This is a genomic window from Pantoea sp. GbtcB22, from assembly GCF_019091025.1.
GTDB lineage: Bacteria > Pseudomonadota > Gammaproteobacteria > Enterobacterales > Enterobacteriaceae > Pantoea > Pantoea leporis.
This window is the reverse complement of the sequence record NZ_JAGXKB010000001.1, coordinates 867,232-923,406: the sequence shown is the minus strand read 5'-3', so window position 1 is coordinate 923,406 and position 56,175 is coordinate 867,232. Positions and strand designations below refer to the sequence as shown.

Below are 56,175 nucleotides of genomic sequence, written 5' to 3'. Positions count from 1 at the left end.
GCGGACGATCGCTGCACCTGCTGCCAGTTCCCGGCCATGCTGCGCCCGCACATCGTGTGGTTCGGCGAAATGCCGCTGGGGATGGAAGAGATTTATCAGGCGATTGAGCAGGCGAATCTGTTTATCGCCATTGGCACGTCGGGCCATGTCTATCCCGCCGCCGGTTTTGTCCACGAAGCGAAACTGCAGGGCGCGCATACTGTGGAGCTGAATCTGGAACCGAGCCAGGTCGGCAATGAGTTTGCCGAGCGTCATTACGGCTTAGCAAGCGAAGTGGTGCCGGAGTTTGTGCATACGTTTTTGCGTGGGTTGTATAAGTAGATTTGTGCGCGCTTTACCTCATCCCAACCTTCTCCCAGAGGGAGAAGGGGCTAGACGGAACCCTCTCCCGCTTGCGAGAGAGGGCAGAGCGAGGGGAAGCCGCAGAGAGTTAACGTCCCGCCTTCAGCTTCTGGAACAACGTCTCATACTGCACGCTGGCGTCACCGACATCGTTTTGCCACTCGCCGTTTTTGATCACATCCTCAGCAGGATAAAGCGAAGGATCGCTGGCCACTTCTTGTGGCAGTAACTTCTTCGCTGCCAGGTTTGGCGTGGGATAGCCGATGGTTTCCGCCACCTGTGCCGCCACATCCGGACGCAGCAGGAAGTTAATCAGCTTCAGCGCGCCTTCACGGTTTTTCGCATTGGCCGGAATCGCCAGGTTATCCATCCAGAAAATCCCGCCTTCCTGCGGCCAGATAATCTGCAGCGGCGTGCCTGCCTGGCGCGCCACGTAGGCGGAACCGTTCCAGATCATCCCAACGTTCACTTCGCCTTCCATAAACGGATTTCCTGGATTATCGGAGTTAAACGCCAGCACGTTCGGCATCAGCTTTTTTAACTCTTCATAAGCGGCTTCGATCTGCTTGGGATCGCGGGTGTTGCCCGAATAGCCCAGCTTACGCAGCGCCATCTGGAACACTTCACGCGCATCGTCGGTCAGCAGCAGGCTTTGCTTATACTCAGGCTTCCACAAATCGGCCCAGCGGGTAATGCTTTTGGCATCCACTTCGTCAGTGTTGATGCCAATGGCGGTCGCGCCCCAGATATAGGGGATCGAGTAATCATTGTTAGGATCAAACGGCTTGTTGAGCAGGTTAGGATCGAGGTTTTTGAAGTTGCTGAGCTGGGTTTTATCGATCTTTTGCAGCATGCCTTCATTACGCATTTTGGCGACGAAGTAGGTTGAAGGCACCACCAAATCGTAGGCGCCCTCTTTCCAGGTCTTCAGCTTGGCATACATGCTTTCATTGGATTCGTAGGTGGAGTAAATCACCTTGATGCCGGTCTCTTTGGTGAACTGCTCCAGCAGTCCCGGCGGCACGTATTCGGTCCAGTTATAGAAGTAGAGCGTTTTGCCGGCGTCCGCCTGCGCGCTCTGCATGCCCAATGCCAGCGCCCCAGCCGCCAGCCAGTGAGACCACTTTTTCATCGATTATCCTCTATTTGGTTTTATCACGGAGCAACAGCTGACTGAGCGCCACCAACAGCAGCGACAGCAGCAGCAAAATTGTCGCCAGCGCGTTCACTTCCGGTGACACGCCAACTTTCACCATCGAATAGATTTTTAACGGCAAAATTTCGAAGCTCGGGCCGGTGACGAACGACGATACCACGACATCGTCCATCGACAGCGTAAAGCTCAGCAGCCAACCCGCTGCGACCGCCGGCAGCGCCAGCGGCAGCAGAATTTTGCGCAAAATGGTGACTTCGCTGGCACCAAGATCTTTGGCGGCTTCCAGCATGCGCACATCAAACCCTTTCAGGCGCGAATAGACGGTGATCACCACAAACGGCAGGCAGAAGGTGATATGCGAGAACAGCAGCGACCAGAAGCCCAGCGAAATGCCCAGCAGCATAAACAGCACCAGCAGCGAAATCGCCATCACGATATCCGGCGACATCATCACCACAAACAGCATGCCGCTGACGAACGGTTTACCACGGAAGCGATAGCGATAGAGCGCGACGGCGGTCAGCGAGCCGATAATCGTGGCGCAGCTGGCAGAGAGCATGCCCATCAGCAATGAATGCTGGGCTGCCTGAATCAGGCTGTCGTTATTCATCAGCAGGCGATACCACTGCGTGCTGAAGCCCTGCCAGTTAATGCCGAAACGCGAACGGTTGAAGGAGTTGACGATCAGAATGATGATCGGGATATAAAACCAGGCATAAATCACGGCCATGAAGCCGCCACGTAACCAGCGCGCCATCATTGCAGTTCCACCTTGCTGTTCAGCATACGCGCTGCGCGCCAGTAAGCCAGCAGCATCAGCCCCATCAGCAGCGTCATCACAATGCTGGTGGCAGCTCCGAACGGCCAGTCACGGATATTCAGGAACTGGCTCTTGATCACGTTGCCAATTAACAGGTTTTTCGCGCCGCCCAGCAAATCCGCTACAAAGAACAAGCCCATCGCCGGGATAAACACCAGCAGGCAACCGGCGACAATGCCCGGCATGGTAAGTGGCAGAATGATGCGTAAAAAGGTTTTTACTTTGTTCGCGCCAAGATCGCGCGCCGCTTCGAGGCAGGATTTATCCAGCTTTTCCAGGCTGGAGTAGAGCGGCAGCACCATAAACGGCAGCAGAATGTAGATCAGCCCCAGAATCACCGCTTCCGAGGTGTACATGATGCGAAACGGTTTATCGATCACCCCAAGCCACAGCAAAAATTCATTCAGCCAGCCGCGCGTGCTGAGGAAGATTTTCAGACCGTAGATACGGATCAGCGAGTTGGTCCAGAACGGCACAATCAGCAGGAACAGCATCAGCGGACGCAGGCGCGCCGGCAGTTTCGTCAGACACCAGGCAAACGGATAACCGAGCAGCAGGCAGCACAGCGTGGCGATCAACGCCATATTCAGCGAGTGCAGCAGCACATCAGCGTAGAGCGGATCGAGCAGCCGCGTGTAGTTATTTAGGGTGAAGGCCATACTGACAAAATGCGCATCATCGCGCGTCAGGAAGCTGGTGGCGAAAATCATCAGGTTAGGCAGCAGCACAAACAGCGTGAGCCAGCTGACGATCAGGGCAACAATGACTTTCTGCAGGCGGTTACGCATCAACTTCATACGGCAACACCACCTCCCAGTTGGCGACCCAGCTGACGGCCATTTTCTGGTTCAGCGAGTGATCAAAATCGGGATCGTCTTCGTTAAAGAACTCGCTCACCGTCAGCAGCTTGCCGTTCTCCAGCTCAACAGTAGACTCCAGCGTCATGCCTTTATAGTTGCGCTCGCGCACGAAGCCGATCAGATTATCGCTGCGGCTGTCGTGGTCGATCTCTTCAACGCGCAAATCTTCCGGGCGCAGCAGCACGTGCAGTTTATCGCCGACGCTGACCGGGAAATCACATTGCAGCATGCATTCAAGGCCTTCCACACGCGCGCGGATTGTAGGCGCATGATCGCTGTTCAGCACCTCGGCATCGAACACGTTAATCTCGCCAATAAAGCGCGCCACAAACAGGTTGGCGGGCTCTTCGTAAATCTCGCGTGGCGTGCCGTCCTGTTCGATGCGGCCATCGCGCATTACCACGATACGATCGGACATGGTCAGCGCCTCTTCCTGATCGTGCGTCACAAACACAAAGGTGATGCCAAGCTTACGCTGTAGCGCTTTGAGCTCGTTTTGCATCTGGCGCCGCAGCTTGTAATCCAGCGCCGACAGCGACTCGTCCAGCAGCAGCACTTTCGGGCGATTGACTACCGCGCGCGCAATCGCCACGCGCTGCTGCTGACCGCCCGAAAGCTGATGCGGACGGCGATCGGCAAAACTCTCCAGCTGCACCATCGCCAGCGCATCGTTAACGCGCGTGGTGATCTCCGCCGCCGGGGTTTTCTGCATGCGCAGGCCAAAGGCGACGTTCTCAAACACCGACATGTGCGGGAACAGCGCGTAGCTCTGAAACACGGTGTTAATGTGGCGATGCTCGGCGGGCAGATCGGTGATGTCGTTATCATCAAGAGTGATATGACCGCGATCGGCCGCTTCCAGCCCGGCAATCAGGCGTAAAATGGTGGTTTTTCCGCAGCCGGAAGGGCCAAGCAGCGTGATGAACTCGCCGTGACGGATGGTCAGGTCAAAGTCAGAGATGATGGTTTTGCCATCAAAAGCTTTACTGATGCCAGAAAGCGTAACCAGCGCAGGCGCGCGTGTTTGCGTCATTTTAGTCACTCAGTCTGATGGTGAATCAGGTTACAGCATAGCCGCTGGTGGCCGCTTGCTGTGATGAAGGGCGCGATGATACCGCAAAAATGTGTCAATGCCATGTTTTGCCACGGATTTACCTTGAAAACTCTGAAAAATGCCGGAGTATGCGTAACGGATAAGTCGGACAGGCGCGAGTGAGCGAATTTTCAACGCAAGTCACGTTGAGAGAGCTAACCTGAAGGATAATGATTTGACGCAACATGGTGCCATTTGGCCACCATGATAATGACGCAGGTTCTTTAGAGGGATGACAGATGGATCAATTACTTGAGCGTTTTCTCAGTTATGTTGCAGTAGAAACTCAGTCAAAACCTCAGGCACGACAGGTGCCAAGCAGCGAAGGGCAGTGGACGCTGGCGCGTCAATTACAGGAAGAACTTATCGCGCTGGGCTTTGTTGATGTCTCTCTGAGCGATCACTGCTGTGTGATGGGCACCTTACCGGCTAACGTTGATTGGGCCACGCCGGTAATCGGCTTTATTTCGCATATGGACACCTCGCCGGATTTTACCGCCAAAAACGTCAATCCGCAGATTATTGAAAACTATCGCGGTGGCGATATCGCGCTCGGCAACGGTGATGAAATTCTGTCACCGGTGATGTTCCCGGTACTGCATAAGCTGATCGGTCATACGCTGATCACCACCGATGGCAAAACGCTGCTCGGCGCGGATGATAAAGCCGGTATCGCCGAGATCATGACCGCGATGGCGCGTCTGGCAAAAGGGGATACGCCACACGGTGCGATTCGCGTGGCCTTTACACCGGATGAAGAGATTGGTCGCGGCGCGTCGCACTTCGACGTCGAAGGCTTTGCCGCCGATTGGGCGTATACCGTTGATGGCAGCGATCTCGGCGAGTTCGAGTTCGAGAACTTCAATGCCGCTACCGCGATGGTTAAAATCACCGGCAACAACGTGCATCCAGGCAGCGCTAAAAATGTGATGGTCAATGCGTTGGATCTGGCGATGCGCTTCCACGCGGAACTGCCAGCCAAAGAGAAGCCGCAGTATACCGACGGCTATGAAGGCTTCTTCCATCTGCACACCATCAAAGGCACGGTTGAACATGCCGAGCTGATGTATTTGATCCGCGATTTTGATGCCGACAGCTATGAACAGCGTAAACAGCTGCTGGAAGAGATTGGTCAGCGCGTCAGCAAAGGGCTGCAAAGCGAATGTTCGGTGAAAGTGGAGATCAGCGACAGCTATCGCAACATGCGCGAGAAAGTCGAACCGCATCCGCACATTATTGAGTTGGCGCTGCAGGCGATGCGCGATTGCGGCATCGAACCGAACGTCAAACCGATTCGCGGCGGCACCGACGGCTCTGCGCTGTCGTGGAAAGGATTGCCATGCCCGAACCTGTTCACCGGCGGCTACAACTATCACGGCAAGCACGAGTTCGCCTCACTCAATGTGATGGCGCAGTCGGTGGATGTGATTGTGCGTTTGGCTGAGCTGGCGGGGCAGAAGAAGGGGTGATGGTGATTGCATAGTGCGGGTTGTCCCCCATCCCGGCCTTCCCCCATAAATGGGGGAAGGAGACGCTGCCACATGCAACTCCCTACTCACATATTGCAGCACCGTCCTCCCCCATTTATGGGGGAGGACCGAGGAGGGGGACAGCGAGCACTGTCCGAGGTTTAGAAACCCCGAGACAGATTGAAACTTACTCGCCGAAGAACCAATACCCGCTATTCACCAACGCCGCCAGCTGCGCCAGCAGTGAAGGGTCATCCAGCGCATCGCCGAAATCTTCCAGCGTCAGCACGTGATTGTGCGCCAATGCCGCCAGCACATGCGGATGGCTGCTGGTGACCGATTCACCGTTCACAAACACCACATCGCCAATGGTCAATACGCGCAGGCCGCCGAGCCGTGTCAGCGCATCGCCTTGCTGCAATGCATCGTAGATTTCGTCCGGTTGATACGGCGGCTCCGGCGGCGCGACGTCCAGCTCATGACGCGATTGAGAAATAAACTCGCCAAACCACTGATTAAACTGCTCCGGCTGGTTAATCACATCCATCATGACTTTGCGGATGCCTTCCAGTTCTGACGGCAGAATTTGCGATGGGCAATCGCGCGATGGCACATCGGGATCGCTGTAGCGATAGCTGCCCAATTCGTTGGCCAGCATGTGATCGGCAAAACCGCTGATCAGCTCGCGACCGTTCGGTGCGCGGAAGCCGACCGAATAGTTGATGGCATTTTCCAGCGAATAGCCTTCGTGCGGGAATCCTGGCGGAATATAGAGAATATCGCCGGGCTCCATCTCTTCATCGATGATGGCGTCGAAAGGCTCAACCTGCAGCAGATCCGGATGCGGGCAGTGCTGTTTCAACGGCACTTTTTCACCCACGCGCCAGCGACGGCGGCCAGTGCCCTGAATGATAAACACATCGTACTGATCGAAATGCGGACCGACGCCGCCTCCCGGCACGGCAAACGAGATCATCAGGTCGTCAACACGCCAGTCGGGCAGAAAACGGAACGGACGCATCAGTGCGGCAGAAGGTTCATGCCAATGGTTGACCGCCTGCACCAGCAGCGACCAGTTGCTCTCACCGAGATGATCGTAGCTTTCAAACGGGCCGTGGCTGACTTGCCATTTGCCCTCGTTATGGCTGACAAGACGGCTATCGACCTCATTTTCCATCGCCAGACCGGCCAGCTCGTCAGGAGAAATAGGATCGACGAAGTTTTTAAATCCACGTTTAAGCACCACCGGGCGTTTCTGCCAGTAGCGTTGAATAAAGTCGGGCCAGTTGATATCGAGCTGATAGTCCATATGAGGAGTCCGTTTGCTGCAAAGAATGATGGCAAGTATAACAGCCCGCGTCCCTTTCTACTCGCGGTGATGCTCGACTTCCTGGCGCTGGAAAATTACTTCCATGCGCGCGCCGCCGAGCGGGCTGGTGGTGGCGATCACCTGGCCGGCGTACTGTTCGAGGATGTCGCGCACCACGGCTAAACCTAATCCCTGGCCGGGACGCAAGGTGTCGGCACGTTGACCGCGCACGAAGATCAGATCGCGTTTGCTCTCCGGAATGCCGGGGCCGTCATCATCAATAAACAGATGCAAGGTGTTGTCGGTTTGTCGTGCGGTGACTTCAATAAATTCGAGGCAATATTTGCAGGCGTTATCCAGCACGTTGCCAAGCACTTCCATAAAGTCATTCTTATCGCCGATAAAGGTCAGCTCCGGCGAGATATCCAACGTGATCGCTACGCCCTTGCGTTGATAGACTTTATTCAGTGCCGAGCACAGGCTATCGAGCAGCGCCGAAACCGAATGCAAATCGCGCTGCAGAGGATTGTGATCGGCCTGCATGCTGGCGCGATGCAGGTAATAACCAATCTGCTGCGAGATGCGGCTGATCTGCTCCAGCATCACCGGTTCGGCCTGTTCAATGGTTAACTCTTTACCATTGCGTAACGATCGCAGCGTACTTTGCAGCACTGCCAGCGGGGTTTTCAGGCTGTGGGTGACATCCGACAAGGTGGTGCGATAGCGCGTGTAGCGTTGACGTTCGTTGGTCAGCAGCAGGTTAAGATTGCGCACCAGACTGCGTAACTCTTGCGGCGGATTGTCATCAAGATTCTCGCGCTGACCGGTTTCCAGCTCGCGCACCTGCGAAGTGAGATCGCCAATCGGCCGCAAACTCCAGTGCGCCGCCAGCCACAGCAGCGGGATCACCAGCAGCAGATTGGCCGCCAGCACATAGCTAAACCAAGACCACACCACATCGGAATGCTGCAACTCTTGCGGAATTGAGTCGACCACCACAATGGTCAGCGCCGGTAAGTTGGTGGTGGCATCGTAGCGATTGACCGCGACCGAGTGGGTGAAGGTGTCACTGCTGTCGCTATCCAGCGCGTGCAGCCGCTCTTTCGCCTGCGGGTTGTTGCCCATCGCCGCCATGCTGGTGCGGTTGCTGGTATCGATTTCGTAGAAATCGGGCTTGAGCAGCCATTCACGATGAATCTTTTTGCGGATTTCGGGCACATCGCGCTGCTGCCACAGCAGTTTGCCGCGTTCATCGTAGATAAAGACCAGCGTGGGGAAATTGAGCGTCATGCGCTCCGGCTGGCCAATAGTGAGCTGATTGTCGTGCCACTGCGCCAGCGTGAAGAACAGATTGCTCTCACCGCGCATCACGCGATAGGTATTTTTATCGAAACTGACGACATAGCCAACCACCGCGACCATGCCGTAGGAGAGTGACAAAAACAACACGATCGCCGCGGTCGCCAGCAGAAAACGAGCGCGGAGAGAGAAGGGGCGTAAACGCCGGAACCACGTCATAAATCAGAGATCAAAGCGATAGCCCTGGCCGCGTACGGTGTTGATCACTTCGGTTGGATAGAGTGAGAGAATTTTTTTACGCAGACGGCCCATCAACACGTCGATGGTGTGACTTTCGCGCAGTTCGGCATCCGGATAGAGCTGCAGCATCAGCGAATCTTTGCTCACCACTTTACCCGCGTTGCGAATCAGGGTTTCGACGATGGTGTATTCGAAAGCGGTCAATTTTACCGGTTCATCTTGCACCGTCAGTTCGCGGCGAGAGAGATCGACCTGGAACGGCGGCATAGAGATAATTTGCGACGCGTGTCCGCTGTTGCGACGCATCAACGCCTGCAAGCGTGCAGCCACTTCTTCAATGTGGAACGGCTTGGTGACATAGTCGTCGGCACCCGCTTCCAGCGCTTCCACCTTGGCCTGCCAGCCTTCGCGCGCGGTTAAGACCAGAATCGGTTGACGTACCGCATCGGTGCGCCAGCGGCGAATCAGCGACATGCCATCTTCATCGGGCAAACCGAGATCGACCAGCGCGATGTCGGGAACATGTTCTTGCAGGAAATAATCCGCTTCTTTGGCATCTTCTGCGGCGTCGACCTGATGGCCCATTTCACGCAATTGCACGGCGAGGTGATGGCGTAGCAGCGCATTATCTTCCACAACCAGAACACGCATAGTATTTCCTTAGCTTCGAACGTAGTGATGATGAGAAGAGTATACGCAAAGCCAGCTAAACCAGAGAACAACCAGGCGCGCGAAACGCGCCTGGCCACCGCATTACTTCAAATCATCAACCATCTGAATCGCACGGCCGAGGTAGTTGGCTGGCGTCATTTGCTTCAGACGCACTTTTTCCTCTTCCGGCAGTTCAAGGCTATCGATAAAGGTCTGCATGCCGGCGGCATCAACGCGTTTACCGCGCGTCAGCTCTTTCAGCTTCTCGTACGGTTTTTCGATACCGTAACGACGCATCACGGTTTGGATCGGCTCAGCCAGTACTTCCCAGTTGTGATCCAGCTCGTCCAGCAGACGATCGCGGTTAACTTCCAGTTTAGAGATGCCTTTCAGTGTGGCTTGATAAGCGATCAGCGCATAACCGATGCCCACGCCAAGGTTACGCAGCACGGTGGAGTCGGTCAGGTCGCGCTGCCAGCGTGACACCGGCAGTTTGCTGGCCAGATGCTGCATCATGGCGTTAGCCAGGCCGAGGTTGCCTTCGGAGTTTTCGAAGTCAATCGGGTTCACTTTGTGCGGCATGGTGGACGAACCGATTTCACCGGCGATGGTTTTCTGCTTGAAGTGATTGAGCGCCACGTAGCCCCAGATATCACGATCAAAGTCGATCAGAATGGTGTTGAAGCGCGCGATGCAATCAAACAGTTCAGCGATGTAATCGTGCGGCTCGATCTGCGTGGTGTACGGGTTCCAGGTGAGACCTAAGGAGGTAACAAACTGCTCGCTCAGCTGGTGCCAATCCACTTCCGGGTAGGCGGAGATGTGGGCGTTATAGTTACCGACCGCACCGTTGATTTTACCCAGCACGTCAATTTTGCTTAACTGACGCAACTGGCGCTCGAGACGGTACGCCACGTTCGCCATCTCTTTACCCATGGTTGACGGCGTTGCCGGCTGGCCGTGGGTGCGCGACAGCAGCGGAATGTCACGGTATTCGTGTGCCAGACCTTTAACAGCATCGATCAGTTGGTTCCAGAACGGCACGATCACATCACGACGAGCGGTTTCCAGCATCAGCGCATGCGACAGGTTGTTGATATCTTCGGAGGTACAAGCGAAGTGGATGAATTCAGACACCGCATGCAGCGCGGGTACATCGGCCACTTTCTCTTTCAGGAAATACTCCACGGCTTTGACGTCGTGGTTGGTGGTGCGCTCGATGGTTTTGATGCGTGCCGCGTCTTCTTCGCTGAAATTGGCGACAATGGCATCAAGGAAAGCGTTTGCGTCGGCATCAAATGCAGGAACTTCCTTGATCTCGACAGTCGTGGCCAATTTTTGTAACCAGCGAACCTCAACCTCAACGCGGAATTTCAGCAAACCGAACTCGCTGAAAATGGCGCGCAGTGGGCTGACTTTATCGCCGTAACGACCATCGACAGGTGAAACGGCGGTCAGAGAGGATAATTCCATCAGTGCAACTCCTGAATCGTTTAACAATTATGCCGGGGCGGCGCTTAATACGCCGGGCCCAGGCGGGATAAAATGGTTTTGGCTTCGCTCAGCAAGCGCTGGCGCGAGAACATCAGCTGCAGACGGCCACCGCCAACCTGCTGCCATAACACCGCAGAGCGAATACCGGCCAGCAGGGCGGCGCGCACTTTACTCTGCACTTGTGAATTCTGTAGCACCTGCGGTGAACCGGTCACCTGAATGCGCGGGCCCAGCGGGCTAATCACATCCACATAAATGCCGGCCATTGCGCTGATGATGGTGTCCGATTCCAGCTCGTAATGCGCCAGCTGGCGGTCAAGCTGGCCGATGCGTTGTGCCAGCGTGTTCATCGCGGTTTTGTTGCCATGCAGCTTACGCTCCAGCACCATCATGCTTAAGGTATAACGGGTCAGTTCAGCGCTGGTACCCTGACGATTGCTGCTGTTGAGCACCGCCATCAAGGTCTCTAATCCAACCTTTAAATTGGCTTCGTCGTTGCCAAACACTGCCAGCGTCGAACCGGGATTGAGATCGATCAGGCTGCGCAGCGACACATTCAGTGCCGCGTTATTGCAATTTCCCTGCTGCGCGAGCTGTTGCACCACATGGGCGGCCTGGCATACGCCCGCCAGCGCCAGCGTAATCTCATAATAGTTCTTAGCCACGCTTAACTCCTGTCATCGCGTCGGGCAGCGCCGACCTTAGGCTTCTGCCAGAGGCAGGCGTTGTTCGATAATGCCGCCGCCGAGGCACACTTCACCGAGATAGAACACGGCGGATTGGCCTGGCGTGACGGCCGCAACCGGCTCGTCAAAACGGACTTCAATACGGTCATCGCCGTGCGGAATAATTTCACACGGAATGTCGGTCTGGCGATAGCGGGTTTTCACCGTGCAGCGCAGCGGCGCGGTCATTGGCTGGCGATCAACCCAGTGCAGCTGTTGGGCAATCAACCCCACGGACATCAGGCGCGGATGCTCGCCGCCTTGCGCCACGATCAGGCGATTGCGCGCCACATCTTTGTCGACCACATACCAGGGATCGTCGTTGCTCTCTTTACGGCCGCCGATGCCCAGACCTTTACGCTGGCCGAGCGTGTGGTACATCAAGCCCTGATGTTCACCGACGATTTCGCCGTCAACGGTTTCGATTTCGCCCGGCTGCGCAGGCAGATAACGACCAAGGAAGTCGCGGAACTTGCGCTCACCGATAAAGCAAATGCCGGTGGAATCTTTCTTCTTCGCGGTGATCAGATCCAGCTGCTCAGCGATGCGGCGCACTTCCGGCTTATCCAGTTCGCCAACCGGGAACAGGCTTTGCGCGATCTGCTGGTGGCTGAGCGTGTAGAGGAAATAGCTCTGATCTTTGTTGCCATCGAGGCCGCGCAGCAAGCGGCTTTGACCATCTACATCCTGACGGCGCACGTAGTGGCCGGTGGCGATGAAGTCTGCGCCGAGATCATCCGCCGCGAATTCGAGGAAGGCTTTGAACTTGATCTCTTTGTTGCACAGGATGTCAGGATTCGGCGTGCGGCCGGCTTTGTACTCTTCCAGGAAGTGCTCGAACACGTTATCCCAGTACTCAGCGGCGAAGTTGATTTTGTGCAGTTTGATGCCGAGTTTGTCACACACGGCTTGTGCGTCAGCCAGATCATCGGCGGCGGTGCAATACTCCTCGCCATCGTCTTCCTCCCAGTTCTTCATGAACAGGCCTTCAACCTGGTAGCCCTGCTGCTGCAGTAACCAGGCGGAAACGGAAGAATCGACGCCGCCGGACATTCCGACGATCACTTTTTTCTGGCTGTTGTCAGACATGACGCACTCTTAAATTACGATAAAAACAGGCGGCGCATTCTATCATGCAGAAGCGGGGCGCGCACCCTCATGAAACGGCCACTGGAACGGCGCGACCAGATGCAGCGGATAACGCTCGCCTTGTTGCCACAGTCGCACGCTCTCTGCCACTAACGGCGAACGCAGGCGATTGGCCGTCAGAATCTGCTCTGGCGGCAGCCACCAGCAGCAGTCGATGTCGCGATCGTGCGGCGAGGTATCGACTTTTTCGGCCAGATCGAGGCCAAACAGGAAACGCACAAAAGGTGTATCGTCCGGCGCAATCCACTGCTGCACGCCGAGGAAATATTCAGGTTTGGCTTCAATGCCGGTCTCTTCAAACAGTTCACGCTGGGCGGCTTCGAGAAGAGTTTCATTGGCCTCAAGATGCCCGGCGGGCTGGTTCCAGGTAATACGACCGTGCACGCGCTCTTCAACCACCAGCAAATGTCCCTGTGCCTGCACAATACAGGCGACCGTTACATGAGGTTTAAACATCCTTCCTCCGAAATTGTTAACTAAAAGTTATTAAATGGCTGCACTGATATCGCGCCATTCACCCGGGGGCAAATCGCCTAACTGATGTTCGCCCATCGCAAAGCGAATCAGGCGCAACGTCGGAAAGCCGATGTGTGCCGTCATGCGGCGCACCTGGCGATTTCGTCCCTCAAACAAGGTGATTTTCAGCCAGCTGGTGGGAATCGCTTTGCGTTCACGAATCGGCGGCTGGCGCGGCCATAGCCACTCTGGCTCGCTCACTAACTCAATCCCTGCCGGCAAAGTGGGGCCATCGTTCAGCGTCACGCCGCTGCGTAACAGGGATAAATCTGATTCCTGCGGCGCACCTTCCACCTGCACAAAATAGACCTTTCCAGTGCGCTTGCCGGGCTGCGTCAGCGCGGCCTGCAGCGCGCCATCGTTGGTCAAAATCATCAATCCTTCGCTGTCGCGATCGAGTCTGCCAGCGGCGTAGACGTCGCTCACCGGCACAAAATCCTTCAGCGTGCGGCGTCCGGCTTCGTCACTGAATTGCGGCAAAACATCGAATGGTTTGTTAAAGAGTATGACGCGTCTTGGGCCTTTCGGACGGGTATCGCGGCGCACGGGCTTACGTGCCGGGGCGCTTGCGCGCTTATCCTGGTGAATTCGTTGAGAAGTTTTTCGCATGGGCTTTGCAGTCGGAAACATTCGGCGCATTATAGCGCGAAACTACGGTGATTGGCGTAGCGGAAATAATCAAGTAGTATTGACCCGCATCTTACAAATCATTAACAAAAAATCGCTCGAAGGAGAGGTTGATGGAAAGCAAAGTAGTTGTTCCGGCGGAAGGTCAAAAAATCACCCTGGATCAGGGAAAACTGAATGTTCCGAATAACCCGATTATTCCTTACATTGAAGGTGACGGTATCGGCGTTGATGTTTCCCCGGTAATGTTGAAAGTGGTTGATGCCGCTGTGAAGAAAGCCTACAACGGCGAGCGAAAAATTTCCTGGATGGAAATTTATACCGGCGAAAAATCAGTAGAACTCTACGGCCAGGACGTCTGGCTGCCGCAGGAAACCCTCGATTTAATCAAAGAATACCGCGTTGCCATCAAAGGCCCGCTGACTACTCCAGTTGGTGGCGGTATTCGTTCTCTGAACGTTGCGCTGCGTCAGGAGCTGGATCTGTACGTTTGTCTGCGTCCGGTTCGCTACTACAAAGGCACGCCAAGCCCGGTTAAGCGTCCAGAAGAGACCGACATGGTGATCTTCCGTGAAAACTCAGAAGATATCTATGCCGGTATCGAGTGGAAAGCGGGCACGCCAGAAGCGGATAAAGTGATCAAGTTCCTGCGCGAAGAGATGGGCGTGAAGAAAATTCGCTTCCCTGAGCAGTGTGGTATCGGCGTTAAGCCATGCTCGGAAGAGGGCACTAAACGTCTGGTGCGCGCAGCGGTTGAATACACCATCACCAACGACCGTGATTCTCTGACCCTGGTTCACAAAGGCAACATCATGAAGTTCACCGAAGGTTCTTTCAAAGACTGGGGTTACCAGTTAGTGAAAGAAGAGTTCGGCGGCGAGCTGATCGATGGCGGCCCGTGGATGAAGTTCAAGAATCCGAACACCGGTAAAGAGATCATCGTTAAAGACGTGATCGCCGACGCCTTCCTGCAGCAGATCCTGCTGCGTCCGGCGGAATACGACGTGATCGCCTGTATGAACCTGAACGGTGATTACATCTCTGATGCCCTGGCGGCACAGGTTGGCGGTATCGGTATCGCACCAGGCGCCAACATCGGTGACGAATGTGCCCTGTTCGAAGCGACGCACGGTACAGCACCGAAGTATGCAGGTCAGGATAAAGTGAACCCAGGTTCAGTGATTCTGTCGGCAGAAATGATGCTGCGTCACCTGGAGTGGTTCGAAGCGGCTGACTTAATCGTTAAAGGTGTTGAAGGCGCTATCGCTAACAAAACCGTGACCTACGATTTCGAACGTCTGATGGAAGGCGCTAAACTGCTGAAATGTTCAGAGTTTGGTGACGCGATCATCAGCAACATGTAATTTGCCACTCGGGCAGAAAGCATAACGGGAGCCAATGGCTCCCTTTTTTTGTCTAAAGTTCGCGGATAATCTCGGTTTATTGCCTTGCCAGCACCGACTGAGCATCGATAATCATGCATTTTCCTGTGCAGCTCTCATTGCCGGTGATCACTGGCGATTTGGTTAGAGTGTAATTCATACCCGCTTCTTTTTTTACGGTGAATGCCATACCGGCAAACGTCCACGACATGCCTAAAGATAAAGAACCAAACTCATCATATTTCGATGATTTTGCAATTTTTGGCAAATTCTCACTATTTAAGCGGTAGTAAAGGGCGCCATCGAAATCTTTTGCGACCATTTTAGTTATTTCGGCTTTTAAAAGTGCATACTCTTTTTGCTGAGGTGAAGAAAAACCCTCTTTAATATTACTGGCTGCAAGCCATCCGGCAGCGACAGGCAGCAATATATATATGAATCGTGAGTATTTTGTCTTATCGATAACCAAGAATAGCCCGATAAGGAAGCAAGAAGTGGTAATCAGCGAGAGCGCACTGATAGTACGGTAAGCCGCCCAACTCTCCGTCACCAGCAAGTTTGGTGTCACTGCTGCAACAGCGAACAGGAAAGATAAAAACACTTTCTCTTTGCCATTCTCATTAATGTTTTTCAATCCAATAAAGATGAATAACAGTGAGATGATAACCGATAGTGCTTTTCTACCAGTGTCAAAATTACAGATGGCATTTTTTAATGGCTCTACAAAGAACCATTTTATCTTTCCCATGAGATCGATGGTGATATTACTTCTTGAAAGTGTCTCGCCGAATAACAGGAGCGGGATGGCTTTGGCTAATATTAATGCCATCAACATGCCAAAGAAAATCATTAAGAATGTACGAATGAGTTCCTTTTTATCGACTTTACGTGAAGTCAGGCAAGTGTCCATAAACGCAAAAAAAAGAAAACACATGGCCGTGGGCTGGTAAATAGCGAAAGAGAGCGTAATCAGCAAGGCTGACACCGTTACTCCCTTAATACCACGCAATCGGGTTAATGCTGAGTAACTCCATCCAGCAAGAAGAATAGACGTTACAAAAGGAAAACATACTGACCAGGCGTTGAATACCTGAAAAGAGGGCAGTAAACAGATCACTAAAGAGAATATAACTCTCTGCAGTGGTTTTTTAAGGATACCTCTCTCAGAGATAAATTTGTAAAAGTAACAGCTTAGTAAAATAAGAGAGACAACGGATAGCACTCTTATCAGTATCAAAGAGTCCACGCTGGATATCAGGAAAGAGAAACCATAGCGCAAAGCGCCATAGGCCGGCCTTCCAGAAAGGACGTCCCACTTGAAAATGCTGGCAGGATCAGTTTGGGCGCTGAACAGATAGTACCAATCATCCGAAAAGGCATAGCTTGAAAGAAAGACAGGGCTATAGCAAACCAATAATGCCGCAGCTAAAAAAAGATAAACTTTAAAGTTATTACAAGCTATTTTTGTCATCTGCTTCCTTTTTAATATATCGAGGTCTATGCTTGGTTTCAATATATATCCTGCCAATATATTCACCTAGCACACCTATTCCAATTAATTGAATTCCACCCAAAAACAGTATTGATACCAGTAGTGATGGATAACCTGCTACCGGGTTACCCCATATTATTTTATCAATGATCATCCATGCGCCATAAACGAACGACAGGAATGCGACAAAAAAACCAATATAGGTCCACACTCTGAGCGGAAAGGTTGAGAAACTGGTCAGCCCTTCAAGCGCTAAATTCCAAAGTCGCCATCCGTTAAACTTTGCCTCTCCCGCAACGCGCGCTGAACGGCTATATTCCACGATGGCAGCATCACCCTCCACCCAACTCAGGATGCCTTTCATAAACAGATTGCGTTCCTGCAATTGCTTTATGTTTTCGACAGTCGCGCGCGAAAGTAAACGAAAGTCTCCAACATTTTCTTCAAGCTTTGGTGAGCTGATCTTATTATGCAGTTTATAAAACCATGCAGCAGTTTTACGCTTAAAATGACTATCGCTACTGCGGTCATTGCGTTTTGCCAGCACAATCGGCCATCCCTCTTGCCATTTGCTTATGAGCAAGGGAATCACTTCGATGGGATCCTGAAGATCAACGTCAACCGGAATGACTGCATCACCGGTAGCATGTTCAAGTCCGGCAAGCAGCGCGGTTTCTTTACCAAAGTTACGAATAAAATTAATGAGTAATACAGATTCGTCATCATCCCGCAGCGACTTAATAATCTGCTCGGTTTTATCGGTACTGCCATCATTAATGAAGACAATTTCGAGAGGGTAAGAAGAGAGTTTTTCTTTGACGGTACGATAGAATATCGGGATTGCATCTTCTTCATTGAAGACGGGAACGACCAGAGAAATTTTCACTTTTTCACCTTAAAAACAATGAAGTTTGAATAGATGAAGCCGAATACCAGGCTTATTATAGAAAATGAAATAAGCGTGATAATCGGATTAAGATGCGTATGATCGGCGAAACTGCCGATGCCGGCGGCCATTATGCCCATAAAGGCCACGAAGATGACATAGCGAAAAGTTGTCGCTTCGGCTTTAAACGTCCAGCGTGCATTGGCAAAAAATGAAAATGTTACCGCGACAATGAAAGCCAACAGATTAGCCAGCCATTGGCGGGTATTAAGAGAATACAGGGCTGCAAACACCATCCAATGAATCAGGGTGTTAATGATGCCAACTGATAAAAAACGTGAGAATAATTTCAACATAGTGAAATATTAGCCATGACGACATCATTATTTGCAAAATAGATGCGAATTTTACATGGAGGGGTACGATAAATAAAGTTGAAAAATCAGCGTCCTCACCGGTATGTCATAAGCGCAGGCTATTCACTCATCATCAGAAAAAAACGGAAGCTAATCGCTTCCGTTTTTTTATGCATTAATCGACTTGCTGCTCATTGTGTTTGGCGATTTGAGCACGCTCCTGCGACAGTCGCCAGAAATCGCTGCCGCCCGGTTGCTGATACATCCGCAGCGAGAAGTGACCGACAATTGCATAGATATACTCAAAAATGGCCGACTGAGAATCCTCGTAATCTACCCACAATACTGACGAGGTGAAGCAATAAACCTCCACCGGCAAGCCCTCGGGCGAAGGCTTCATGGCGCGTACCACGATATACATATCCTTTTTGATATCGTCGCGCTGCGACAGCCACGCCGTCAGGTATTTACGAAACACCGTCAGATTGGTAATGCCGTTTTCTGCAAACCAGCGTTCGCCCACCGCATTGCTATCGCGGCCATCCATCAGTGCTGAAAGTTGCTCACTGACGCCGCGGATTTGGCTCATCTGCTGCACCATCTCGTGATCGAGAAAGCGTATCGACATCTGATCAAGATGGAAACTGCGCATAATGCGGCGCGCGCCGGAGGAGAACATCGCCTGCCAGTTGGTGTAGGTTTCGGTGAGGAAGTTTTTGGTGGGGATACGCGACAGCGTATTGTCCCAGTTGCGAATGGTGATGGTATGCAGCGCGATATCGATCACTTCGCCGCTGATGCCGTTATCCGGCATCTCAATCCAGTCGCCGAGTTGCAGCACATCGTTCGATGACACCTGAATATTGGCCACCAGCGACATCAGCGTATGCTGGAACACCAACATCAATACCGCCGCTACAGCACCCAAACTGGAGATAATAATCACCGGCGATTTATTCGACATAATTGCCAGAATCATGATCGCCGAAATAATGTGCACCAGAATCTTGCCGACCTGGATATAACCCTTGATCGAGTGATTTTTGCGCTTGGCTTTTTTCGAATAGGAGTTATTAACGATCTCCAGCACTTCGGTAAAGAACAGCGATAAATAGACGAAGAACAGAATGCCGCAGATGGTCTTAATTGCGATCAACAGATGCTCGGGTAAATCTGGCATAAACTGCAGCAGATAATAGACCGTGATCACCGGGATAAAGTTAGAGAGCTTCTCCGAAAGCCTGACGTCCTTATCCAGCGGCACCTGATTTTTGTGCGTGCTGAAGAACACCTTTCTGACCACTTTAACGATAAAGAATTTACAGATCAGATGGGCGATCATGCCGGCAAACATCAATAACACCAGGCTGAAAGCGGCCGACAGCACCGTGTTACCCTCAATAAAACTTTGTATCTTGCTTAAATAATTCATTTCAACCACATGCCGGACAGTGTTGGCGGGAATTCAAACATAATCGCGCCGATAGCGATATGCGACGCGTGCGCATTAGTCTACACCATCATGGGTTTACATTCCCTTTCGCAGAACTTTGAAACAGTTAACATTTACATGCTGATGGCAGTGTGCATTAAAGACTAAACCGTTATCTTCAGCGCTTACGATTCAGGAGGTGGTATGCAAGGTGTAATCAAGTTCGTTAAAGGCTGGCTGCTGTTTTCGCTGTTGTGGGGCATCTTTATGTGGTTTGTTTCGTGGCAGGCGCAGGGCAAAGAGATCGGCATGGTGATCGTGATGAGCTTGTATGCGGGATTAATTTACCAGGCGCTGATGACCATGGTTGCGCGATACAAAGCACGGCGCGCGCAGGTGTAGTTGTACACAACTGACTACAGAGCTTTGCGGCAAATTGACGCTCATTTTCATTTACTCGGGCAATCTGAGCCAACATATCTCAGCTTGCTGGAAAAAGAACGATGGGAAAGAAAGTTGTCGCTGCGTGGTTTTTTCTGCTGCTGTCTGTGGTCGCTTGCGCACAGCCTTCAAGCTCAATAACTTTAACCCTGCAGCACGATCGTCATTTGAAGATGGAAAACAGCACCGTAGATGTGGCTGAAACGCCGGATGAACATATCAAAGAAGGAATATATGAAGTGGGTCAGCACCATTAAAATCGGGGCCTTGAGGCCCCGTTTTAACGGATTACTTACGTCCGAGCAGAAAACCGACAATCACACCAATGCTGGCTGCAACTGCCAGGCCGGTCGCGGGGTTATCGCGTACCGATTTCACCACACAATCCGCTGCATCCTGAACCGCATAGCTGGCCTGAGCCGGATAACGACGCGCCGCGCCTTTGGCTTCATGACGGCGTGAACCGGTGAATTGACCAAATTTTTCCTGGACGGCACCCGCCGCTTCATTCAATTTTGCTTCCGCTTTGTCGCTCATAATGACTCCCTGATCGTGGTGAATGTCCTGTAAAGCGTAGTCAGAGAAACTGCAGGCAGCAAATGACGCAGCGGTAAAGGTTGTAACAGCAGTTTGCAGTACGCAAAAATTCTGCGCATGCCAGCGGAGTGGGAAAGCGAAAACCTGAAGTTAGCGCTGACCGCGATAAGCCGGATACCAGCTCACCAGAAAGTGACGCAGGTGGTCAAAACACCATTCGGCATCGTCGGCCTGCTGGCAGTAATAGCGCAAGGTCACTTTTTCGTAGCGCATGTGGCGCTGCTGCAGGGGAGACCAGCTCCAATCAAGCACCGCACGCGCGTAGTTGATTAGCGTGCCACTCTGCATGTTGTGCTGCTTCTCCTGACGGCTGAGGTAGATTTCAAACGCCTGATCGAGGCTTTGCGTCTCTTCCGTATTGAAGCCTGCCACCGTCGGACGAAATGCCACATCGATAAATCCGCAAACGCCATCGTCCCGTTGCTGCCAGTCGCAGGCCAGCGTCATAAATAAGCCATCCTGCAGATTCACTTCTTCCAGCAGGCGCCGCATATTTTCGGAGTGTTTACCGGCGGTGATCTCATCAATACGATCGGTTTCCAGCGTGAGGTCAAATCCACAGGGGTTCACCGAGCCATCCGCATTGGTGCTGGCTGGAAAGGGGAAATCGATATAGCCGTTGTTATCCAGACTCTTTTCCATCATGCAGGTCCGCCGCGTGCGATGGGCAGACAATAAACCATCTCACGCTGCGACGCACGGCTTATGGGCACGTCCAGGTAATCATGGTGTTCTGATAAGGATTGATCAGGCGGAACTGTTTATCAGACAGGCGTTGCGCGTAGAAGCCCTCCGCGGTGATGGCCGATGGCACGTACTGAAAGCGATCGGTGGAGTGCAGCGTACCGCTTTGCACCTTCACGCCATCGCGCGATACGGCGAAGGCGCTCACCAAATCAAAGATGCGCGCCTGCGTGTTGCCCATCGATTGTCCATAAATCGTCGACACTTCGCCCGGACAGTCGACACCTTTCGGTGCGGAACTGCAGCCAGCCAACATTAAAAGGGTGAGTACAACCGTGATTCGCCACATGAGCACCTGCTTCATTCCCTGGTTTGCCATGGCACGCCTATGCGTACTGATAACTGGATCATAGCAGGTCTGACGCTGCTTCCTATTTGTCATTTGTATAATCGTTAAGCGGAAGGAATGTAAAGGGGTGACTTTCCTGGCGGAGAAACGGTATTCTTGCCAGCGTTGCGCACCAGGTAAGCAAAACAAGGGTAAATTAATGAAAGAAGAAGAAGCGAGTTTAATGATTCTTCAGCACGCGATCGACAAATTAGAAGCCGACAAAAAGAAGCAGGTAATGAACTGCGTAGCGGCCATTCAGGAAGTGATGCAGCGTTTTGAAGCCGAAGAAGCCGGACTGGCATTGATGTTGGTCGCGGCGCAAGTGGCTGCTGAGTAGTGCCTGCTCCCGCAGAATCTCATTGCGCTTGATGTACCAGGCTTTGCTGTTGTTGGATGAAGTTTATGGAATGCAGCAGCAAGGCCAATCCCTCCACGAAATCATCATTTAACCTCAGCGGAGAACCCAATGAAGGCACTAGTCATGGCCGTTGGCGTGCTGGCTTGTCAGATAGCGCCCGCCTGGAGCGAAACCGAATACCAAATCACCTGTCCCGGCCGTCCAACTATGACGGTATCGCGTGCCGAGTATGGTTTGAGTACGTTAATGTGGCCAACGCGCCACTTCCAGATTGCTGCCGGGCAGCAGCGCACCAGCCTGAAAGGGGGCGATAAAGTCGCCATCACCCGTTTTCGTAATGGCGATCAGTTAATCGTGAATAAAAAGAACGATGAAACTTTCTTCGTCTACGCCAATAGCAACAAGTTGTTGCCCTGCAGCCGCACCGATAAGCGCGATGCGCAGATTCTATCGCTAGAACGCTACGACGACAGCGCGCGTCCAAACTCGTGAGTTAATAACCCGGTTTGATGAGTTGCCGCTGGCGCAAATCCAGCGGCGACTGTTCCGCCTCATCAATGGCTGCCAGCCAGCTCTGCAAATTCACCTTAGCCCACGAAAGATGTCCGCGCGTGGTGCTCATCAGCACGACATCCGGGCGTAACGAGCGATACAACTCCAGCGACTGCTGCAGTTCGGTGGGATTGCTTTCAGGCATCAGCACGCTGATCCAGCGGTTGTAATCGCGAGTCAGCGTATCGCCGACAAACAGATAAGTGTGGCCGAGCGGCGAGTGGTAGAGATAGCTGCTGCTGCCGGGCGTGTGTCCGGGCGTCGGCAGCAGGTGAAAATCGCCAAAGTGCGTCTCTTGCTGCGTAAAGGTTTCGTCGGGCTCAATCACCAAACTGACCGGCCCGAGCGAACGACTGTGGCAATAGAGCGCGCTATTAAAGCGCTGCTGAATGGCGATCGCTCCCGGCGCGGCTTCGTGCCAGTGAGTTAAATAGTGGCGAATGACGCCGCCGGCATCGTTGAGGAACTCATGGTCGAGCGGATGCTCCACGCGACCAATCAATAAATTGCCGCGTGGGTGGCACAGCATAAAGCCATGCATCATTAAGTCACTCGCCGTCTCTTCGGCGGGGAATTCTGGCGTGGAGATCCACAAATCGTCGTACAGTGGCTTCATTGTCGGTCTCCTGCGGCAACACGTTAGCGCAATGTCGGGTGGCCGGTGAAGGCGAACTGTGCTTCTCCATTCTCAATCTGCAACGTGGCGCTAGCGCCCAGCGGCAGCGTCACGGTATCGGCATCGTGTCCAAAAGCCAGATCGCTAATCACTGGAATCTGAAACTCGTCACGAATGCGCTGCCACACGGTGGCAAAATCAAAACCGTTGTCATACGCCGACAGCGATGTGCTGGTAAAGCTGCCGGTAATAATCGCTTGCTGGCGCGACAAAATGCCACTCTGCTGCAGCTGAATCAGCATGCGCTCGATACGGAACGGATGTTCGTTCACATCTTCGATCACCAGAATGCCGCCTTCAATTTGCGGCATCCACGGCGTACCAATCAGCGAGCAAATCATCGCTAAATTGCCGCCCCATAAAGTGCCTTGCCAGCGGCCGTGATCCGGGCTGGTGCTGTGCCAGCGTAGATTGACTGTAGGTGATGTCAGCGTTTGCCAAAAGTGCGATTCGGTAAAATCAGATAATGCCTCGGCGCCGAAGTTACCGGCCAACATCGGCCCGCTAAAGGTGATCAGCCCGATTTGTGCCAGTAACGCCAGTTGCAGCGCGGTGAAATCGCTGTGGCCGCACAGCGCCACCGGTTGGTTGAGCAATCGACGTTGCAGGCCAACGTAATCGATCTTATCCAGCAAACGTGAAGCGCCGTAGCCGCCACGCACCGCCAGCACGATATCGGGCAGCGCCTCTAGCGTGGCCAGCGCATTGATATCATTCAGCCGCTGCGCATCATCGCCGGCAAAGCGTTGAAAGCGGCGGGTGATCACCGATAGATTGTCAAGATGATGGCCAGCAGCCTGTAAACGACTCACCGCGCGCTGGGCGGCGTCCTGATTGTGGCAATAACCGGAAGGGGCGATGAGACGTAGCGTGCGGGGAGTAACCATAACTTCCATCCTGCTGTAGAGTGGCCTGCTGATGATGACGAAATGCGTTATCGAAGTCACGGTAGCATAAGGTTATTTACCGATTTAGGATAAACGGTAATTTTGCATCGCGCTGCGGCAGGTATGATAGCTTGCGCCAACCCTATTGCGGAACCAAAAATCAGTGAAAATTCGCCTACTTATGCTTTCTGCACTGCTGCTTGCTGGCTGTTCCAGCGAGCCGGAAAAACCGGCACTGCCCGAGAAGAATACGCCGTTAACTCAGGCACCGCCGTCGAAAGTAAATGATGCATGGTCAATGTTTACCGAAGATGCCGCCAGTCATTATGGCGTTGATGAGAAGTTAATCAGCGCCATTATTAGTGTCGAATCCGGAGGCAATCCCACCGTGGTGAGCCGTTCCAATGCGGTTGGTCTGATGCAAATTAAGGCCTCGACCGCGGGCCGCGAAGTCTATCGCATCCAGGGCCGTCATGGTCAGCCATCCTCGTCCGAGCTGCGCGATCCGGCGAGGAACATCGATATTGGCGCGGCTTACCTGAAAATTCTGCAGGATTCCGCCTTAGCCGGAATTCGCGATCCGCTGACCCTGCGTTACGCCACCATTGTCTCTTACGCCAACGGTGCCGGTGCCTTGCTGCGTACCTTCTCGCGTGACCGCGACCGTGCTATTGCGATGATCAATTCCATGACGCCGGACGAGTTTTACCAGCACGTACAGAATAAGCATCCGGCGGCGCAGGCCCCGCGTTATTTATGGAAAGTCACCACCGCCTACCGCACCATCGGTTGACGCTGTACACCTATCTGTTGCGGCGCGATTTATGACGCAATGAATTGCGCCGCTACACCAACAATCGCGCCGTCGGATAATCCACAATCAACACCTGCACATAACCGCCGCGCAACGCCCCGCGAATCGCCTGCGCTTTCTCTTTGCCGCCCGCTAACGCCACCACCTGCGGACAGCGTTTTACCTGCGCCAACTCCATACCAATTACCGGATCTTCCTCTGCGCTCAGCACCGGTTGACCGTCGGCATCGAAATAGTGCAGGCAGATATCGCCCACCGCGCCGCGTTCAGCCAGCGTTTGCAGCATCTCACCGTCGTAATAGTTGCCGGAATTGCGCAGCAGGGCGGACGGCTCGAGAGCGCCGATGCCGACAATCGCCAGATCCACTTGATCAAACTTTTCCAGTACCACCGCGACATCGGGATTAACCGATAAACGCTGACGATCCTTTACCGAGTGTTCGATTGATTGCGACGGCAGCAGCCACGCCGGACAACCCAGCAGCGCCGCGAGATTCTGCGTTAGAATCGTGGCCTGCACATTGCCGTTGGCGCCCACGCCGCCCAGTAGCTGAATGACGCCTTGGCACGGCGCGCTGAGCGGATGCAGCGCATCGACCATGGCGCGAATGGTGCCGCTCCAGGAGGAAATGCCAATCAGCTCATCGGCACGCACCCGCGTTTCCAGATAGTGCGCGGCGGCGGAACCGATCGCCTGTTTGATCTGCAATGCGGAAGCCTGATCCGGCACATCCACCACAATCACCTGCGGCAGTTGATACAGCTGCTCAATGGCTTTTTCCAGCTCAGGGAACACATTGGCCGGCGGCACCACGCTGATCTTCACCACACCTTCTTTCACGCTGCGATTAAGGATGCGCGACACAAAAGATTGCGACAGCTTCAACAGTTGCGCAATGTCGGACTGCTTCCTGCCTTCCACATAATAAAGCGTGGCGATTTTCACCATCAGCCGCTGTTCATCCTGTTTTGCCATGGTTTTTCTCTCTTTTAACCCGCCTGGTATTGTTAATCAGCCTGTCAAAAATAACAACGCAGAACATTTTGTGATCGTTTTCGCTTTTTGAGGATCGGGCAATGGACGTGCTCAAGAAGCCAGCGCATAGTCATTATGCATATAAAATCGCAATTGAATATATATTCAATCGGAGATAACAAATGAAAGCCTCTGTCCTCAAAGTCTCTCTACTTGCTTCAATCATGATGATCTCGGCGGCGTCGCTGGCGGCGGATAAGGGGTTGCTGGCCATTATTACGCCATCACATGACAACCCGTTCTTTAAGGCCGAAGCCGACGGCGCGCAGGAGAAAGCTAAAGCCCTCGGTTATACCACGCTGGTGGCCTCACATGATGATGACGTGAATAAGCAAAATCAGCTGATTGAAACCGCCATCGCGCGCAAAGCCAAAGCCATCATCCTTGATAACGCCGGTGCGGATGCCACCGTTGGCCCGGTGCAAAAAGCCAAAGATGCCGGCATTCCTACCTTCCTGATTGACCGCGAAATCAATAAAACCGGCATCGCCGTGGCGCAAATCGTCTCCAACAACTATCAGGGCGCACAGCTCGGTGCCGAGAAGTTCGCCAAACTGCTGAACGGAAAAGGGGATTATGTCGAGCTGCTGGGCAAAGAGTCAGATACCAACGCGGGCGTGCGTTCACAGGGTTATCACGACGTGCTGGATGATTATCCCGATCTGAAAATGGTGGCGCAGCAGAGTGCCAACTGGAGCCAAACCGAAGCCTTTAGCCGCATGGAAACCATCCTGCAGAAGAACCCCAACATTGTCGGCGTGATCTCCGGTAACGACACCATGGCGCTTGGCGCGGAAGCGGCGCTGAAAGCGGCGGGCAAAACCAATGTGATTGTGGTCGGCTTCGACGGTAGCGATTACACCCGCGACTCCATCCTCAATAAAGGCAACATCAAAGCCACCGTGCTGCAGCCGGGCTGGGATCAGGCGCAAATGGCCGTCGAGCAGGTGGATTACTACCTGAAAAACGGCAAAGCGCAGAAAGAGGAGAAACAGCTGATGGATTGCGTGCTGATTGACGACAGCAATGCCGCGAAGCTGAAAACCTTCAAGCTGGCGCAATAAGATGGAGGTCGGCATGAAGGGGAAAGGGCTGAGCAGCATGCTGGTGGCGCTGCTGACGCTGATGTTAGCCGCCTGCACCGTGGTGGATCTCGATGCCAACGGCAAACCCATCATGCCGAAAGATCCCAACGCCAAACCGGGTTACAGCGATCAAACGCCGCAGCAGATTGCGGAGTCAAGCTGGGCCAGCCGCGTGCAGCAGCCGGCTGAGAAGCAGGCGCTGAGCTGGGCGGATATGGAAACCAAAAGCCACACCGTCAAAGCGGGCGGCAGCGAAAGCGTGTTTGTGCGCGCGGCAGGCACGGTAACGGCGTTTGATAACAGCAACGAGCGGGAACGCAGTCTCACCATGACCATCAACGGCAAGCCGGTGAAAGTGTTGATTGGTCCGGTGCTGCGCGGCAACGCGATTCGCGATGCAGCCGGTTTCCGCTTTGAAGAGTTTACTAATCAGGTGCAATACGCGCAGCTCACCAAAGCACTCAATCGCCACGCGGTGAAACAGCTGCCCGCAGTGGATGCCAGCTGGGTGGGCAAACCGGCGCAGGCGCTGCTGGCCGTCAGCATGGGCGCGGGCACAGTGGAAGATGTGGTGGCGGTGCGGCTGCAGCAGGGGAATCCATAATGAGCGACGAGATCATTCTGCAAGCCAATCAGATGTCGATGCTGTTTCCTGGCACCTTAGCGCTGGATCGCGTGGATTACCGCGTGTGGCGCGGCAAAGTCAACGTCATCATCGGCGAAAACGGCGCGGGAAAATCGACGCTGATGAAGATTCTCGCCGGCGTGCAGCAACCGACCAGCGGTGAGATGTTCCTGAACGGTAACAAAGTGGCGTTTCACAGCACGCGAGACGCCGCGCGTCACGGCATCGGCATGGTGCATCAGGAACTCAATCTGTTTGAGAACCTCAGCGTAGCGGAGAACATTTTCCTTGGCCGGGAAATCCAAAGCGGCATTCGGCCCATCAATGAAGCCGAGCAGAAACGCCGCACCGCCGCGCTGATGCAGCGCCTCGATCAGCCAATTTCACCGGATGAGAAGGTCGGCAGCCTGAAGGTTGGCCAGCAGCAATTGGTGGAGATCGCCAAAGCGCTGGCGGAGGACGCTGACATTTTGATCCTCGACGAACCGACCTCGGCGCTGAGCAAAACTGAAGTGGAGATCCTGTTTCGGGTGATCCGCGAACTGACGCGTCAGGGCGTCTCAATCATCTATATCTCGCATCGGCTCGAGGAGCTGATGGCGATTGGTGATGTGATCACCATTCTTCGCGACGGGCGTTTTCAGGCCGAAGCGCAGGTCAGCGATATCGACGTGCCGTGGATCGTGCGCGAAATGCTGGGCAGTGAACCTGTCGGCACTTTCCTGCCGCCGGATCGCCAGTTCGGTGCGCCGGTGCTGGAAGCCGAACACATCACCTGCGTCAGCCCGAACGGCAACACGCTGGTGGATGATGTCAGTTTTCAGGTGCGTTCCGGAGAGATCGTCGGCATTTACGGGTTGATGGGCGCGGGGCGCACCGAACTGTTTGAGTGTTTGCTTGGCACGCAGCGTAACTATCTCGGCAAGCTGTGGCTCGACAGCAAACCGCTGCCGACGCGTCTGCCGACCGCTGAACGCATTCGTATGGGCATGAGTCTGGTGCCGGAGGATCGCAAACGCTCGGGCATTTTTCCCATCTCATCGGTGGCGAGTAATCTCACCATCGCCAGCCTGTGGCGGCGTCTGTCGCATCGCACCGTGATTTCAGAGCAGGCGGAACGCGAAGTGGTGACCAGCACCGTCGGCAATCTGGCAATCAAAATCTCCTCGCCGGATGTCGCCATTAGCGCACTGAGCGGCGGCAATCAGCAAAAGGTGGTGATTGGCCGATCGCTGCTGACCAATCCGCGCTTGCTGCTGCTGGATGAACCGAGCCGTGGTATCGACGTCGGTGCCAAAGGCGAAGTGTTCCGCATGATGGTGAAGCTGTCGGAGCAGGGCATTGCGGTGGTGTTCTCCACCTCGGATTTGAAAGAGATCATGGCCGTAGCCGATCGCATCATTGTGATGTCCGGCGGCAAATTGACTGCTGACCTGCCGCGCGCTGAAGCGGAAGAGGCGGCGCTGGTTAAAGCAAGCGCACAAGGGTTCTGATATGAAAAACAATGGCGCGCTCGCGCTCGCATCGCCTGTCAAAGCATTCAACTCACGCGAAAGCCTGATTTTGCTGCTGCTCAAACTGCGCACCTTTATTGCGCTGTTTCTGATTGTCGGCTTCTTCGCTATCACGGTGCCCGATTTCCTCGCGGTGGGCAGCATGGTGATCATGGTGAAACACATCGCCATTAACGCCTTCCTCGCGCTCGGCATCACGTTTGTCATTATCACGGCGGGCATCGATCTCTCCATCGGCGCCACGCTCGGCCTGTGCGGCATGATCGCCGGCTGGCTGATTACCAAAGGCATTGTGTTGCCGATGTTTGGCATCGCTATCTTTCCCAGCGTGTGGCTAATCGTGCCGATTGTATTGCTGATTGGCGGCCTGATTGGTGCGGTCAATGGCTGGATCATTACCCGCTATAACGTGGCTCCGTTCATCTGCACGCTCGGCACCATGTACATCCTGCGCGGCACGGCGATGCTCACCTCGGGCGGCGAAACCTTCCCCGGTTTGCAGGGCAATGAAATGCTGGGGAATACCGGATTCGACAAGATTGGCGCTGGCTATTTCCTTGGTTTGCCGTGGGCCATCTGGATGATGGTGCTGCTGGCGCTGGTGATTGCCTACGTGGCGCGCCGCCTGCCGTTTGGCCGTCAGGTTTACGCGATTGGCGATAACGAACGCGCCGCTGAACTCTCGGGCGTGAAAGTGAAGTCGGTGAAAATCTGGGTCTATGCCATCTCCGGTTTTTGCGCGGCAATTGCTGGCATCGTGGTCTCGTCGCAGCTGGTGGCCAGCCATCCGGCGAACGGAACCTCCTTTGAAATGAACGCGATTGCCGCAGTGGTGCTGGGCGGTACCTCGCTGGCGGGTGGACGCGGCACCATTCTTGGCACGCTGATTGGTGCCTTTGTGATCGGCTTCCTCGCCGACGGTTTGATCATGATGGGTGTGAGCGAGTTCTGGCAAATGGTGATCAAAGGCATCGTGATTATCGTGGCGGTGATCATCGACCAAATGCAGAGCCGCATGCAGCAGAAAGCGGCGGTGGTGGCGCAGAAAGCGCTGATTGAGGAGGGCGGTAGCCCGGCAAAAAGTTAATCGGTTGGGTGCAGGCGCTGATTGTCTGCACCTTTTTTTCTTTATCACGAATAAATATTCATCCATGCTTTAAAATTCAGAGGTGTCTATGAATCCTTTCAAATACACGGTAGCGGATCTGGCAGCGAAAGCGCGCGCCGTGCGCCGCCGCATCATCCAGCTTAATGCGGGCAGCCCGGCGGGCGGTCACACCGGTGCCGATCTCTCACAGGTTGAGATCCTTACCGCGCTCTATTTCCGCATCCTGAACTGCGCGCCAGATCGCACCAACGATCCGCAGCGCGACATCTATATCCAGTCGAAAGGCCATGCGGTGGGCGGTTATTACTGCGTGCTGGCAGAAGCCGGTTATTTCCCCACCGAATGGCTGCCGACTTATCAGCATTCCGATTCGCATCTGCCGGGCCATCCGGTGCGTCAAAAAACGCCGGGCGTTGAGCTGAACACCGGCGCGCTTGGTCACGGTTTACCGGTGGCGGTCGGCATTGCGCTGGCGGCGAAGAAAGATAACAGCGACCGACGCATTTTTGTCGTCACCGGTGACGGTGAGCTGGCTGAAGGCAGCAACTGGGAAGCGGCGCTGGTGGCGGCGCATTACGGCCTCGATAACCTGGTGATCATCAATGACAAGAACAAGCTGCAGCTGGCGGGGCATACGCGCGACATCATGAATACCGATCCGCTGCCGGAAAAATGGCGCGCCTTTGGTCTGGATGTGAGCGAGTGCAACGGCAATGACATGGCGGCGGTGGTGGACGCCATCGAAAACCTGCCGCGCAACAGCGGCAAGCCACAGGTGATTGTGGCGCATACCGAAAAAGGCTTCGGCATCTCCTTTATTCAGGGCAAACCGGAGTGGCATCACCGTGTGCCGAAAGGGGAAGAGATTGCGTTGGCACTGGAGGAATTAAAAGATGAGTAATGCAAAACATTTGGCGACGGTAATGGTTGAGGCATTTATTGATGCGGTTAATCGCGGTGTCAATTTAGTGCCGGTGGTGGCCGATTCCACCTCAACCGCGAAAATTGCGCCCTTTATCAAAGCATTCCCCGATCGCCTGATCAACGTGGGTATCGCGGAGCAAACGCTGGTGGGCACCGCCGCCGGTCTGGCAATTGGCGGCAAAGTGGCCGTGACCTGCAACGCCGCGCCGTTCCTGGTTTCCCGCGCCAATGAGCAGGTTAAAGTCGACGTCTGCTACAACAACACCAACGTTAAACTGTTTGGCCTGAATGCCGGTGCCAGCTACGGCCCGCTGGCCAGCACCCATCACAGCATCGACGACATTGCGGTGATGCGCGGCTTCGGCAACATCGAAATCTATGCGCCATCCTGCCCGCTGGAGTGCCGCCAGATTATTGAGTATGCGCTGGCGCATGTCGGGCCGGTGTATATCCGTCTGGACGGTAAGGATCTGCCGCAGCTGCACGATGAAAACTATCAATTCCGTCCTGGCCAAATCGACGTGTTACGTGAAGGTCATGACATTGTGCTGGTGGCGATGGGCTCGACGGTTCACGAGGTGGTTCACGCCGCCGAGCAACTGCATGAGCAAGGCATTACAGCAGGTGTGATCAGCATTCCATCGATTCGACCTTGTGATACCCAACAGCTGCGCGAGCTGTTAAATCACTATCCAGCGGTCATTACCGTGGAAGAACACAACGTCAACGGCGGCGTCGGCAGCCTGGTGGCGGAAGTGCTGGCGGAAGGCGGCTGTGGCATCCCGCTGCTGCGTTTGGGCATCCCCGACGGCGAATACGCGATTGCTGGCGATCGCGCCTCCACCCGTGCCCGACATGGCATTGATGCCGCCAGCGTGGTGAAGAGTGCAGCGCGCATCTGTGCAGGAGCGTAAAGATGGCAGGTTCGTTGATACTGGCAATTGATGAAGGCACCACCAACGCGAAAGCGATTGCGGTCGATCGTGCCGGCAATGTGGTGGCACGCGGCAGTCAGCCGCTGACGCTGGAACATCCGCAGCCGGGTCTGGCGGAGCAGGATCCGCTGGCGATTTGGCAGGCGGTGAAGCAGGCGGTGAGCGCTTGTCTGGCGCAGTGTGCGGGGGCGCAGGTTGCGGCGGTGGCGATCAGTAACCAGCGCGAATCGGTGCTAATCTGGCAGCGACATAACGGTCAGCCGCTGACGCCGCTCGTTAGCTGGCAGGATCGCCGCTCGGAGGCGTTTTGCCGCGATTTACGCGTGGCGGGTAAAGCCCCGCGCATCACCGGACTCACCGGGTTGGCGGTGGATCCGATGTTTCCGGCCGGCAAACTTACCGGCATGCTTGCTGCGTTGCCGAATGGATTTGCGCGCGCGCAGGCCGGTGAACTCTGTATCGGCACCGTGGATAGCTGGCTGAGCTGGCAGCTGAGCGGCGGCGAAAGCTTCGTCACCGATCATGCCAATGCGGCACGCACCCAACTCTACAACCTGCACAGCGGCGACTGGGATGATGAATTGCTGGCGCTGTTCCATATTCCCCGCGCGGCTCTGCCGCAGATTGTGCCCTCGGCCAGCGCGCAAGGCGTGGTGACACGCAACGATATTCCCGGTTTAGCGCCCGGCACGCCGATTTTGTCACGCATCGGCGATTCGCACGCTGCGCTGCAAGCGCAGCGCAACGGCAGCGAAGAGGTGGTGAAAGCCACTTACGGCACCGGTTCATCACTGATGATGTCGATGGCGACGCCGTTGCTGACGGAAAATGGCCTCAGCACCACTGTGGCGTGGCACGACGGCACGCTGCGCTATGCCTTTGAAGGCAACATTACCCACACCGGTTCCGGCGCGGCGTGGCTGGGTCGCATGCTGGGCATTCATGATCCGCGAGAACTCACTGCGCTGGCGCAGCAAAGCGAACACAATCAGGGCATCTATTTTGTGCCGGCGCTTTCCGGTCTTGGCGCGCCCTGGTGGGATTTGAAAGCGCGCGGCATGGTATGTGGCTTGACCGATGCGGCTACGCCGGAGGTGCTGGCGCGCGTGGCGCTGGAGTCGATCACCTTCCAGATCGCCGATGTGTTTTTTGCCATGGAGCAGGCCAGTGGCGTGCAACTTCCTGCGCTGTGCGTGGATGGCAGCGCCACGGAAAATAGCTGGTTGATGCAGATGCAGGCCGATGTCTTGCAGCGGCCACTGAAACGCGTACCCACGGCAGAAGTGTCTGCGCTGGGCGCCGCGCTATTAGCGGGCCGCACCTTAGGCTGGTGGCAGCAGGGCAGTGAGATGCAGGCGTTACAGGGCGGTAGCGTGATCACGCCGCGTGAGGATCAGGCGAAAAACATGCAGGAGAATTATCACGGCTGGCTCGATGCGGTGGCGCGTTGCCGTTATCAGCCGCATTGATTATCGTTATATAAATCGCGCACGCTTCGTAGCGGCGCGATTTATCGCGCTTTTTAGACGTGTATCTCATGCCAAATAGCGCAATAAATTGTGCCGCTACGATGTTGTACGAGGATAAACGTGCAGCGCTACTGGAAACGGTTGGCTTTATCACGCGCCAGACGTTCCAGCGCAAAAATCACCTGCTGTAGCTGGCGTTCCTGAATCGGTTCGATGGCGGTAAAGCGGAAGCTGAGGCGCGGTGTGGCGCGGGTTTCATTCTTGCTGGTCACTACGGTGCGTTCACCAATGTGCAGCAGCTGTGCTGTCACCTCAAAGTGACCATACTCAGCTAAATCCACGCGCAGGTTTTTAAAAGTATCGCCGCGATTGAGGCCTTCCGGTAGCGCTTCGTCTAGCAGCACGCCGACGCCGCCCAGTGACAGATCCTGCAGGCGGAAACGCGCGGTACGCCCATCAGGCCACTGGCTGTGGCAATAAAAAACCGGTTCCAGCGGCGCATTGACGCGAAAGAATTCACGACGTTGAATCTGCCACACCAGTTCCGGCAGCGACGCAGCAAAAGCGGGTAAGCCTTCGAATTCAACCCGCTGTAAACCGGTTAAGCCAAATTCGACTTTGGCACCGTGCGTTTCGGCGGCAATATTCACTTCGCCACCTTGCAGCGCTAAATCGTTATCCAGCGCGTTGCTGCCGAGGTCAAAGATCACCTGATCTTCATCGGCTGACAGCAAGCGACTGATAAACTGACCGCGCGAAAAATTCACCATCAACGGGGTTTGAAAACGCAACAGGTCCTTCATCACGCCCAAAACCGCTAACGTGCCTCGCTTGAGGTATTGTTCTTTATCGGCTTCTCCCACGTCCTGCTCCACTTATCCGATTGTTATTTTCACGACTGACAATGCTGTTCGTCAGTTATCGGCGTCGCTGCGCTAACCTTTAGTCAGCTAACGGCTATTTACGGCGGCAAGTTGGGATGCAGATCATAAAATCCCGTCTATACTAGAGGCGGTGAACACATTGATTAATAACGTAAGGAGCAGTACATGGGTATTCTTTCATGGATTATTTTTGGTCTGATTGCCGGGATTATCGCTAAGTGGATTATGCCGGGTAAAGATGGCGGCGGCTTTATCATCACCGTGGTTCTGGGTGTGGTGGGTGCGGTTGTCGGTGGCTGGATCAGTACCCTGTTTGGTTTCGGTAAAGTTGACGGTTTCAACTTTGGCAGCTTCGTGGTGGCAGTGATTGGTGCCATTGTGGTGCTGTGGATCTACCGTAAAGTGCGAAGTTAATCGCGCCAGTATTTGATGAAATCCGCCATCCCGCAAAGGGTGGCGGATTTTTTTATGCCTGATTAAAAGTCGTAGCCCACCGTGGCCATGACCGTGCGCTCGGCACCGCGATAGCAGTAACCGGTGCCGTAACAGGCGGCCAGATACGTCTTATCGGTCAGGTTGTTGGCATTCACCTGCAGCCAGGCGCCTTTCAGCTGTGAGTTCCATGCGCCAAGATCGGCGCGAACCGACGCATCAAACAGCGTTACCGATGGCAGACGCGTGGTGTTCTCGTTATCCGCCCACTGTTTACCGATATAGCGCACACCCGCACCGGCGCTCAAGCCGTAGTCAAACTGATAATGTCCCCACAACGATGCCATGCTGTTCGGCGTCACATACGGCGTATGGCCATCGTTACCGTCCACCGAATCTTTAAAGCGCAGATGATTTAGCGTGTAGCCGGCGATAGTGCTAAAACGCGACGTCAGCTGATTACGCGCCTCAAGTTCAATGCCCTGCGAATGCACTTTGCCCGACGGCGTGTAAGTGCCGTCCAGCACGTTACGGTTGGCGACATCGTCCTGGGTCAAATCGTAGACTGCGATTGAGTACATATCGCGCGTGCCCAGCGGCTGATATTTCACGCCCGCTTCATACTGCTCAGACGTAGTCGGTTTTAGCTGATTGCCGAAAGGATCGGTCAAGGAAGCCGGCGTTATTGCCTGGCTCCAGCTGACATAAGGCGAGATGCCGTTCTCGAAGGCATATAGCAGCGCAGCGCGGCCGCTGATGTGATCGTCCTGACGACGGCTGGTGCCGTTTTCCGACACGATGCGATCGTAGCGTCCCGACAAATCCAGATGCCAGCGATCGAGCTGCAACTCATCCTGCAGATATAAACCGGTTTGATAGTAGCGGCGCGTCTGCGATGTCCAGTCGAAGTCTGGCATGATGCCCACTTCTTCGCCGTTCCACGCATTCAGCGCGCTGGCAGCACCGCTGGCTTTGGTGATGTCGTTTTTATAGCGATGGTATTCCGCGCCCAGCGTCACGCGATGCTGAACCGCGCCGGTAGCAAAATCAGCCTGCAAGCGGTTGTCGTTGGCCCACGCGCTCAGCGATGAACGCTCACCGGAGTAGTAGCGGTTCAGCAGGTCTGGATTCGTTGCGTTCCAGCCAATCTGATAAACCTGATCGAGCTCGGTATTGGAGTGGCTGTAGCTGCCGGTGGAGTACACCGACCACACATCGTTGAAGCGATGCGAGAAGTCATAGCTGTAAATCTGTTCGCGACGTTTGAACTGATCGAGCGCAGTGTCACCTTCATAGAAACTGTCACTCAATTTGCGGCCATTATGGCTGTAGAGCGTGCCTTCCGCCGGTACCGAGCCGTGATAGCCGCCGGACGGATCTTTCTGCAGGTAGGCGCGCAGCACTAAGTTGGTATCTTCACTTGGCTGCCACATCAGCTGTGGCGAAATCGCATATTTCTCTTCGCGGGTGTGATCGTATTGGGTATCGCTGTTGCGCGTAATGCCGGTTACGCGAAATGCCCACTGATCGTTGATGGCGTTGGTGTAATCAAAGGCGGCGTTATTAGTGGCGTTGGTGCCGGTCGCCAGGCGGAAGTGGCCCTCTTCAGCAAACTGCGGGCGCTTGCTCACCATATTCACCAATCCGCCCGGCACCGTTTGGCCGTAGAGCGCGGAGGAGGGACCTTTAATCACATCGATGCGGTCGAGGAACCAGTTATCCACCTGCAGGATGTTGAAGCTGCCGCCGTCACTCATCACGCGCAGGCCATCAAGGAAGGTGTTATCGACATCGCCGCCGTGGAAACCACGCAGCGCGATGGTGTCATAACGCGTGGCCGCGCCGCCAAAGTTGGTGAAGACGCCCGGCGTGTAACCCAGCGCCTGATTGAGATCCTGCGCGCCCTGATCTTCCATCTGCTGACGCGTCACTACCGAGATCGACTGCGGGGTAGTGATCAGCGGCTGATCGCTTTTGCTGGCACCGCTGCTGCGCGTGGCGAGATAGCCCTGCGTCGGCAAGGTGGCGCTCTCTTGCGGTTGCGCTGTCACGACAATCGACTCTTCAGCGAAGCTTGCCGCGGGTAAAGCCAGCGCAAGCGCGCACAGTACGCGGCCACGTTTAAGGGTAAACAACGAGGTCATGAGAGGTTCCTGTTATTTTAATGGGAATAGCTATCGATATCAGATTGAGAATTATTATCTTTTGTCGCGGATGTTTCAAGATGTGAGTTTGTTGCTAGAGGAATGTGAGGAAAATGCACAGATGACAGGCACGAGCCGTAGCGGCGCGATTTATCGCGCATTTCATTGGGTGCACCTTTTCCAGCTTTGGATCGCGCAATAAATTGCGCCGTTACAGTAAGGTGCGGTTGCCGGGCTGCTTCGCCCGGCAGGATAGAGGTGATTACTTCGCGCTAGTCAAAACCGGCATATTCGGGATATCGCCAGCGTTATTACAGGTTTTGTCTTTCGGGCAGTACTTATCCAGCAGCTTCAGCGTCACGCCATTGGTCCAGCCGAAGCCGTCCTGCAGCGGATATTCACCGCCGCCACCGCCGCCCAGCTGCGCGCCTTCAACCACGTATTTCTCGACCAGCTTATGTTCCTTATCGTAGGTCGCCTGCACGTTCTGCAGGAAGCGCTGACCAATCTGTTGCGCCAACTTCGGCTGCTTGTAATGCTCCAGACCTTCCACCGCCACCCATTGCAGCGGCGCCCAACCGTTTGGTGCATCCCATTGCTGGCCGTTATTCACCGTGGTGGTCACCAGTCCGCCGGGTTTCAGCAGCTGTTTTTCAACTGCGGAAGCGGTGCGTTCAGCTTGCTTATCGCTCGCGAGCTGCATATAGAGCGGGAATAGCGTCGCAGCGGTCAGCTGTGAATGCACCTGCTTCTTCTGGAAATCGTAATCGGCGTACCAGCCTTTTTTGTCATCCCAAAGGTAGCGATTGATCGCCGCCTGACGTTTCTCAGCATCCGCCGCGAACTGTTTGGCTTTGTCATCCTGCTTATCCAGTTTGGCGGCTTTGGACAGTGTCTGTTCGAGGTGGAAAATCAGGCTGTTAAGATCAACCGGTGCCAGCTGCGTGGTACGGATGGACGCCAGATTGTGCGCATCGGTGAACCAGCGCGAACTGAAATCCCAGCCCGAAGCCGCGCCCGCACGTAAGTCGCGATAAACCTGCTGTTTATTGCGTTCCGGCGCTTTATTCGCGGTGTTGACGTCATCCAGCCAGGATTCGGTACGCGGCGCATCGCGATCGTCCCAGTAACGGTTAAGCAGCGTGCCGTCGCTGAGTTTGATCACGCGTTTGCTGGCCTGGCCAGCCGCCACTTTGTCGCTGTCCGCCATCCAGTAATCGTACTCTTTCTGCAGCTGCGGCAGGTATTGGCGATAGACGTCGTCGCCTTTGTGCGTTGCCAGCAGGTCAACCATCAAGCTGAAGAACGGCGGCTGCGAGCGGCTGAGATAGTAGCTGCGGTTACCGTTGGGAATATGGCCATATTTGTCCAGCTCGGTGGCGAAGTTATCCACCATATCCTGCACGCGATCCCAGTGACCGCTCTCCGCCAGGCCAAGCATGGTGAAGTAGCTGTCCCAGTAATACACTTCGCGGAAGCGTCCGCCAGGCACCACATAAGGTTTGGGCAGCGGCAGCAGCGAATCGTACTGACTGGCACTTTGCGCGGTACGCGTCAGCACCGGCCATAAACCGTTGATGTGCTCACGCAGGCTTTGCCCGGCGGGCGGCACATATTTGTCACCCTCTTTAGGCAGCGTGAAGTTGCTGTCGACAAAATGCTTGAGATCGAAGTTGCGCTGGTTTTTTTGCATCTGCCAGTCGGCCAGAATCGACGAGGGATTGGATTTCGGCACCGCATCGGCGAAGGTTTTCTGATCCGGATAAAATTTAGCCTGTTGTACCGCATTGAACAACGGTCCCAGGCGCACATCCGGTGGCTGCGGTTGGTTGCTGAGCATGCGGCTTTGATCGTCGGCGTGTGCGGCGCTGGCACCGGCCAGCAACGCGGCGCTAAGTAAAAAGGTCAGACGCGCGGGCGTGAATACGGCATTTTTTATCATCGGTTTTTCTCCTTGTCCGAAAAGGTGGTGTGCTAACGCATTGACCACCCGAACAACTTTAGTCGTAATCGCGCCGCTTAGCCTCGCACAGCGGTGGAAATGTGAAGCGCCCGGAATTAATCACGTGAGAAATTGCCTCAAGGCTAAGGTTTTTGCTTGCCCTGTACGGCTATTTGCCTGAGGCTGAAGCAAAAAAAGGAGAGTCGTATGGAGATAATCTGGTATCACCCGTCGCTGGCGCCGCAAGGTTGGCTGGAGGGTTTGCGTCAGCGTTTGCCGGAGGCGCGCGTGCGTGACTGGCAGCCGGGCGACAACGCGCCGGCCGATTATGCGGTAGTGCGTTCTCCGCCGGTCGAGATGCTGGCGGGGCGTCAGCTGAAAGGCGTGTTTGCCATGGGCGCGGGCGTCGACGAGATCCTCAAACAGCTGCGTGACAATCCACAGATGCTGGCCGACACTGTGCCGTTATTCCGCCTGGAAGATACCGGCATGGCGCGCCAGATGCAGGAGTACGCCAACTGGTGTGTGCTGGGCTGGTTCCGCCGTTTTGCCGACTATCGTCAACTGCAGCAGCAGGCTTGCTGGCAGGAGCTTGACGGTTTCGATCGCGAAAACTTTACCATTGGCGTGCTCGGCGCGGGCGTATTAGGCCGTAGCGTGCTGGAGAGTTTGCGTCAGTGGGGCTTTCCGTTACGCAGCTGGAGCCGTTCGCCGAAGCAGATCGACGGTGTGCAAAGCTTCCATGGCCGCGAACAGCTCAATGCTTTCCTGGCGGGCACGCAGGTGCTAATCGATCTGCTGCCGACCACGCCGGAAACCACCAACTTGATCGATAGCCAGCTGCTTAACGCATTGCCGCACGGCGCCTGCTTCCTTAACCTGGCGCGCGGTGCGCATGTGGTAGAAGCCGATCTGCTGGCGGCGCTCAACAGCGGTCAGCTGGCCGCCGCCGCGCTGGATGTGTTCCAGCGCGAGCCGCTGCCGCAGGATCATCCGTTGTGGTCTCATCCGCATGTCACAATCACGCCACATACTGCGGCGATTACCTTGCCAGGCGAGGCGATGGATTACATTGCGGATGCCATACTTGCTCTGGAGCAAGGTCAACAGCCGGGTGGTTTAGTCGATCGCCAGCGCGGTTATTAATTCCCATTGGGTCAGGAGATGAAGATGTATCCCGTTGATTTACATATGCACACCGTTGCCAGCACGCACGCTTACAGCACGCTGCATGATTATGTGGCGCAGGCGAAACAGAACGGCCTGAAGCTGTTCGCGATTACCGATCACGGCCCGGATATGGCCGATGCGCCGCACTATTGGCACTTCGTCAACATGCGCATTTGGCCGCGCGTGATTGATGGCGTTGGCGTGCTGCGCGGTATCGAAGCCAACATCAAAAATCAGCAGGGCGAGATCGATTGCAGCGGCCCGATGCTGGATGCGCTGGATCTGATCGTCGCGGGCTTCCACGAACCGGTTTATGCGCCGCGTGACAAAGCACATCACACTGAAGCGATGATTGCGGCGATGGCGGGCGGTTTGGTGCATATCATTTCGCATCCGGGCAACCCGAAGTTCCCGGTAGATATTCGCGCAATTGCCGAAGCCGCCGCGCATTACGATGTGGCGCTGGAGATCAACAACTCCTCCTTTACCCATTCGCGTCCGGGCAGCGAACCGAACTGTCGCGCCATTGCCGAAGCGGTGCGTGATGCCGGTGGACGTCTGGCGTTTGGTTCCGATTCGCATACCGCGTTTACGCTGGGCAATTTCGAACACTGCCTGCGCATCACCAGCGAAGTGGATTTTCCGCAAGATCGCGTGTTAAATGTCACGCCGCGTCGCCTGCTCGACTTCCTCGAACAGCGCACCGGCAAACACATTGCTGAATTTGCTGATTTTTAACTTTTTTGCCTCAAGGAATTCTGTTGCATGAATGAGTTTTCCATACTCTGCCGCGTCATCGGCTCGCTGTTTAATCGCCAGCCGCAGGATCCGCTGCTGGTGCCGCTGTTCACTCTGCTGCGTGAAGGCAAACTGCAACAGCAGTGGCCGCTGGAGCAGGACGAACTGTTGACGCGCCTGCAGCAGAATAGCGATCCGCAGGCGCTGGCCGCCGACTACAACGCGCTGTTTGTTGGCAGCGAGTGCAGCGTGCCGCCGTACGCATCGCAGTGGCCGAACGGTGTTGCTGAAGCAGATGTGCGTGCGTTTCTCAGCGCGCGCGGCATGCCGCTGAGCGAAGCGCCTGCCGATCACTTTGGCGTGCTGCTGCTGGCGGCATCCTGGCTGGAAGATCAGTCGGCAGAAGATGAATCCGCCGCGCAGCTGGCGCTGTTTGATGAGTATCTGCTGCCGTGGTGCGGCGCGTTCCTCGGCAAAGTGGAAGCGCATGCCACCACGGCGTTTTATCGCACGCTGGCGGCATTGAGCCGTGAGGCGATGCAGGCGATGTACGACGAACTGAACGAAGAGCAGGGCGACGAGGCGTAAGCATTACCAGCTTGCTGCGCTGCTGCCGAGCTTCACGCCTGGCGTCGCGCAGATCATTGGCGTGCCGGGCAAATACGCTGCGGCACGCAATCTCTCGGCAATTCCCCACTGATTGATCTCTATCGCGCTCAGCGCGTCATCGTGCTGCGCGTGTATACCGTTTTGCGCATTCTGCGGCGCGGCGCCGAACTGCTGCAACAGCCGCGCGGTGCGCGCCAGCGATAAGCGCGCCTGCCAGCCAACGCCGTTGGTCAAGCGCTGACGCAAACCTTCCAGCACCGCGGCGGCCATCAGATAACCGGTTGCGTGGTCGAGCGCCTGCACCGGCAGCGGCGTTGGTTGATTATTGCCGCTCCAGCGCATGCCTTGTTCGGCGATGCCGCAGCCCATCTGTACCAGACTGTCGAAGCCGCGCCGGTTGCGCCATGGCCCGCTCCAGCCCCACGCATTGAGGCTGACATCCACCAGGCCCGGCGCGAGTTGGCGGCGCGTATCGGCATCCAGCCCGAGTTTTTCCAGCGCATCAGCACGATAACCGTGTACCAGCACATCGCTGTGCTGCAACAGCTGGCGCAGCTGCTCGCGCCCGGCGCGAGATTTGATATCAAGCCGCGCGCAGCGTTTGCCGCAGGTGATCTCCTCTTCCAGCGTGGGTTCGTGCCAGTCGGGCGGATCGATGCGCAGCACCTGCGCGCCGAGGCTGGCGAGAAAACGTGTCGCCACCGGTCCGGCAATGATGCGCGTGAGATCCAGTACGCGCACGCCGAGCAGCGGCCGCGCGGGCGACAGTGACCAGGCGGGCGGCGGAGCGGCGTCGGTGGCCTGTTGGGCAATCAGCGCTTCCTGCTGCACGGCGCTGCCTTGCGGATGCTGCAGCCATTGCGCTTCACTGCGCATCTGCGCGGCGCAGCCGCCGGCATCAATCACCGCCTGTTCCAGCGTGGCGGCGGGCCAGCGGGCCACCGCATCGGCCAGCGCGGCACGATCGGCATGCTGGCCGAGCACGCGCTCCATCGCCGCACGATGATGAGCCGCGTTGGTGTGCAGGCGGATCCAGCCGTCGGCGCTGGCGTAATCACCGGCGAATTCATCCCACAGCGCAGCAGGCGGTCGATTGAGCGGGATCAGGCTGTGCTGAAACCAACGCGAGGCGAGACGGACATTAACGCTGACCGGCGCGGATTGGCCGAGCAGATCGCTTAGCGCCTGGCTGGCGAGGCCGATGCTGGTGGCTGCCAATTCGCTGACGGCAAAGGCAGAGGAAAAAGTGTCGGGCTGGAGAAAAGTCGGTGAGGGAAGCGGGTCTGCGCCTCGCAATCCCTGCCACATTTGCTGCCACAGTGCGGCAGCACGTTGAGAATCCATGTTGAGTCTCCGGAAAACGCGCGAGACTCAAGCATAGCAGAGTGCATTAACGGCGGCGTAAGCGCGGAAAACGCGCATGCATCCGCAGGTTACGCAGGTTGATCACCGCAATCGCGGTGCCCAGCACCACCAGTGACGCACCGAGGATCTTAAAGCTGTTCATGCTGTCACCCAAGACGAAAACGCCCATCAACACCGCCAGCACCGGCGTCAGCAGCGAATAGGGCATGATCAGGTTGACGTTGTATTTCTTCAGCAGCGCGTACCACAGCGTATAGGCGACAATCGACGAGGCGAGGGCGCTATACAGAATGCCAAACCAGCCGCGCCAGCCGGCGTGGCTCAGCGCGTAAAACTGATGGGATTCGGTCAGCCACGAAGCAGCACCGACAATTGGCACTGCAAGGAAGGAGATCCAGCCGGTGAGCGTCAACGGTTGTATCGGCGGCGATTTTTTCACAATCATATTGCTGATCGCCCAGCCAAACGCGCTACACAACAGAATACAAAGCACCCACCAGGCCGGAATGGTCGGACTGCCCGACAGCACCGCCACGCCGCTCAGCGAAATGGCGATACCAAACAGCTGCACCAGCCGCAATTTTTCTTTGAGAATCACCATCGCCAGCAGCATGGCAATCGGCGTACCGAGCTGAACCACGATGGCGCCGGTGCCGGCATCGGTGTAGCGCATGCCGACAAACAGCAGCGAGAAGTGCATAAAACCGAAGGTGAACGCCAGCGTCAGCAGCCACGGCAGTTGCGCGCGCGTAATGCGGCAGAATGGCACCAGCACAATCGCTACCACCACAAAGCGCATCCAGGTGAGAAACAGCGGCGGAAGTTCCAGTAATCCCCACTTCACCGCCACGTTGTTGAAAGCCCAGATGGAAACCACCATTAGAACCATAAAAAAATGCCGCACTGCCACGAGGTCTTCCTTCACGTTGTACAAAGATGATCACCGGCTAATGATGGCATGAAGGCGCGCACTTCGGGCATGTCGGGCAACATTTTTTTCGCTTAAGCATTAGCTCATGCAGGAAAAAAATAAGACATGTTGCTGATTTACTGTCAAAGTGGATGTCCGAAAGGCGACCATAACGAGGACCGTATTCGGCATGACACACACCCGCGCTTTACCTCTTGCTCTGATTCAACTCGAAGTCCCGCCGCCGCAGGTTGTGGCGCAAATTGGTGAACAACCCCGCTGGTTTATCGACGCGCTGCAACTGCAGCCCGATGACTATGTGATTGTGCGTCCGCATCTGGGCGATGATTTACCGGCCTTTGACTGCGTCAGTGGCGCGATCCTCAGCGGTTCCTGGGCGATGGTCACCGATCACGCTGACTGGAGCGAACGCACCGCCGCCTGGATTCGTGGCGCGCTGGAGGCGGAGCTGCCGCTGCTGGGCGTCTGTTACGGGCATCAACTGATGGCGTATGCGCTGGGTGGCAAAGTGGGTGATAACCCGCAGGGCTGGGAGCGTGGACTGAAACCGCTGACGCGCAATGCGCAGGCGCACAACGATCCCTGGCTGGCCGATCTACCTGGCGAGTTTCAGGCGTGGTTGTCACATCGGCAATCGGTGTTAACGCCGCCGCAGCATGCGCAGGTGCTGGCGAGCTCGGCGCAGGATGGTTGTCAGATTTTGCGTTATTCGCCGCAGGCGCTGTCGGTGCAGTTCCATCCGGAATTTACCCGCGAGATTATGACCGCCTGTTTACCGGCGGGCGTCAGTGACGATGGCACGGTTCTTTCAGGCGAAGATTGGTCGCGCGAACTGTTGCGCAGCTTCTGGCTACAAACGCGGCCGCAGCCGCGCGCGCACGCTCAGGGCGCGTAGTTGCGCGTGCAGCGATAAACCCACGCGGGTGGCATATTTTTCAGCACCCGCTGGCGTTCCCAGGTGAAGTAGCGTGACAAATTTGGCTGGGTGAACGAGGTGTATTGAAACTGCACGAATACGCCGCGTGAACCCAGCGCATCATGCACCGCACTGAGGATGTTATCGCGCGTGGCGGGCGGTAATGACAGCAGCGGCAGGCCAGAAAAAATCACATCATATTCTCCGGCGAGATATTCCGCCGAACAGGCGCGTACCTGCATGCGCGCATCAGGCAATCCACGCAGGCTTTTCACCAGTTCAGGGCTGATTTCGAACACATCAAGCTGTGCTTGCGGTGACATGCGCGCCAGCACGTGGCGCGTGAGCACGCCATCTCCGGCACCCAGTTCGGCGATACGCAGGCTGTTATCCCAGTTCACCGCATCGCACATGGTGCGGCAGAGCGCGGCTGAAGAGGGCGTGATGCTGCCCATTTTGCGCGGGTTGCGGATAAATTGCTGAACAAAGTTCGCTTTGGCACGCATTAACGTCAGGGCTGAAGCCAACATCTGTTTCTCCTGGTTAGTATCCTGCTTCATATTGACCACATATTTCGCCCATGTTCCGCTTTTTGCGGCATAAGCGGGAAAACTCGGAATTATCTGTAGCGGCCTACGCTCGCCACATTTCCTTCGGTGCGGTCACAGTTTCCCCTTTTACGATCTGACAGGCTGGCGTGGATCGCCCAATGTTAATAACAGGTTTCATAGTTGTTAATCGCCACTCTGTCCCGCAAGGAGAAACACCATGCGTTACGCTGCTCCGGGAGAACAAGGTTCTCTCATTACTCTGCAATCGCGTTATGGCAACTTTATCAACGGCGAATTTGTTGCGCCGGTGAACGGTAACTACTTCGTCAACACTTCACCGATCAATGCTTCTACCATTGGCGAATTTCCCCGTTCAGACCGCGCCGATATCGATAACGCCGTGGCTGCCGCCCATGCCGCTGCCGATGCGTGGGGCAAAACCTCGCCGCAGGCACGCTCGCTGGTGCTGCTGAAAATTGCCGATCGGCTGGAAGAGAATCTGGAATATATCGCGGTCAACGAAACCTGGGATAACGGTAAGCCGGTGCGTGAAACGCTGGCGGCGGATCTGCCGCTGGCGGTCGATCACTTCCGCTATTTCGCTGGCTGCGTGCGTGCGCAGGAAGGCACCGCCGCTGAAATCGATGAGTTCACCGCCGCCTATCACTTCCACGAACCGCTGGGCGTGGTCGGGCAAATCATTCCGTGGAACTTCCCGCTGCTGATGGCGGCATGGAAACTGGCGCCGGCGCTTGGCGCAGGTAACTGTGTGGTGTTGAAACCGGCCGAGCAAACGCCGCTGTCGATTACGCTGTTTATGGACGTGATCAAAGATCTGCTGCCGCCGGGTGTGATCAACGTGGTACATGGTTACGGCAAAGAGGCAGGCGAAGCGCTGGCATCCCATCCGGACATCGCCAAAATCGCCTTCACCGGATCCACTGCCACCGGCGGCCATATTCTGGAGCTGGCAGCGAAAAGCCTGATCCCGTCCACCGTTGAATTGGGCGGCAAGTCACCGAACATCTTCTTTGAAGACATCATGGATGCCGAAGAGAGTTTCATTGAGAAAGCGGCAGAAGGCGTGGTGCTGGGCTTCCTTAATCAGGGTGAAGTTTGTACCTGTCCGTCGCGCGCGCTGGTACAGGAATCGATCTTTGAGCCGTTTATGGCGGCGGTGATGAAGCGCATCAAAACCATTAAACGTGGCGACCCGCTGGATACCGAAACCATGATTGGCGCGCAGGCGTCGCAGCAGCAGTTCGACAAAATTCTCTCTTATCTGGAAATTGCGCAGCAAGAGGGCGCGCAGGTGCTGCACGGCGGCGGCGTAGAGAAAGTGGGCGAAGAGTTTGCCAGCGGCTACTACATTCAGCCGACGCTGTTGAAAGGCGATAACAGCATGCGCGTGTTCCAGGAGGAGATATTTGGCCCGGTGGTTGGTGTGCTGACCTTCAAAGATGAAGCGGAAGCGCTGGCAATCGCCAATGATTCGATTTACGGACTGGGCGCGGGCGTCTGGACGCGCGACATCAATCGCGCCTATCGCATGGGACGCGCCATCAAAGCCGGTCGCGTGTGGACTAACTGTTATCACCTCTATCCGGCGCACGCGGCGTTTGGCGGCTATAAGAAATCGGGTATTGGTCGCGAAACCCACAAAATGATGCTCGATCATTATCAGCAAACGAAAAACCTGCTGGTGAGCTACAGCACGCAACCGCTGGGTTTCTTCTGATTGAATATGGCGGCGGGGCAATCTCGCTGCCTTTTCATCTCTTCGTCATCTTGCCGCTGCAGGATATTCACTTCGCCAGAATTTTCTGATCAAGGTGGCATCTTTAAGCCAGGTCTTGTGTGTTTAAAGGAGGCGATTGGGCAGAATAGCCCACCTATTTTCAAGGAGATTTCATGAACACGTTGTATAACTACCTGGAACAGCATGATGAGATGCTGGACGGTGTGGAGCAAAATATTATTACCGTTAACCTGCCTGGGCGTCAGGCGGTGTATGTGATTGGCCAAAACGATGCTGACCTGCTGCTGGAAGTAAAAGCGCGCGAAATCGCCACGGCACAACGCATGGAAACATTGCGTCAACTGGAGAGCCAATTCCGTTTTTAACCTTTCTGTTTTGCCTCATTCGATGATCAATTCGTCAGAAATATCGCAATAAAAAAGCCGCTATCACAAGATAACGGCTTTTTTGTGGTGCGATGCGCAGATTACTTCACGCAGGCGGCACAGTTATTGTGAATCTGCTGGAAGAAGTCGTTTCCTTTGTCATCCACCAAAATGAATGCCGGGAAGTTTTCCACTTCAATCTTCCAGATCGCTTCCATGCCGAGTTCGGCATACTCCACGCATTCCAGACTCTTAATACTCTGCTGTGCCAGCACCGCAGCCGGGCCGCCGATGCTGCCCAGGTAGAAGCCGCCGTGTTTTTGACACGCATCGGTAACCTGTTTGCTACGGTTGCCCTTCGCCAGCATCACCATGCTGCCGCCATTGGCCTGCAGCAGATCAACGTAGGAATCCATACGACCTGCAGTGGTTGGGCCGAGTGAACCGGAGGCATAACCTTCTGGCGTCTTCGCTGGACCCGCGTAATAGACCGGATGGTCCTTGATGTACTGCGGCAGGCCTTCGCCGTTATCGATGCGCTCTTTCAGCTTGGCGTGCGCAATGTCGCGCGCCACGATAATGGTGCCGTTAAGCGACAAGCGGGTTGAGACCGGATAAGCCGACAGCAGCGCCAGAATTTCGCTCATCGGCTGGTTGAGATCGACATGCACCACTTCGCCTTCACCCTGCTGACGCAGCGCTTCCGGAATATAGCGGCCTGGATTGTCTTCCAACTTCTCAATCCAGATGCCTTCACGGTTGATCTTGGCCTTGATATTTCGGTCTGCGGAACATGACACGCCCATACCCACCGGGCAGGATGCGCCGTGACGCGGCAGACGCACCACGCGGATATCATGCGCAAAATATTTACCGCCGAACTGCGCCCCGAGGCCCAGCTCCTGCGAGGCTTTCAGCAGTTCTTCTTCCAGCTGAATGTCGCGGAACGCCTGACCATGCTCGTTGCCTTCAGTCGGCAGCGAATCGTAATAGTGGGTTGAGGCCAGCTTGACGGTTTTCAGCGTGGCTTCGGCTGAAGTCCCGCCAATCACAAACGCGATATGGTACGGCGGACAGGCCGCGGTACCCAGCGACATCATTTTATCGATCAGGTAGTTCTTCAATTTGGCGGGCGTAATCAGCGCTTTGGTTTCCTGATACAGATAGGTTTTGTTGGCGGAACCGCCACCTTTAGCGATGCACAGGAATTTGTATTCGTCGCCATCAACGCTGTAGAGGTCGATCTGCGCCGGCAGGTTGGTGCCGGTATTCACCTCTTTATACATATCCAGCGCGGCATTCTGTGAATAGCGCAGGTTATCTTCAATAAAGGTGTTGTAAACGCCTTGCGACAGCGCGGCTTCATCGCCGCCACCGGTCCAGACACGCTGGCCTTTTTTGCCCATGATGATGGCGGTGCCAGTATCCTGACAGGTTGGCAGCACGCCTTTGGCGGCAATTTCGGAGTTGCGCAGGAACTGCAGGGCGACGTATTTGTCGTTCTTGCTCGCTTCATCGTCGGCAAGAATGGACGCGACCTGCGCCTGATGCGAGGCGCGCAGCATGAAGGAAGCATCGTGGAATGCCTGCTTCGCCAGCAGCGTCAGCGCTTTGGGATCGACTTTCAGGACTTCTTCGCCATCGAAGTTGGCCACCGAGACGTAATCGCGGCTCAGCAGATAGTATTCGGTATCATCTTTGGCGAGAGGAAAGGGATCCTGATAATAGAAGGGTTTGTTCGACATGTTGGCTCACTTAGCTTCGTGTGGCCCGCCAGCATGACGGGCGACAAATTAGGCAGTTTGTTATTCGATTTTCTCTCGCCAGCCCTCCGCAGGGGCTGACTGGCGAGTATCATAACATTTTCACGGTAATGCGCGGCTCCGTTTTTAACATCGAAGCAACATCATCAGAACATCATCACCATCCATGGATAGGCGACAACCATCAGAAGAACCAGGAACAGCGCGCCGAAGATGGTGCCCAGGCGCCAGTAATCTTTAGTTGGCAGATAGCCGCTACCGTAATAAATCGGGCTTGGGCCGGTGCCGTACGGGGTGATAATGCCCATCACACCCAGAGAAACACACATCATCAGGCAGAACACCGGCATGTTGATGCCCGGAATGGATGCGGCGATGGTCAGCATCGCGGGCAGCAGCGCGGTGGTGTGCGCGGTGGTACTGGCGAACAGGTAATGCAGCAGGTAGAAGGCGACCAGAAGGACGACGGCAGAAACCTGCGGGTCATAGCCTTGCAACAGCATTGCGCCTTCTTTACCCAGCCACGCGATGAAGCCAACGCGCGCTAAACCATCCGCCAGCGCGACCAGCGTGGCGAACCAGGCGAAGGTGTTCCAGGCGGCTTTATTGCTGGTGATGTCATTCCAGTTGAGTACGCCGGTCCACAGCATCAGCACGATGACTAACAGTGCGGCCATTGCGGGCTCAATCCAGGCGGTGGCGAAGATCCACATCATCAGCGCCGCAACCACGAAGCCCAGCAGCAGGATTTCGTTACGTTTCAGTTTACCGAGTTTGGCCAGCTCAGCGGTGGCCCAGCGCGGTACTTCATCGTTCACTTTCACTTCTGGCGGATAGAGCCAGTAAGCCAGCAGCGGCATGGTGAGAATCAGCAGCACGCCCAGCGGCAGGAAGGCGAGGAACCACATGCCCCATGAGATATCAAAGCCCACCACGCTTTTTACCAGCGCCAGCGCCAGCAGGTTTGGTGCCAGCGCAGAAAGGAACATTGAACTGGTGATACAAGCGGCGGTGATCGCCACCCACATCAGGTAGGAACCAATCTTACGTGCGCTAGGATCGTTCGGCTTTGAACCATAGAGCGGCGGCAGGTTAGCAATGATGGGATAGATGGTACCGCCGCTACGCGCGGTGTTGGATGGCGTAAACGGCGCCAGCAACAGGTCAGCGAAGGTAATGGCGTAACCCAGCGTCAGGCTACGACGGCCCAGATATTTCACCAGAATCAGCGCCAGGCGGCGACCGAACTGGGTTTTATCGTAGCCTGCGGCGAACATGAAGGCACCGAAGATCAGCCAGACCGTGGAGTTGCCGAAGCCACTCACCGCCCATTTGAACGACTGCGCCGCGGTTTTGAACTTGGGATCCGCCAGTTCTGCCGGGCTAAACAGCACCCACTGGCTGAACAGCGCAATCACCACCACGCCAGTTAACCCGATAACGGCACCCGGCAGCGGCTCGAAAATCAGTCCCACAATAACCCCGACAAAAATGGCGAAGAAGTGCCAGGCGTAAGGTTCCAACCCCGCAGGAGTCGGTACCAGCAGCAACAGCACAGCCACAATAATTGGCAGGCACAACATTATCAGGCGGTTCTTTTTTTTCCCTGGTGCCGCGGGAGGTGCGGTGAGGGATTCACTCTGGGTTGTTTGTGTGTTCATAGTTTTGTCTGCAAGTTATGGAGAATGCGGATATACGCCCCGAATCAAGCTGGTTTTTTTAGTTACAAAACCCTTTTAACAGATTAGTCGTGACATTTAAAACTGAGTCTTAATAAATCGCCATTTACAAAATTCGATGCGCGAATTATCTAATGGATGCGCTTATGATGCGATTAATTAAAATATCTATTTTGATCTAGATCAATAAAATTTATTGGTGATTTTTTTGCTTTAAACCTGTGCGCCTTAATTAACGAACCATTAGGTGAAAATTAACTGTGTGAGATGAATAAAACGGCACAAATCAAGCAAAAAAAGAGAAAGGAGACGATTTATCTTTATGATAAGACTAGATTTGTTTTAAATGTAAGGAAAAAGTTGATTTTTGTCAAGTCTTGGTTAAAACTTAGCGGAGCGCAGCTTTTAGCAATAAGCCTCAAATATTATTTTCATGCGTAAAACTTATATAACTAACGAATAAGGTTATGTAAGTAAATAAAATGCTATATTTACGCCATGAAATCGGACCACTCAAATAATTATAAAATTCTCCGAACCGCCAAAGAATTGAATACCAAGTTTCTTAATTCTGGAGTTGCTCATCATGAATACGCTCACCCCGATTCTTAATCCGCTTACGTTACCGAAAGGTGCGGTGCTTAAAAACCGACTGGTTATGGCACCGATGACCACATGTACCGGTTATTACGATGGCGGTGTTACCAGTGACCTTGTCGAATATTATCGCGTGCGCGCCGGCAGCATCGGTACCGTGATTGTCGAGTGCTGCTTTATTGATAACCGTGGCCCTGCGTTTCCAGGCGCGCTCGGTATCGACAGCGACAACAAAATCCCAGGCCTTGCGAAAATCGCCCACGCCATCAAGTCGCAAGGCTCCAAAGCGATTTTGCAGATTTATCACGGCGGCCGTATGGTTGAACCGGCGCTGATCGGCGGTAAAACCCCGGTCGCGCCGAGCGCCATCGCTGCACCGCGTGACGGTGCCACTCAACCTCAGGCGCTGACTGCAGAAGAAGTGGAGGTGATGATCACCAAGTTTGGTGATGCGGTGAACCGCGCGATCAAAGCCGGCTTCGACGGCGTGGAGATTCACGGCGCCAACACCTATCTTATCCAGCAGTTCTACTCGCCAAACTCCAACCAGCGCGACGACAAATGGGGCGGCAGTCGCGATAATCGCGCGCGTTTCCCACTGGAAGTGCTGGAAATCACCCACAAAATGGCTGACCGCTTCGCTGCGGCAGACTTCATCATCGGCTATCGCTTCTCACCGGAAGAACTGGAAGTGCCGGGCATCCGCTGGGATGACACGCTCTATCTGCTGGAGAAACTGGCAGAACGCGGTCTCGATTACGTGCACTTCTCGGTTGGTCAGCTGCTGCGTCCATCGATTGTTGATACTCAGGACCCAACGCCACTGATCACCAAATATCTGGCACAGCGCTCGCCTAACCTGGCGAAAGTGCCGGTAATCGGCGTCGGCGGCGTCGTCAATAAAGAAGATGCCGAGAATGCGCTGGAGCACGGTTTCGACTTGGTGGCGGTGGGCAAAGCCTGTATCGCCTATCCGGACTGGACCGATCGCGTCATCAAGAATCAGCACATGGAGCTGTATATCGACAGCACCAAGCGCGAAGAGTTGACTATCCCGGAACCGCTGTGGCGCTTCTCACTGGTGGATGCGATGATCCGCGACGTCAGCGATACCGGCCGTAAATACAAAGCGGGCGTTTATCAGGCGAAAGTTGAAGCCGAAGCGCTGAAGCTGAAAATCAACGTTACCCTCGACACCGACCGTATCACCGACATCTCGCTGGTGCCGGATCCGAGCCTCGACGTCGACTTCACCAGCACCTTCGAAAGTCTGCGTGAACGCATTCTGGTGGCGAACAGCCCGCACGTTGACGCCATCACTGGCGCCACCACGCAGAGTGAAGCGCTGAAAAAAGCGGTATCGCGTGCCATGACCACCTCAAGCAAAGAGTATGTGATTGAAGAGGGCGGTAACCCGAACGCACCGGTGAATTACGATGTGGTGGTAGTGGGCACCGGCGGTGCCGGTCTGGCGGCGGCGATTCAGGCGCATGACGATGGCGCACGCGTGGTGATCATCGAGAAGATGCCCACCATCGGCGGTAACACCATCAAAGCCTCGGTCGGGATGAACGCGGCGGAAACCCGTTATCAGAAGTTGAAAGGCATTGAAGACAGCAAAGAGCTGTTCTATGAAGAGACGCTGAAAGGCGGCAAATTCAAAAACAATCCGGTGCTGCTGCGCGAATTTGTTGAGCAGGCGCCCGAAGCGATTGAGTGGCTGGCCGCCAAAGACATCGAGCTGTGCGACATCACCATCACCGGCGGCATGAGCATCGATCGTACGCACCGTCCGGAAGATCGTTCGGCAGTTGGCGGCTTCCTGATCAGCGGGCTGGTGAAAAACGTTAATCTGCGCAATATCGAGGTGTTGCTGGAAACCTCAGTGGCCGAAATTTTAGTGGAAAACGGTGCGGTCACCGGCGTGAAAGTGGTGGATGAGTACAACGACAGCCGCATTATTAACGCCAAAAGCGTGATTGTGGCGACCGGCGGCTTCAGTGCCAACCGCGAAATGGTGGTGAAATATCGCCCTGAGCTGGACGGTTTCGTCACCACCAACCATAAAGGCGCCACCGGCAGCGGCATCGCCATGCTGCAACACATCGGTGCGGATACCGTGGATATGGGTGAAATCCAGATTCACCCAACGGTTGAGCAAACCACGTCGTACCTGATTTCCGAAGCAATGCGCGGCGGCGGGGCGATTCTGGTGAGCCAGGCAGGCAAGCGTTTCTACAATGAAATGGAAACCCGTGACAAAGTGTCCGCTGAGATCATCGCGCTGCCTGAGAAGAGTGCGTGGATTGTGTTTGACGAGCAGGTACGCGCCAATAACAAAGCGGCTGACGAATACATCGCTAAAGGCTTTGTCATCAGCGCGCCAACGCCACACGAGCTGGCGGTGAAACTCAACATGGATCAGGAAGCGCTGCAAACCACGCTCGGTCGTTACAACGAGTTCGTGGCGAAGCAGGATGACGAAGACTTTGGTCGTAAAACCGCGCTGCGTCACCCGCTGAATAAAGGTCCGTACTTTGCGATTCGTATCGCACCGGGCGTGCATCACACCATGGGCGGCGTGACCATCAACACCGATACCGCGGTGCTGGATGCGCAGAAAGAGGTGATTCCAGGCGCATGGGCGGCCGGTGAAGTGGTCGGCGGCATCCACGGCGCCAACCGCATCGGCGGCAACGCGGTGGCCGATATCATCATCTTCGGTATCAAAGCCGGTCACAACGCGGCTAAACTGGCGTTAGGACACTAAGCTGTAAAGATGCCCGCCTTGTGCGGGCATCGTTTTCTTTAGAGGCATGCAATGACCGCTGGCGTCTTTTCTTACTCTGCCGTTCTGATGGGTTCGCCCATTCTGCTCAAATTGTTTGATGACAATCCCACGCTTGCCCGCCACGTATTTCAACTGATTAAACAGCAGGAAAACCTGTTCACCGTTAACCGCGCTGAATCCGAAGTGATGTCGATCAACCATGCCGCAGGCCACCATCCGGTGATCGTCAGCGAAGCGGTGTTTACGTTAATTAGCGTGGCACACGCCGTGAGTTTACTGCCGGACAGCGCCTTCAATTTCACCATTGGGCCGATTGTGAAGCGCTGGAAAATTGGTTTTCAGGGACGTGCGGTGCCGCCTGCGCCAGAAATCGCATCCCTGCTAAAGCTGACCGATCCGCATCAGGTCGTGCTCAACCCACATGATCGCTCAGTGTTTTTGCAACAGCCAGGCATGGAGATCGATCTCGGCGCCATCGCCAAAGGCTACATCGCCGATCGCGTGCAGGCGTTTTTACGCCAGCAGGGCGTGCAGCAGGCGCTGATCAATCTGGGCGGCAATGTGCAAACGCTGGGTTCGCCGCCGCACGAGCCGCAGGGTTGGGGCATTGGCCTGAAAAAGCCGTTTGGTCGTGATGATGAGCTGTTAGGCGTGCTGCAGGTGCAGGGCAAATCGGTGGTGACGTCGGGGATTTATGAGCGCTACTTCGAACTGGACGGCCGCTGCTGGCATCATATTTTTGATCCGCAAACCGGCTATCCGCTTGATAACGAACTGCTGAGCGTGACGGTGATTTCCGATCGCTCGATTGATGGCGATATCTACACCACGCTGCTCTACGGCATGGGCGTGGAGCAAGGGCTGGCTTATCTCGCTGACCAGCCCGATATCGACGCGGTGTTTGTCACGCGCGATCGGCAGATCATCTGCTCCTCACCGCAGCACTTTCTCTTCCAGCAGCTCGATGTCGACTGGCAGCTACGTTACTGACAATATTGCTGCAGCAGCGAATGGTATTCCGGCTGCAGGCGATAGCGGTACACCGGACGACCGGTCGCGCCATAGTGAATGCTGGTGAACAGAATATTAATCTGCGCCAGCCAAATCAGGTATTTACGACACGACACGCGCGAGATGTTCACTTCAGCTGCCAGTTCGTCAGTCGAAAATTCATGCCCCGGATGCGCATCAATCCACTGACACAGCGTGCGCAGCGTTTGCGGCGTTAAGCCTTTTGGCAGGCGCTTATTGTCGTGCTGCGTCGCCGGGCTGCCGTGAATCAGCAGATCCACATCCGCTTGCTGATAATAATGCTGATTGTCCATCAGCGATTTCTTCTGCCGCCAGCCGGTCAGCGCCTCTTCAAAACGTGGGAACTGGAACGGTTTGATCAGGTAATCCACCACGCCGTAGTGCAGCGAGGTTTTGATATTCTCCGCATCGGCCGCCGACGAAATGATGATCACTTCCACCGCGCTCTGCGCCGTGCGCAGCTCCGGCAACAGATCGAGGCCATTCTCCTGCTGCATATAGATATCCAGCAGCACCAGATCGACCGCAGTATCGCTATTGAACAGGATCTCTTTCGCCTGCTTCAAGGTTGAGGCGGTGCCACAACAGTGAAAGCCCTGAATTTGGCCGATATACGCGCGATTAAGCTCGGCGACCATGGCGTCATCATCGACCACTAACACATTGATCATGCGGATTGGTTTCCTCCATCCCAGGGAAGTTGGACTAAAAATTGGGTAAACACGCCGGGTTCTGACTCCACACTCACGCTGCCACCGATATTTTCGGTTTGCTGCTGCAGCAGAAACAGCCCGACACCGCGGTTTTCACCTTTGGTGGAGAAGCCTTTTTCGAAAATGGTGCTGAGATGATCGGCTTCAATGCCTGGACCATCATCACTCACTTCACAGGTCAGCCAACCGTTTTGGTAGTGCAGCATCACGTGAATCTCGCCTTCTACCTGCTCGCTCATCGCATCCAGCGCGTTCTCAATCAGATTGCCGATCACCGTAATCAGCGCCGCCATCTGCTGCTCATTGCCGCTGTCGGGCAGGAAGCTGGCATCGCTGATGGTCAGGCGATGGCCGCAATCCGATGCGCGGTTGATTTTGCTCAGCAAGAAACCAGCAATCA

At 55.1% G+C, this 56,175-nt stretch carries 56 protein-coding genes (2 of these 56 cut by a window edge); 24 read left to right on the top strand and 32 right to left on the bottom strand.

All coding sequences use genetic code 11. The features are described from left to right. A protein-coding gene (gene cobB, locus KVT28_RS04325) for a Sir2 family NAD+-dependent deacetylase (protein ID WP_101760816.1) crosses the window boundary here: on the top strand, positions 1–321 show its end. The gene continues 513 nt to the left of window position 1, outside the view; 321 of the gene's 834 nt are visible here — the last part of the coding sequence; its start codon lies off the left edge, out of view; it ends in the stop codon at positions 319–321. A 109-nt stretch (positions 322–430) separates the two neighbouring features. On the opposite strand, the gene potD is transcribed toward cobB, so the two are convergent. The 4 genes from potD to potA are packed head-to-tail and all read right to left on the bottom strand — an operon-like array spanning position 431 to position 4,211. Then, positions 431–1,474 carry a spermidine/putrescine ABC transporter substrate-binding protein PotD gene (potD, locus tag KVT28_RS04320; protein WP_217546953.1) on the bottom strand — a complete coding sequence of 348 codons (1,044 nt, stop codon included), beginning with the start codon at positions 1,472–1,474 and terminating at the stop codon, positions 431–433. A 10-nt stretch (positions 1,475–1,484) separates the two neighbouring features. Next, positions 1,485–2,258, bottom strand: a complete 774-nt coding sequence (potC, locus tag KVT28_RS04315; RefSeq protein WP_217546950.1) for a spermidine/putrescine ABC transporter permease PotC — start codon at positions 2,256–2,258, stop codon at positions 1,485–1,487. Beyond that, complete coding sequence (gene potB, locus KVT28_RS04310) at positions 2,255–3,115, bottom strand: spermidine/putrescine ABC transporter permease PotB (protein WP_101760814.1); 861 nt, start codon at positions 3,113–3,115, stop codon at positions 2,255–2,257. Before potB ends, potC begins: the two co-directional genes overlap by 4 nt. After that, positions 3,099–4,211 (bottom strand): spermidine/putrescine ABC transporter ATP-binding protein PotA, encoded by a 1,113-nt coding sequence (gene potA, locus KVT28_RS04305; RefSeq protein ID WP_217546948.1) that lies wholly within the window; start codon positions 4,209–4,211, stop codon positions 3,099–3,101. The genes potB and potA overlap by 17 nt, the downstream gene beginning before the upstream one ends. Positions 4,212–4,510: 299 nt before the next feature. On the opposite strand from potA, the gene pepT reads away from it, so the two are divergent. Continuing rightward, on the top strand, positions 4,511–5,740 hold the full coding sequence (pepT, locus tag KVT28_RS04300) for a peptidase T (protein WP_101760812.1): 1,230 nt from the start codon (positions 4,511–4,513) through the stop codon (positions 5,738–5,740). Between the two features lie 187 nt (positions 5,741–5,927). Here pepT and KVT28_RS04295 read toward each other — a convergent pair whose 3' ends face one another. From KVT28_RS04295 to rluE, 8 genes are all read right to left on the bottom strand, one after another. Next, entirely contained in the window at positions 5,928–7,049 is a 1,122-nt protein-coding gene (locus KVT28_RS04295) for a cupin domain-containing protein (protein WP_217546945.1), read from the bottom strand. Positions 7,050–7,106: 57 nt separating this feature from the next. Then, the gene (gene phoQ, locus KVT28_RS04290; protein WP_101760810.1) at positions 7,107–8,567 is read right to left on the bottom strand and encodes a two-component system sensor histidine kinase PhoQ; all 1,461 of its coding nucleotides are present in this window, start codon (positions 8,565–8,567) and stop codon (positions 7,107–7,109) included. Between the two features lie 3 nt (positions 8,568–8,570). Further along, entirely contained in the window at positions 8,571–9,239 is a 669-nt protein-coding gene (gene phoP / locus KVT28_RS04285) for a two-component system response regulator PhoP (RefSeq protein ID WP_101760808.1), read from the bottom strand. 102 nt (positions 9,240–9,341) lie between these two features. Next, positions 9,342–10,712 carry an adenylosuccinate lyase gene (gene purB, locus KVT28_RS04280; RefSeq protein WP_101760807.1) on the bottom strand — a complete coding sequence of 457 codons (1,371 nt, stop codon included), beginning with the start codon at positions 10,710–10,712 and terminating at the stop codon, positions 9,342–9,344. 44 nt (positions 10,713–10,756) lie between these two features. Continuing rightward, on the bottom strand, positions 10,757–11,398 hold the full coding sequence (gene hflD, locus KVT28_RS04275) for a high frequency lysogenization protein HflD (protein ID WP_217546943.1): 642 nt from the start codon (positions 11,396–11,398) through the stop codon (positions 10,757–10,759). 36 nt (positions 11,399–11,434) lie between these two features. Then, positions 11,435–12,547, bottom strand: coding sequence for a tRNA 2-thiouridine(34) synthase MnmA (gene mnmA, locus KVT28_RS04270; RefSeq protein ID WP_110865945.1), 1,113 nt, complete (start codon positions 12,545–12,547; stop codon positions 11,435–11,437). Between the two features lie 42 nt (positions 12,548–12,589). Further along, positions 12,590–13,063, bottom strand: a complete 474-nt coding sequence (locus KVT28_RS04265) for an NUDIX domain-containing protein (RefSeq protein ID WP_101760804.1) — start codon at positions 13,061–13,063, stop codon at positions 12,590–12,592. Positions 13,064–13,093: 30 nt separating this feature from the next. Beyond that, positions 13,094–13,753, bottom strand: a complete 660-nt coding sequence (gene rluE, locus KVT28_RS04260; protein ID WP_217546940.1) for a 23S rRNA pseudouridine(2457) synthase RluE — start codon at positions 13,751–13,753, stop codon at positions 13,094–13,096. Between the two features lie 110 nt (positions 13,754–13,863). Here rluE and icd point away from each other — a divergent pair, with 110 nt between their 5' ends. Beyond that, positions 13,864–15,114: an NADP-dependent isocitrate dehydrogenase gene (gene icd / locus KVT28_RS04255; RefSeq protein ID WP_064740914.1), complete on the top strand. Its 1,251-nt coding sequence runs from the start codon at positions 13,864–13,866 to the stop codon at positions 15,112–15,114. A gap of 76 nt (positions 15,115–15,190) precedes the next feature. Here icd and KVT28_RS04250 read toward each other — a convergent pair whose 3' ends face one another. The 4 genes from KVT28_RS04250 to KVT28_RS04235 form a co-directional block, all read right to left on the bottom strand. Beyond that, complete coding sequence (locus KVT28_RS04250) at positions 15,191–16,603, bottom strand: glucosyltransferase domain-containing protein (protein WP_217546937.1); 1,413 nt, start codon at positions 16,601–16,603, stop codon at positions 15,191–15,193. Further along, the gene (locus KVT28_RS04245) at positions 16,584–17,510 is read right to left on the bottom strand and encodes a glycosyltransferase family 2 protein (RefSeq protein WP_217546934.1); all 927 of its coding nucleotides are present in this window, start codon (positions 17,508–17,510) and stop codon (positions 16,584–16,586) included. The genes KVT28_RS04250 and KVT28_RS04245 overlap by 20 nt, the downstream gene beginning before the upstream one ends. After that, the gene (locus KVT28_RS04240) at positions 17,507–17,866 is read right to left on the bottom strand and encodes a GtrA family protein (RefSeq protein ID WP_217546929.1); all 360 of its coding nucleotides are present in this window, start codon (positions 17,864–17,866) and stop codon (positions 17,507–17,509) included. Before KVT28_RS04240 ends, KVT28_RS04245 begins: the two co-directional genes overlap by 4 nt. 175 nt (positions 17,867–18,041) lie before the next feature. Further along, the gene (locus KVT28_RS04235) at positions 18,042–19,298 is read right to left on the bottom strand and encodes a mechanosensitive ion channel family protein (protein WP_217546926.1); all 1,257 of its coding nucleotides are present in this window, start codon (positions 19,296–19,298) and stop codon (positions 18,042–18,044) included. Between the two features lie 204 nt (positions 19,299–19,502). On the opposite strand from KVT28_RS04235, the gene KVT28_RS04230 reads away from it, so the two are divergent. Together KVT28_RS04230 and KVT28_RS04225 are read left to right on the top strand one after the other, a co-directional pair. Further along, positions 19,503–19,700, top strand: coding sequence for a DUF6404 family protein (locus tag KVT28_RS04230; RefSeq protein ID WP_007891509.1), 198 nt, complete (start codon positions 19,503–19,505; stop codon positions 19,698–19,700). Between the two features lie 101 nt (positions 19,701–19,801). Continuing rightward, a complete protein-coding gene (locus KVT28_RS04225) occupies positions 19,802–19,996 on the top strand; it encodes a hypothetical protein (protein ID WP_101760798.1) in 195 nt (64 codons plus the stop codon). Between the two features lie 31 nt (positions 19,997–20,027). Here the strand turns inward: KVT28_RS04225 and KVT28_RS04220 are convergent, their stop codons facing one another. The 3 genes from KVT28_RS04220 to KVT28_RS04210 form a co-directional block, all read right to left on the bottom strand. Next, positions 20,028–20,276, bottom strand: coding sequence for a DUF883 family protein (locus tag KVT28_RS04220; protein ID WP_101760797.1), 249 nt, complete (start codon positions 20,274–20,276; stop codon positions 20,028–20,030). A gap of 150 nt (positions 20,277–20,426) precedes the next feature. After that, positions 20,427–20,978, bottom strand: a complete 552-nt coding sequence (locus KVT28_RS04215) for a hypothetical protein (RefSeq protein WP_101761035.1) — start codon at positions 20,976–20,978, stop codon at positions 20,427–20,429. 61 nt (positions 20,979–21,039) lie between these two features. Further along, on the bottom strand, positions 21,040–21,369 hold the full coding sequence (locus tag KVT28_RS04210; RefSeq protein WP_101761034.1) for a hypothetical protein: 330 nt from the start codon (positions 21,367–21,369) through the stop codon (positions 21,040–21,042). A gap of 199 nt (positions 21,370–21,568) precedes the next feature. On the opposite strand from KVT28_RS04210, the gene KVT28_RS04205 reads away from it, so the two are divergent. Beyond that, positions 21,569–21,748: a hypothetical protein gene (locus tag KVT28_RS04205; RefSeq protein WP_008108187.1), complete on the top strand. Its 180-nt coding sequence runs from the start codon at positions 21,569–21,571 to the stop codon at positions 21,746–21,748. Positions 21,749–21,877: 129 nt separating this feature from the next. Next, positions 21,878–22,261, top strand: coding sequence for a hypothetical protein (locus KVT28_RS04200; RefSeq protein WP_101760796.1), 384 nt, complete (start codon positions 21,878–21,880; stop codon positions 22,259–22,261). 1 nt (position 22,262) lies between these two features. Here the strand turns inward: KVT28_RS04200 and KVT28_RS04195 are convergent, their stop codons facing one another. Together KVT28_RS04195 and ldcA are read right to left on the bottom strand one after the other, a co-directional pair. Further along, on the bottom strand, positions 22,263–22,937 hold the full coding sequence (locus tag KVT28_RS04195; RefSeq protein WP_101760794.1) for an MBL fold metallo-hydrolase: 675 nt from the start codon (positions 22,935–22,937) through the stop codon (positions 22,263–22,265). Between the two features lie 23 nt (positions 22,938–22,960). Next, on the bottom strand, positions 22,961–23,884 hold the full coding sequence (gene ldcA, locus KVT28_RS04190; RefSeq protein ID WP_217546923.1) for a muramoyltetrapeptide carboxypeptidase: 924 nt from the start codon (positions 23,882–23,884) through the stop codon (positions 22,961–22,963). Positions 23,885–24,047: 163 nt separating this feature from the next. On the opposite strand from ldcA, the gene emtA reads away from it, so the two are divergent. After that, positions 24,048–24,677 (top strand): membrane-bound lytic murein transglycosylase EmtA, encoded by a 630-nt coding sequence (gene emtA, locus KVT28_RS04185; RefSeq protein ID WP_217546920.1) that lies wholly within the window; start codon positions 24,048–24,050, stop codon positions 24,675–24,677. 52 nt (positions 24,678–24,729) lie between these two features. Here the strand turns inward: emtA and KVT28_RS04180 are convergent, their stop codons facing one another. Beyond that, positions 24,730–25,674: a sugar-binding transcriptional regulator gene (locus tag KVT28_RS04180; protein ID WP_217546918.1), complete on the bottom strand. Its 945-nt coding sequence runs from the start codon at positions 25,672–25,674 to the stop codon at positions 24,730–24,732. Between the two features lie 182 nt (positions 25,675–25,856). Here KVT28_RS04180 and KVT28_RS04175 point away from each other — a divergent pair, with 182 nt between their 5' ends. From KVT28_RS04175 to KVT28_RS04145, 7 genes are all read left to right on the top strand, one after another. Then, positions 25,857–26,798: a D-ribose ABC transporter substrate-binding protein gene (locus KVT28_RS04175; protein ID WP_110865953.1), complete on the top strand. Its 942-nt coding sequence runs from the start codon at positions 25,857–25,859 to the stop codon at positions 26,796–26,798. Between the two features lie 13 nt (positions 26,799–26,811). Next, entirely contained in the window at positions 26,812–27,423 is a 612-nt protein-coding gene (locus KVT28_RS04170) for a DUF2291 family protein (protein ID WP_217546916.1), read from the top strand. After that, entirely contained in the window at positions 27,423–28,937 is a 1,515-nt protein-coding gene (locus KVT28_RS04165; RefSeq protein ID WP_110865954.1) for a sugar ABC transporter ATP-binding protein, read from the top strand. Before KVT28_RS04170 ends, KVT28_RS04165 begins: the two co-directional genes overlap by 1 nt. A gap of 1 nt (position 28,938) precedes the next feature. Beyond that, a complete protein-coding gene (locus KVT28_RS04160; protein ID WP_101760787.1) occupies positions 28,939–30,045 on the top strand; it encodes an ABC transporter permease in 1,107 nt (368 codons plus the stop codon). Between the two features lie 88 nt (positions 30,046–30,133). Further along, positions 30,134–30,967, top strand: a complete 834-nt coding sequence (locus KVT28_RS04155) for a transketolase (RefSeq protein ID WP_101760786.1) — start codon at positions 30,134–30,136, stop codon at positions 30,965–30,967. Beyond that, the gene (locus tag KVT28_RS04150; RefSeq protein WP_217546912.1) at positions 30,960–31,904 is read left to right on the top strand and encodes a transketolase family protein; all 945 of its coding nucleotides are present in this window, start codon (positions 30,960–30,962) and stop codon (positions 31,902–31,904) included. Before KVT28_RS04155 ends, KVT28_RS04150 begins: the two co-directional genes overlap by 8 nt. Positions 31,905–31,906: 2 nt before the next feature. Next, positions 31,907–33,394 (top strand): FGGY family carbohydrate kinase, encoded by a 1,488-nt coding sequence (locus KVT28_RS04145; protein WP_217546909.1) that lies wholly within the window; start codon positions 31,907–31,909, stop codon positions 33,392–33,394. Positions 33,395–33,522: 128 nt separating this feature from the next. Here the strand turns inward: KVT28_RS04145 and KVT28_RS04140 are convergent, their stop codons facing one another. Further along, on the bottom strand, positions 33,523–34,257 hold the full coding sequence (locus KVT28_RS04140) for a flagellar brake protein (protein ID WP_101760783.1): 735 nt from the start codon (positions 34,255–34,257) through the stop codon (positions 33,523–33,525). Positions 34,258–34,443: 186 nt separating this feature from the next. Here KVT28_RS04140 and KVT28_RS04135 point away from each other — a divergent pair, with 186 nt between their 5' ends. Continuing rightward, positions 34,444–34,692 carry a GlsB/YeaQ/YmgE family stress response membrane protein gene (locus KVT28_RS04135; protein ID WP_008102737.1) on the top strand — a complete coding sequence of 83 codons (249 nt, stop codon included), beginning with the start codon at positions 34,444–34,446 and terminating at the stop codon, positions 34,690–34,692. A gap of 62 nt (positions 34,693–34,754) precedes the next feature. Here KVT28_RS04135 and KVT28_RS04130 read toward each other — a convergent pair whose 3' ends face one another. Together KVT28_RS04130 and treA are read right to left on the bottom strand one after the other, a co-directional pair. Beyond that, the gene (locus KVT28_RS04130; protein WP_217546906.1) at positions 34,755–36,854 is read right to left on the bottom strand and encodes a TonB-dependent siderophore receptor; all 2,100 of its coding nucleotides are present in this window, start codon (positions 36,852–36,854) and stop codon (positions 34,755–34,757) included. 262 nt (positions 36,855–37,116) lie between these two features. Further along, positions 37,117–38,796: an alpha,alpha-trehalase TreA gene (treA, locus tag KVT28_RS04125; RefSeq protein ID WP_217546903.1), complete on the bottom strand. Its 1,680-nt coding sequence runs from the start codon at positions 38,794–38,796 to the stop codon at positions 37,117–37,119. Positions 38,797–39,003: 207 nt separating this feature from the next. On the opposite strand from treA, the gene ghrA reads away from it, so the two are divergent. The 3 genes from ghrA to KVT28_RS04110 are packed head-to-tail and all read left to right on the top strand — an operon-like array spanning position 39,004 to position 41,292. Next, positions 39,004–39,942, top strand: coding sequence for a glyoxylate/hydroxypyruvate reductase GhrA (gene ghrA, locus KVT28_RS04120; protein WP_192413605.1), 939 nt, complete (start codon positions 39,004–39,006; stop codon positions 39,940–39,942). Positions 39,943–39,966: 24 nt separating this feature from the next. Further along, entirely contained in the window at positions 39,967–40,704 is a 738-nt protein-coding gene (locus KVT28_RS04115) for a phosphatase (protein ID WP_110865961.1), read from the top strand. 27 nt (positions 40,705–40,731) lie between these two features. Beyond that, positions 40,732–41,292, top strand: coding sequence for a molecular chaperone (locus tag KVT28_RS04110; protein WP_101760778.1), 561 nt, complete (start codon positions 40,732–40,734; stop codon positions 41,290–41,292). Positions 41,293–41,295: 3 nt separating this feature from the next. Here KVT28_RS04110 and KVT28_RS04105 read toward each other — a convergent pair whose 3' ends face one another. Next, the gene (locus KVT28_RS04105; RefSeq protein ID WP_217546900.1) at positions 41,296–42,657 is read right to left on the bottom strand and encodes a CoA transferase; all 1,362 of its coding nucleotides are present in this window, start codon (positions 42,655–42,657) and stop codon (positions 41,296–41,298) included. Between the two features lie 46 nt (positions 42,658–42,703). After that, positions 42,704–43,588, bottom strand: coding sequence for a DMT family transporter (locus tag KVT28_RS04100; RefSeq protein ID WP_217546898.1), 885 nt, complete (start codon positions 43,586–43,588; stop codon positions 42,704–42,706). Between the two features lie 190 nt (positions 43,589–43,778). Between KVT28_RS04100 and KVT28_RS04095 the strand changes: the two genes are divergently transcribed. Beyond that, positions 43,779–44,504 (top strand): glutamine amidotransferase, encoded by a 726-nt coding sequence (locus KVT28_RS04095; protein WP_217546896.1) that lies wholly within the window; start codon positions 43,779–43,781, stop codon positions 44,502–44,504. On the opposite strand, the gene KVT28_RS04090 is transcribed toward KVT28_RS04095, so the two are convergent. Then, positions 44,492–45,055, bottom strand: a complete 564-nt coding sequence (locus KVT28_RS04090; RefSeq protein ID WP_217546894.1) for a class I SAM-dependent methyltransferase — start codon at positions 45,053–45,055, stop codon at positions 44,492–44,494. The two genes, KVT28_RS04095 and KVT28_RS04090, sit on opposite strands and share 13 nt — an antisense overlap. A gap of 238 nt (positions 45,056–45,293) precedes the next feature. Between KVT28_RS04090 and KVT28_RS04085 the strand changes: the two genes are divergently transcribed. Both KVT28_RS04085 and KVT28_RS04080 read left to right on the top strand, forming a co-directional pair. Further along, positions 45,294–46,814, top strand: a complete 1,521-nt coding sequence (locus KVT28_RS04085; protein WP_217546891.1) for an aldehyde dehydrogenase family protein — start codon at positions 45,294–45,296, stop codon at positions 46,812–46,814. A gap of 173 nt (positions 46,815–46,987) precedes the next feature. After that, positions 46,988–47,200 (top strand): hypothetical protein, encoded by a 213-nt coding sequence (locus KVT28_RS04080; protein ID WP_110865967.1) that lies wholly within the window; start codon positions 46,988–46,990, stop codon positions 47,198–47,200. Between the two features lie 101 nt (positions 47,201–47,301). On the opposite strand, the gene fumA is transcribed toward KVT28_RS04080, so the two are convergent. Then, entirely contained in the window at positions 47,302–48,945 is a 1,644-nt protein-coding gene (gene fumA / locus KVT28_RS04075; protein ID WP_137385595.1) for a class I fumarate hydratase FumA, read from the bottom strand. 164 nt (positions 48,946–49,109) lie between these two features. Next, positions 49,110–50,624 (bottom strand): anion permease, encoded by a 1,515-nt coding sequence (locus tag KVT28_RS04070; RefSeq protein ID WP_137385596.1) that lies wholly within the window; start codon positions 50,622–50,624, stop codon positions 49,110–49,112. Between the two features lie 604 nt (positions 50,625–51,228). Here KVT28_RS04070 and KVT28_RS04065 point away from each other — a divergent pair. Together KVT28_RS04065 and KVT28_RS04060 are read left to right on the top strand one after the other, a co-directional pair. Continuing rightward, on the top strand, positions 51,229–54,009 hold the full coding sequence (locus KVT28_RS04065) for a flavocytochrome c (RefSeq protein ID WP_101760770.1): 2,781 nt from the start codon (positions 51,229–51,231) through the stop codon (positions 54,007–54,009). A 51-nt stretch (positions 54,010–54,060) separates the two neighbouring features. After that, complete coding sequence (locus KVT28_RS04060; RefSeq protein ID WP_217546889.1) at positions 54,061–55,020, top strand: FAD:protein FMN transferase; 960 nt, start codon at positions 54,061–54,063, stop codon at positions 55,018–55,020. Here KVT28_RS04060 and dcuR read toward each other — a convergent pair. Together dcuR and KVT28_RS04050 are read right to left on the bottom strand one after the other, a co-directional pair. Further along, the gene (gene dcuR, locus KVT28_RS04055; protein ID WP_008102769.1) at positions 55,014–55,733 is read right to left on the bottom strand and encodes a two-component system response regulator DcuR; all 720 of its coding nucleotides are present in this window, start codon (positions 55,731–55,733) and stop codon (positions 55,014–55,016) included. The two genes, KVT28_RS04060 and dcuR, sit on opposite strands and share 7 nt — an antisense overlap. Then, positions 55,730–56,175: the 3' end of a sensor histidine kinase gene (locus tag KVT28_RS04050; protein ID WP_210080482.1), read on the bottom strand. 1,180 nt of this gene lie beyond the right edge of the window; the window shows 446 of its 1,626 coding nt (coding positions 1,181–1,626); the start codon falls outside the window, past its right edge — the gene reads right to left on this strand; it ends in the stop codon at positions 55,730–55,732. The genes dcuR and KVT28_RS04050 overlap by 4 nt, the downstream gene beginning before the upstream one ends.

What these genes read in the sequence shown, in the direction of transcription:
- potD (WP_217546953.1), bottom strand. Translation starts at nt 1,474, where the DNA reads ATGAAAAAGTGGTCTCACTGGCTGGCGGCTGGGGCGCTGGCATTGGGC.
- potC (WP_217546950.1), bottom strand. Translation starts at nt 2,258, where the DNA reads ATGATGGCGCGCTGGTTACGTGGCGGCTTCATGGCCGTGATTTATGCC.
- potB (WP_101760814.1), bottom strand. Translation starts at nt 3,115, where the DNA reads ATGAAGTTGATGCGTAACCGCCTGCAGAAAGTCATTGTTGCCCTGATC.
- potA (WP_217546948.1), bottom strand. Translation starts at nt 4,211, where the DNA reads ATGACGCAAACACGCGCGCCTGCGCTGGTTACGCTTTCTGGCATCAGT.
- pepT (WP_101760812.1), top strand. Translation starts at nt 4,511, where the DNA reads ATGGATCAATTACTTGAGCGTTTTCTCAGTTATGTTGCAGTAGAAACT.
- KVT28_RS04295 (WP_217546945.1), bottom strand. Translation starts at nt 7,049, where the DNA reads ATGGACTATCAGCTCGATATCAACTGGCCCGACTTTATTCAACGCTAC.
- phoQ (WP_101760810.1), bottom strand. Translation starts at nt 8,567, where the DNA reads ATGACGTGGTTCCGGCGTTTACGCCCCTTCTCTCTCCGCGCTCGTTTT.
- phoP (WP_101760808.1), bottom strand. Translation starts at nt 9,239, where the DNA reads ATGCGTGTTCTGGTTGTGGAAGATAATGCGCTGCTACGCCATCACCTC.
- purB (WP_101760807.1), bottom strand. Translation starts at nt 10,712, where the DNA reads ATGGAATTATCCTCTCTGACCGCCGTTTCACCTGTCGATGGTCGTTAC.
- mnmA (WP_110865945.1), bottom strand. Translation starts at nt 12,547, where the DNA reads ATGTCTGACAACAGCCAGAAAAAAGTGATCGTCGGAATGTCCGGCGGC.
- KVT28_RS04265 (WP_101760804.1), bottom strand. Translation starts at nt 13,063, where the DNA reads ATGTTTAAACCTCATGTAACGGTCGCCTGTATTGTGCAGGCACAGGGA.
- rluE (WP_217546940.1), bottom strand. Translation starts at nt 13,753, where the DNA reads ATGTTTCCGACTGCAAAGCCCATGCGAAAAACTTCTCAACGAATTCAC.
- icd (WP_064740914.1), top strand. Translation starts at nt 13,864, where the DNA reads ATGGAAAGCAAAGTAGTTGTTCCGGCGGAAGGTCAAAAAATCACCCTG.
- KVT28_RS04250 (WP_217546937.1), bottom strand. Translation starts at nt 16,603, where the DNA reads ATGACAAAAATAGCTTGTAATAACTTTAAAGTTTATCTTTTTTTAGCT.
- KVT28_RS04240 (WP_217546929.1), bottom strand. Translation starts at nt 17,866, where the DNA reads ATGTTGAAATTATTCTCACGTTTTTTATCAGTTGGCATCATTAACACC.
- KVT28_RS04235 (WP_217546926.1), bottom strand. Translation starts at nt 19,298, where the DNA reads ATGAATTATTTAAGCAAGATACAAAGTTTTATTGAGGGTAACACGGTG.
- KVT28_RS04230 (WP_007891509.1), top strand. Translation starts at nt 19,503, where the DNA reads ATGCAAGGTGTAATCAAGTTCGTTAAAGGCTGGCTGCTGTTTTCGCTG.
- KVT28_RS04225 (WP_101760798.1), top strand. Translation starts at nt 19,802, where the DNA reads ATGGGAAAGAAAGTTGTCGCTGCGTGGTTTTTTCTGCTGCTGTCTGTG.
- KVT28_RS04220 (WP_101760797.1), bottom strand. Translation starts at nt 20,276, where the DNA reads ATGAGCGACAAAGCGGAAGCAAAATTGAATGAAGCGGCGGGTGCCGTC.
- KVT28_RS04215 (WP_101761035.1), bottom strand. Translation starts at nt 20,978, where the DNA reads ATGGAAAAGAGTCTGGATAACAACGGCTATATCGATTTCCCCTTTCCA.
- KVT28_RS04210 (WP_101761034.1), bottom strand. Translation starts at nt 21,369, where the DNA reads ATGTGGCGAATCACGGTTGTACTCACCCTTTTAATGTTGGCTGGCTGC.
- KVT28_RS04205 (WP_008108187.1), top strand. Translation starts at nt 21,569, where the DNA reads ATGAAAGAAGAAGAAGCGAGTTTAATGATTCTTCAGCACGCGATCGAC.
- KVT28_RS04200 (WP_101760796.1), top strand. Translation starts at nt 21,878, where the DNA reads ATGAAGGCACTAGTCATGGCCGTTGGCGTGCTGGCTTGTCAGATAGCG.
- KVT28_RS04195 (WP_101760794.1), bottom strand. Translation starts at nt 22,937, where the DNA reads ATGAAGCCACTGTACGACGATTTGTGGATCTCCACGCCAGAATTCCCC.
- ldcA (WP_217546923.1), bottom strand. Translation starts at nt 23,884, where the DNA reads ATGGTTACTCCCCGCACGCTACGTCTCATCGCCCCTTCCGGTTATTGC.
- KVT28_RS04180 (WP_217546918.1), bottom strand. Translation starts at nt 25,674, where the DNA reads ATGGCAAAACAGGATGAACAGCGGCTGATGGTGAAAATCGCCACGCTT.
- KVT28_RS04175 (WP_110865953.1), top strand. Translation starts at nt 25,857, where the DNA reads ATGAAAGCCTCTGTCCTCAAAGTCTCTCTACTTGCTTCAATCATGATG.
- KVT28_RS04170 (WP_217546916.1), top strand. Translation starts at nt 26,812, where the DNA reads ATGAAGGGGAAAGGGCTGAGCAGCATGCTGGTGGCGCTGCTGACGCTG.
- KVT28_RS04165 (WP_110865954.1), top strand. Translation starts at nt 27,423, where the DNA reads ATGAGCGACGAGATCATTCTGCAAGCCAATCAGATGTCGATGCTGTTT.
- KVT28_RS04160 (WP_101760787.1), top strand. Translation starts at nt 28,939, where the DNA reads ATGAAAAACAATGGCGCGCTCGCGCTCGCATCGCCTGTCAAAGCATTC.
- KVT28_RS04155 (WP_101760786.1), top strand. Translation starts at nt 30,134, where the DNA reads ATGAATCCTTTCAAATACACGGTAGCGGATCTGGCAGCGAAAGCGCGC.
- KVT28_RS04150 (WP_217546912.1), top strand. Translation starts at nt 30,960, where the DNA reads ATGAGTAATGCAAAACATTTGGCGACGGTAATGGTTGAGGCATTTATT.
- KVT28_RS04145 (WP_217546909.1), top strand. Translation starts at nt 31,907, where the DNA reads ATGGCAGGTTCGTTGATACTGGCAATTGATGAAGGCACCACCAACGCG.
- KVT28_RS04135 (WP_008102737.1), top strand. Translation starts at nt 34,444, where the DNA reads ATGGGTATTCTTTCATGGATTATTTTTGGTCTGATTGCCGGGATTATC.
- KVT28_RS04130 (WP_217546906.1), bottom strand. Translation starts at nt 36,854, where the DNA reads ATGACCTCGTTGTTTACCCTTAAACGTGGCCGCGTACTGTGCGCGCTT.
- treA (WP_217546903.1), bottom strand. Translation starts at nt 38,796, where the DNA reads ATGATAAAAAATGCCGTATTCACGCCCGCGCGTCTGACCTTTTTACTT.
- ghrA (WP_192413605.1), top strand. Translation starts at nt 39,004, where the DNA reads ATGGAGATAATCTGGTATCACCCGTCGCTGGCGCCGCAAGGTTGGCTG.
- KVT28_RS04115 (WP_110865961.1), top strand. Translation starts at nt 39,967, where the DNA reads ATGTATCCCGTTGATTTACATATGCACACCGTTGCCAGCACGCACGCT.
- KVT28_RS04110 (WP_101760778.1), top strand. Translation starts at nt 40,732, where the DNA reads ATGAATGAGTTTTCCATACTCTGCCGCGTCATCGGCTCGCTGTTTAAT.
- KVT28_RS04105 (WP_217546900.1), bottom strand. Translation starts at nt 42,657, where the DNA reads ATGGATTCTCAACGTGCTGCCGCACTGTGGCAGCAAATGTGGCAGGGA.
- KVT28_RS04095 (WP_217546896.1), top strand. Translation starts at nt 43,779, where the DNA reads ATGACACACACCCGCGCTTTACCTCTTGCTCTGATTCAACTCGAAGTC.
- KVT28_RS04090 (WP_217546894.1), bottom strand. Translation starts at nt 45,055, where the DNA reads ATGTTGGCTTCAGCCCTGACGTTAATGCGTGCCAAAGCGAACTTTGTT.
- KVT28_RS04085 (WP_217546891.1), top strand. Translation starts at nt 45,294, where the DNA reads ATGCGTTACGCTGCTCCGGGAGAACAAGGTTCTCTCATTACTCTGCAA.
- KVT28_RS04080 (WP_110865967.1), top strand. Translation starts at nt 46,988, where the DNA reads ATGAACACGTTGTATAACTACCTGGAACAGCATGATGAGATGCTGGAC.
- fumA (WP_137385595.1), bottom strand. Translation starts at nt 48,945, where the DNA reads ATGTCGAACAAACCCTTCTATTATCAGGATCCCTTTCCTCTCGCCAAA.
- KVT28_RS04070 (WP_137385596.1), bottom strand. Translation starts at nt 50,624, where the DNA reads ATGAACACACAAACAACCCAGAGTGAATCCCTCACCGCACCTCCCGCG.
- KVT28_RS04065 (WP_101760770.1), top strand. Translation starts at nt 51,229, where the DNA reads ATGAATACGCTCACCCCGATTCTTAATCCGCTTACGTTACCGAAAGGT.
- KVT28_RS04060 (WP_217546889.1), top strand. Translation starts at nt 54,061, where the DNA reads ATGACCGCTGGCGTCTTTTCTTACTCTGCCGTTCTGATGGGTTCGCCC.
- dcuR (WP_008102769.1), bottom strand. Translation starts at nt 55,733, where the DNA reads ATGATCAATGTGTTAGTGGTCGATGATGACGCCATGGTCGCCGAGCTT.